Origin of the sequence: Pseudomonas sp. DE0157 (assembly GCF_007678615.1) — a bacterium.
Lineage (GTDB): Bacteria > Pseudomonadota > Gammaproteobacteria > Pseudomonadales > Pseudomonadaceae > Aquipseudomonas > Aquipseudomonas parafulva_B.
Genome location: NZ_VEJN01000013.1, coordinates 57,540 through 115,210, shown reverse-complemented (window position 1 = coordinate 115,210; position 57,671 = coordinate 57,540). Strand labels below are relative to the sequence as shown.

At 62.9% G+C, this 57,671-nt stretch carries 46 protein-coding genes and 10 tRNA genes (1 of these 56 only partly in view); 44 read left to right on the top strand and 12 right to left on the bottom strand.

Annotation, left to right across the window (positions count from 1 at the left end):
• Positions 1–23, bottom strand: partial view of an amino acid aminotransferase gene (locus FS777_RS16415; RefSeq protein WP_058605554.1) — the start only. 1,174 nt of this gene lie to the left of the window's left edge; 23 of the gene's 1,197 nt are visible here — the first part of the coding sequence; its start codon is at positions 21–23; its stop codon lies off the left edge, out of view.
• A gap of 282 nt (positions 24–305) precedes the next feature.
• Between FS777_RS16415 and uvrB the strand changes: the two genes are divergently transcribed.
• The 11 genes from uvrB to FS777_RS16360 all read left to right on the top strand — a co-directional run bounded on the left by uvrB (position 306) and on the right by FS777_RS16360 (position 7,157).
• A complete protein-coding gene (uvrB, locus tag FS777_RS16410; protein WP_058637685.1) occupies positions 306–2,321 on the top strand; it encodes an excinuclease ABC subunit UvrB in 2,016 nt (671 codons plus the stop codon).
• A 175-nt stretch (positions 2,322–2,496) separates the two neighbouring features.
• On the top strand, positions 2,497–3,978 hold the full coding sequence (gene gltX / locus FS777_RS16405) for a glutamate--tRNA ligase (RefSeq protein ID WP_023535861.1): 1,482 nt from the start codon (positions 2,497–2,499) through the stop codon (positions 3,976–3,978).
• Positions 3,979–4,250: 272 nt separating this feature from the next.
• Positions 4,251–4,326: transfer RNA gene (locus FS777_RS16400), tRNA-Ala, on the top strand.
• Positions 4,327–4,399: 73 nt separating this feature from the next.
• A tRNA-Glu gene (locus FS777_RS16395) sits at positions 4,400–4,475 on the top strand.
• Between the two features lie 51 nt (positions 4,476–4,526).
• Positions 4,527–4,602: transfer RNA gene (locus FS777_RS16390), tRNA-Ala, on the top strand.
• Between the two features lie 42 nt (positions 4,603–4,644).
• A tRNA-Glu gene (locus tag FS777_RS16385) sits at positions 4,645–4,720 on the top strand.
• Positions 4,721–4,771: 51 nt separating this feature from the next.
• Positions 4,772–4,847 (top strand) — tRNA-Ala (locus FS777_RS16380).
• Between the two features lie 42 nt (positions 4,848–4,889).
• A tRNA-Glu gene (locus FS777_RS16375) sits at positions 4,890–4,965 on the top strand.
• 159 nt (positions 4,966–5,124) lie between these two features.
• Positions 5,125–5,559: a thioesterase family protein gene (locus FS777_RS16370; RefSeq protein WP_078478224.1), complete on the top strand. Its 435-nt coding sequence runs from the start codon at positions 5,125–5,127 to the stop codon at positions 5,557–5,559.
• Between the two features lie 50 nt (positions 5,560–5,609).
• On the top strand, positions 5,610–6,581 hold the full coding sequence (locus FS777_RS16365) for a tRNA-dihydrouridine synthase (RefSeq protein ID WP_145256448.1): 972 nt from the start codon (positions 5,610–5,612) through the stop codon (positions 6,579–6,581).
• A 132-nt stretch (positions 6,582–6,713) separates the two neighbouring features.
• Positions 6,714–7,157 carry an Hsp20 family protein gene (locus FS777_RS16360; RefSeq protein WP_027916483.1) on the top strand — a complete coding sequence of 148 codons (444 nt, stop codon included), beginning with the start codon at positions 6,714–6,716 and terminating at the stop codon, positions 7,155–7,157.
• Between the two features lie 66 nt (positions 7,158–7,223).
• Here FS777_RS16360 and FS777_RS16355 read toward each other — a convergent pair whose 3' ends face one another.
• Both FS777_RS16355 and FS777_RS16350 read right to left on the bottom strand, forming a co-directional pair.
• The gene (locus FS777_RS16355) at positions 7,224–10,508 is read right to left on the bottom strand and encodes a bifunctional diguanylate cyclase/phosphodiesterase (RefSeq protein ID WP_145256445.1); all 3,285 of its coding nucleotides are present in this window, start codon (positions 10,506–10,508) and stop codon (positions 7,224–7,226) included.
• A 56-nt stretch (positions 10,509–10,564) separates the two neighbouring features.
• Positions 10,565–11,443 (bottom strand): LysR family transcriptional regulator, encoded by an 879-nt coding sequence (locus tag FS777_RS16350; RefSeq protein ID WP_058637680.1) that lies wholly within the window; start codon positions 11,441–11,443, stop codon positions 10,565–10,567.
• A 130-nt stretch (positions 11,444–11,573) separates the two neighbouring features.
• Here FS777_RS16350 and leuC point away from each other — a divergent pair, with 130 nt between their 5' ends.
• The 21 genes from leuC (at position 11,574) to FS777_RS16245 (ending at position 31,606) form a co-directional block, all read left to right on the top strand.
• On the top strand, positions 11,574–13,007 hold the full coding sequence (gene leuC / locus FS777_RS16345) for a 3-isopropylmalate dehydratase large subunit (RefSeq protein ID WP_145256441.1): 1,434 nt from the start codon (positions 11,574–11,576) through the stop codon (positions 13,005–13,007).
• The gene (leuD, locus tag FS777_RS16340; protein WP_058605545.1) at positions 13,004–13,648 is read left to right on the top strand and encodes a 3-isopropylmalate dehydratase small subunit; all 645 of its coding nucleotides are present in this window, start codon (positions 13,004–13,006) and stop codon (positions 13,646–13,648) included. Before leuC ends, leuD begins: the two co-directional genes overlap by 4 nt.
• A gap of 139 nt (positions 13,649–13,787) precedes the next feature.
• Positions 13,788–14,552: a class I SAM-dependent methyltransferase gene (locus FS777_RS16335; RefSeq protein WP_058637678.1), complete on the top strand. Its 765-nt coding sequence runs from the start codon at positions 13,788–13,790 to the stop codon at positions 14,550–14,552.
• 54 nt (positions 14,553–14,606) lie between these two features.
• Positions 14,607–15,689, top strand: coding sequence for a 3-isopropylmalate dehydrogenase (leuB, locus tag FS777_RS16330; RefSeq protein WP_023535973.1), 1,083 nt, complete (start codon positions 14,607–14,609; stop codon positions 15,687–15,689).
• A 62-nt stretch (positions 15,690–15,751) separates the two neighbouring features.
• Positions 15,752–16,864, top strand: coding sequence for an aspartate-semialdehyde dehydrogenase (gene asd, locus FS777_RS16325; RefSeq protein ID WP_058637677.1), 1,113 nt, complete (start codon positions 15,752–15,754; stop codon positions 16,862–16,864).
• A gap of 183 nt (positions 16,865–17,047) precedes the next feature.
• Complete coding sequence (locus FS777_RS16320; protein ID WP_145256437.1) at positions 17,048–18,052, top strand: aspartate-semialdehyde dehydrogenase; 1,005 nt, start codon at positions 17,048–17,050, stop codon at positions 18,050–18,052.
• Between the two features lie 71 nt (positions 18,053–18,123).
• Positions 18,124–20,739: a FimV/HubP family polar landmark protein gene (locus FS777_RS16315; protein ID WP_145256434.1), complete on the top strand. Its 2,616-nt coding sequence runs from the start codon at positions 18,124–18,126 to the stop codon at positions 20,737–20,739.
• 111 nt (positions 20,740–20,850) lie between these two features.
• Complete coding sequence (gene truA, locus FS777_RS16310; RefSeq protein ID WP_145256431.1) at positions 20,851–21,705, top strand: tRNA pseudouridine(38-40) synthase TruA; 855 nt, start codon at positions 20,851–20,853, stop codon at positions 21,703–21,705.
• Between the two features lie 58 nt (positions 21,706–21,763).
• Complete coding sequence (locus tag FS777_RS16305) at positions 21,764–22,384, top strand: phosphoribosylanthranilate isomerase (protein WP_145256428.1); 621 nt, start codon at positions 21,764–21,766, stop codon at positions 22,382–22,384.
• Positions 22,385–22,602: 218 nt separating this feature from the next.
• Positions 22,603–23,496: an acetyl-CoA carboxylase, carboxyltransferase subunit beta gene (accD, locus tag FS777_RS16300; protein ID WP_058605537.1), complete on the top strand. Its 894-nt coding sequence runs from the start codon at positions 22,603–22,605 to the stop codon at positions 23,494–23,496.
• Positions 23,496–24,803, top strand: a complete 1,308-nt coding sequence (folC, locus tag FS777_RS16295) for a bifunctional tetrahydrofolate synthase/dihydrofolate synthase (RefSeq protein WP_145256424.1) — start codon at positions 23,496–23,498, stop codon at positions 24,801–24,803. Before accD ends, folC begins: the two co-directional genes overlap by 1 nt.
• Complete coding sequence (locus FS777_RS16290) at positions 24,787–25,443, top strand: SPOR domain-containing protein (RefSeq protein WP_058637672.1); 657 nt, start codon at positions 24,787–24,789, stop codon at positions 25,441–25,443. The genes folC and FS777_RS16290 overlap by 17 nt, the downstream gene beginning before the upstream one ends.
• Positions 25,444–25,602: 159 nt before the next feature.
• On the top strand, positions 25,603–26,160 hold the full coding sequence (locus FS777_RS16285; RefSeq protein WP_145256421.1) for a CvpA family protein: 558 nt from the start codon (positions 25,603–25,605) through the stop codon (positions 26,158–26,160).
• Between the two features lie 42 nt (positions 26,161–26,202).
• The gene (purF, locus tag FS777_RS16280) at positions 26,203–27,708 is read left to right on the top strand and encodes an amidophosphoribosyltransferase (RefSeq protein ID WP_058605533.1); all 1,506 of its coding nucleotides are present in this window, start codon (positions 26,203–26,205) and stop codon (positions 27,706–27,708) included.
• A gap of 17 nt (positions 27,709–27,725) precedes the next feature.
• Positions 27,726–28,937, top strand: coding sequence for an O-succinylhomoserine sulfhydrylase (locus tag FS777_RS16275; RefSeq protein ID WP_027916499.1), 1,212 nt, complete (start codon positions 27,726–27,728; stop codon positions 28,935–28,937).
• The gene (locus FS777_RS16270; protein ID WP_058605532.1) at positions 28,934–29,707 is read left to right on the top strand and encodes an SDR family oxidoreductase; all 774 of its coding nucleotides are present in this window, start codon (positions 28,934–28,936) and stop codon (positions 29,705–29,707) included. Before FS777_RS16275 ends, FS777_RS16270 begins: the two co-directional genes overlap by 4 nt.
• 220 nt (positions 29,708–29,927) lie before the next feature.
• A tRNA-Val gene (locus tag FS777_RS16265) sits at positions 29,928–30,003 on the top strand.
• 66 nt (positions 30,004–30,069) lie between these two features.
• Positions 30,070–30,146, top strand: a tRNA-Asp gene (locus FS777_RS16260).
• 98 nt (positions 30,147–30,244) lie between these two features.
• Positions 30,245–30,321: transfer RNA gene (locus FS777_RS16255), tRNA-Asp, on the top strand.
• 133 nt (positions 30,322–30,454) lie between these two features.
• Positions 30,455–30,531 (top strand) — tRNA-Asp (locus FS777_RS16250).
• Positions 30,532–30,727: 196 nt separating this feature from the next.
• On the top strand, positions 30,728–31,606 hold the full coding sequence (locus FS777_RS16245; protein WP_145256417.1) for a DUF2242 domain-containing protein: 879 nt from the start codon (positions 30,728–30,730) through the stop codon (positions 31,604–31,606).
• 49 nt (positions 31,607–31,655) lie between these two features.
• Here the strand turns inward: FS777_RS16245 and FS777_RS16240 are convergent, their stop codons facing one another.
• The 4 genes from FS777_RS16240 to FS777_RS16225 form a co-directional block, all read right to left on the bottom strand.
• Entirely contained in the window at positions 31,656–32,315 is a 660-nt protein-coding gene (locus FS777_RS16240) for a 3-oxoacid CoA-transferase subunit B (protein WP_058637669.1), read from the bottom strand.
• On the bottom strand, positions 32,312–33,013 hold the full coding sequence (locus FS777_RS16235) for a 3-oxoacid CoA-transferase subunit A (protein WP_058637668.1): 702 nt from the start codon (positions 33,011–33,013) through the stop codon (positions 32,312–32,314). Before FS777_RS16235 ends, FS777_RS16240 begins: the two co-directional genes overlap by 4 nt.
• A 435-nt stretch (positions 33,014–33,448) precedes the next feature.
• Positions 33,449–34,489, bottom strand: a complete 1,041-nt coding sequence (locus tag FS777_RS16230) for an AraC family transcriptional regulator (RefSeq protein ID WP_145256414.1) — start codon at positions 34,487–34,489, stop codon at positions 33,449–33,451.
• A 4-nt stretch (positions 34,490–34,493) separates the two neighbouring features.
• Positions 34,494–35,612 carry a nitrilase-related carbon-nitrogen hydrolase gene (locus FS777_RS16225; RefSeq protein ID WP_145256411.1) on the bottom strand — a complete coding sequence of 373 codons (1,119 nt, stop codon included), beginning with the start codon at positions 35,610–35,612 and terminating at the stop codon, positions 34,494–34,496.
• 185 nt (positions 35,613–35,797) lie between these two features.
• Between FS777_RS16225 and FS777_RS16220 the strand changes: the two genes are divergently transcribed.
• Together FS777_RS16220 and FS777_RS16215 are read left to right on the top strand one after the other, a co-directional pair.
• The gene (locus FS777_RS16220; protein ID WP_145256408.1) at positions 35,798–37,834 is read left to right on the top strand and encodes an NADPH-dependent 2,4-dienoyl-CoA reductase; all 2,037 of its coding nucleotides are present in this window, start codon (positions 35,798–35,800) and stop codon (positions 37,832–37,834) included.
• Between the two features lie 42 nt (positions 37,835–37,876).
• A complete protein-coding gene (locus tag FS777_RS16215; RefSeq protein ID WP_078478234.1) occupies positions 37,877–38,767 on the top strand; it encodes a 1-aminocyclopropane-1-carboxylate deaminase/D-cysteine desulfhydrase in 891 nt (296 codons plus the stop codon).
• On the opposite strand, the gene FS777_RS16210 is transcribed toward FS777_RS16215, so the two are convergent.
• Positions 38,758–39,303 carry a cytochrome b gene (locus FS777_RS16210; protein WP_058605524.1) on the bottom strand — a complete coding sequence of 182 codons (546 nt, stop codon included), beginning with the start codon at positions 39,301–39,303 and terminating at the stop codon, positions 38,758–38,760. The two genes, FS777_RS16215 and FS777_RS16210, sit on opposite strands and share 10 nt — an antisense overlap.
• 129 nt (positions 39,304–39,432) lie before the next feature.
• Entirely contained in the window at positions 39,433–40,365 is a 933-nt protein-coding gene (locus tag FS777_RS16205) for a DUF1853 family protein (protein ID WP_145256406.1), read from the bottom strand.
• 87 nt (positions 40,366–40,452) lie between these two features.
• On the opposite strand from FS777_RS16205, the gene FS777_RS16200 reads away from it, so the two are divergent.
• From FS777_RS16200 to FS777_RS16155, 10 genes are all read left to right on the top strand, one after another.
• Positions 40,453–41,343 (top strand): NAD(+) kinase, encoded by an 891-nt coding sequence (locus FS777_RS16200; protein ID WP_023533692.1) that lies wholly within the window; start codon positions 40,453–40,455, stop codon positions 41,341–41,343.
• Positions 41,343–42,314: a metallophosphoesterase gene (locus FS777_RS16195; RefSeq protein WP_145256403.1), complete on the top strand. Its 972-nt coding sequence runs from the start codon at positions 41,343–41,345 to the stop codon at positions 42,312–42,314. The genes FS777_RS16200 and FS777_RS16195 overlap by 1 nt, the downstream gene beginning before the upstream one ends.
• Complete coding sequence (locus FS777_RS16190; RefSeq protein WP_058637661.1) at positions 42,311–43,198, top strand: rhomboid family intramembrane serine protease; 888 nt, start codon at positions 42,311–42,313, stop codon at positions 43,196–43,198. Before FS777_RS16195 ends, FS777_RS16190 begins: the two co-directional genes overlap by 4 nt.
• A gap of 13 nt (positions 43,199–43,211) precedes the next feature.
• Positions 43,212–43,472 carry a YeaC family protein gene (locus tag FS777_RS16185; protein ID WP_023533690.1) on the top strand — a complete coding sequence of 87 codons (261 nt, stop codon included), beginning with the start codon at positions 43,212–43,214 and terminating at the stop codon, positions 43,470–43,472.
• Positions 43,469–44,299: a DUF2797 domain-containing protein gene (locus FS777_RS16180; RefSeq protein ID WP_145256400.1), complete on the top strand. Its 831-nt coding sequence runs from the start codon at positions 43,469–43,471 to the stop codon at positions 44,297–44,299. Before FS777_RS16185 ends, FS777_RS16180 begins: the two co-directional genes overlap by 4 nt.
• A 13-nt stretch (positions 44,300–44,312) precedes the next feature.
• The gene (gene pepN / locus FS777_RS16175) at positions 44,313–46,970 is read left to right on the top strand and encodes an aminopeptidase N (protein ID WP_145256397.1); all 2,658 of its coding nucleotides are present in this window, start codon (positions 44,313–44,315) and stop codon (positions 46,968–46,970) included.
• A gap of 276 nt (positions 46,971–47,246) precedes the next feature.
• Positions 47,247–48,272, top strand: a complete 1,026-nt coding sequence (locus FS777_RS16170) for a YCF48-related protein (RefSeq protein ID WP_145256394.1) — start codon at positions 47,247–47,249, stop codon at positions 48,270–48,272.
• 20 nt (positions 48,273–48,292) lie between these two features.
• Positions 48,293–50,668 (top strand): RND family transporter, encoded by a 2,376-nt coding sequence (locus tag FS777_RS16165; protein ID WP_145256391.1) that lies wholly within the window; start codon positions 48,293–48,295, stop codon positions 50,666–50,668.
• 76 nt (positions 50,669–50,744) lie between these two features.
• Positions 50,745–51,032, top strand: a complete 288-nt coding sequence (locus FS777_RS16160) for a DUF5629 family protein (protein WP_058637657.1) — start codon at positions 50,745–50,747, stop codon at positions 51,030–51,032.
• Positions 50,998–52,128, top strand: coding sequence for a lactonase family protein (locus FS777_RS16155; RefSeq protein WP_058637656.1), 1,131 nt, complete (start codon positions 50,998–51,000; stop codon positions 52,126–52,128). Before FS777_RS16160 ends, FS777_RS16155 begins: the two co-directional genes overlap by 35 nt.
• A 25-nt stretch (positions 52,129–52,153) precedes the next feature.
• Here the strand turns inward: FS777_RS16155 and FS777_RS16150 are convergent, their stop codons facing one another.
• Genes FS777_RS16150 through FS777_RS16140 form a run of 3 tightly spaced genes read right to left on the bottom strand, consistent with a single transcriptional unit; the run spans position 52,154 to position 57,620 of the window.
• Positions 52,154–52,747, bottom strand: coding sequence for a glutathione S-transferase (locus tag FS777_RS16150; protein ID WP_145256388.1), 594 nt, complete (start codon positions 52,745–52,747; stop codon positions 52,154–52,156).
• Entirely contained in the window at positions 52,744–56,388 is a 3,645-nt protein-coding gene (locus tag FS777_RS16145) for an AAA family ATPase (protein WP_145256385.1), read from the bottom strand. Before FS777_RS16145 ends, FS777_RS16150 begins: the two co-directional genes overlap by 4 nt.
• Positions 56,385–57,620, bottom strand: a complete 1,236-nt coding sequence (locus FS777_RS16140; RefSeq protein ID WP_145256382.1) for an exonuclease SbcCD subunit D C-terminal domain-containing protein — start codon at positions 57,618–57,620, stop codon at positions 56,385–56,387. The genes FS777_RS16145 and FS777_RS16140 overlap by 4 nt, the downstream gene beginning before the upstream one ends.
• Positions 57,621–57,671 lie beyond the last annotated feature (51 nt).

The window sequence follows — 57,671 nt, the reverse complement described above, 5'->3', positions numbered from 1 at the left end:
TCGACAGCGGAAAACAGGCTCATTGTTACCTTGGCTCGGATAGGAGTGTAAGGGGAGTATCCGCTCCAGCCGAATGCACTGAAGCGGGGCACAAACGGGGAGTCAGTATAGTGATCCGGCACGGTCACTGCGACACTGCGACGCCGCTTTTACGACTATTTGCGCAAAAAAATTTCGACCCTTGCAGCCTTTGCCCTGTCCACCGTAACACGGGGTCACCGTTGGGCCTTCAAAGCGTCCCCCAGCGTGCCCATTTGGGTATAGACTACTGGCTAAATTTACAGTGCAGCACCGCGAGGTTCGACATGTCCGAGTTCCAGCTCGTCACCCGGTTCCAGCCAGCAGGCGATCAGCCAGAGGCCATTCGGCAAATGGTCGAGGGCATCGAGGCGGGGTTGGCGCACCAGACTTTGCTGGGCGTGACCGGCTCTGGCAAGACCTTCAGCATCGCCAACGTGATCCAGCAGGTGCAGCGCCCCACGTTGGTCCTGGCACCGAACAAGACGCTGGCGGCGCAGTTGTACGGCGAATTCAAGGCCTTCTTCCCCAATAATGCGGTGGAGTACTTCGTCTCCTACTACGACTACTACCAGCCCGAAGCCTATGTGCCCTCATCGGACACCTTCATCGAGAAGGATGCCTCGATCAACGACCATATCGAGCAGATGCGCCTTTCCGCCACCAAAGCGCTGCTCGAACGGCGTGACGCAATCATCGTCACCACCGTGTCCTGCATCTACGGCCTGGGCAGCCCTGAAACCTACCTCAAGATGGTGCTGCACATCGACCGGGGCGACAAGCTCGACCAGCGCGCGCTGCTACGCCGGCTGGCCGACTTGCAGTACACCCGCAATGAAATGGACTTCGCCCGTGCCACCTTCCGTGTGCGTGGGGATGTCATCGATATCTACCCGGCCGAATCGGACCTCGAAGCCATCCGCGTCGAGCTGTTCGACGACGAGGTGGAAAACATCGCCGCATTCGATCCGCTGACGGGCGAAATCCTGCGCAAGTTGCCAAGGTTCACGTTCTACCCCAAGAGCCACTACGTGACGCCGCGAGAAACGCTGCTTCAGGCGGTGGAAGGCATCAAGGAAGAACTGGCCGACCGGCTTGAGTATCTGCACAAGGCCAACAAGCTCGTGGAGGCCCAGCGTCTTGAGCAGCGTACCCGCTTTGACCTGGAAATGATCATGGAGCTGGGTTACTGCAACGGCATCGAAAACTACTCTCGCTATTTGTCCGGTCGTCCTGCAGGTGCACCGCCACCTACGCTGTATGACTACCTGCCCGCCGACGCGCTGCTGGTCATCGATGAGTCGCACGTCAGCGTTCCCCAGGTGGGTGCCATGTACAAAGGGGACCGTTCGCGCAAGGAAACGCTGGTGGAGTACGGGTTTCGTCTGCCGTCGGCGCTGGACAACCGCCCCATGCGCTTCGATGAATGGGAGAGCGTCAGTCCGCAGACCATCTTCGTATCCGCAACGCCCGGCCCCTACGAAGAGGCCCATGCTGGGCGCGTCGTCGAGCAGGTAGTGCGTCCGACAGGTCTGGTCGACCCGCAGATCGAAATACGCCCTGCGCTGACCCAGGTAGACGACCTGCTGTCGGAGATCCGCAAGCGTGTGGCCCTGGGCGAGCGTGTGCTGGCCACCACATTGACCAAGCGCATGTCCGAGGACTTGACCGATTACCTGGCAGACCATGACGTAAGGGTCCGTTACCTGCACTCAGACATCGACACCGTGGAACGTGTCGAGATCATCCGCGACTTGCGGCTGGGCACGTTCGATGTACTGGTCGGCATCAACCTGTTGCGCGAAGGCCTGGACATGCCCGAGGTTTCGCTGGTTGCCATTCTGGATGCGGACAAGGAAGGCTTCCTGCGCTCCGAACGTTCACTGATCCAGACCATTGGCCGCGCTGCGCGCAACCTCAATGGCCGGGCGATTCTGTACGCCGACGCCATCACCGGTTCGATGCAGCGGGCCATTGACGAGACCGAGCGGCGTCGAGAAAAACAGATCGCCTTCAACCAAGCGCACGGTATCGTGCCCAAGAGCGTGGTCAAGGACATCACCGATATCCTTGAAGGTGCAACCGTCCCGGGTGCTCGTAGCAAAAAACGCAAGGGGATGGCCAAGGCGGCAGAGGAGAGCGCGCGCTACGAAGCCGAGTTGCGCACCCCAGGCGAGATCACCAAGCGTATCAAGCAGCTCGAAGACAAGATGATGCAGTATGCCCGTGACCTGGAGTTCGAAGCCGCTGCCCAGTTGCGTGACGAGATCTCCCAGCTGCGAGATCGCCTGATCGCAAGTTGATGCCTGGTGGCCTGCATGAGCAGGCGACATCGCCCTGCACGCAAGCCGCCCCACGGTAGGCCATACCGAGGGCGCGGCATCATGAGGGCAGGCCCAGGTTAACCGCATCGCTGGAGCCCGGTGCCCGCCACCTGCTAACATCGAGGCTTTGTTTCATCTTCCGTTCGAGACTCCCATGACCACCGTACGCACGCGTATCGCGCCATCGCCTACCGGCGACCCCCATGTCGGCACCGCTTACATCGCCCTGTTCAACTACTGCTTCGCCAAGCAGCACGGCGGCGAGTTCATCCTGCGCATCGAAGACACCGATCAGTTGCGCTCCACGCGCGAGTCTGAGCAGCAGATCTTCGATGCTTTGCGTTGGCTGGGTATCGAGTGGAACGAGGGCCCGGACGTGGGTGGCCCGCATGGCCCGTATCGGCAGAGCGAGCGCGGTGAAATCTACGCCCAGTATGCCAAGCAGCTGGTCGACGCCGGTCATGCGTTCTACTGCTTCTGCACCGCCGAGGAGCTGGAGCAGATGCGCGCCGAACAGCAGGCCCGCGGCGAGACGCCTCGTTACGACGGGCGTGCACTGCTGCTGAGCGCCGATGAAGTGCAGCGCCGGCTGGACGCAGGCGAGCCCCATGTGATCCGTATGAAAGTGCCCACCGAGGGTGTGTGCGTGGTGCCGGACATGCTGCGCGGCGACGTGGAGATCCCGTGGGATCGCATGGACATGCAAGTGTTGATGAAAAACGATGGCCTGCCCACGTACTTCCTCGCCAATGTGGTCGATGATCACCTGATGGGCATCACCCACGTACTGCGCGGTGAAGAGTGGCTGCCGTCGGCGCCCAAGTTGATCAAGTTGTACGAGTACTTCGGTTGGGAGCAACCCAAGCTGTGCTACATGCCCCTGCTGCGTAACCCGGACAAGTCCAAGCTTTCCAAGCGCAAGAACCCGACGTCGGTGACCTTCTACGAGCGCATGGGCTTCATGCCCGAGGCCATGCTCAACTACCTGGGCCGGATGGGTTGGTCCATGCCCGATGAGCGCGAGAAGTTCTCGCTGGCCGAGATGGTCGAGCATTTCGACCTGTCTCGCGTTTCGTTGGGCGGGCCGATCTTCGACATCGAGAAGCTCTCCTGGCTCAACGGCCAATGGCTGCGTGAGCTCCCGGTGGAGGCCTTTGCCCAGCGCCTGCAGAAGTGGGCGTTCAACAGCGACTACATGATGAAGATCGCGCCGCATGTGCAGGGCCGGGTTGAAACGTTCAGTCAGGTGGTGCCCCTGGGCGGGTTCTTCTTCGAAGGCGCACTGAAGCTTGACGCCAAGCTGTTCGAAAGCAAGAAGTTGTCGGCCGATCAGGTGCGCCAGGTGTTGCAATTGATCCTGTGGAAGCTAGAGAGTCTGCGTCAATGGGAAAAAGCGCGCATCACCGGTTGCATCCAGTGCGTGGTCGATGCATTGGAACTGAAGCTGCGTGACGCCATGCCCTTGATGTTCGCCGCCATTACTGGGCAGGCAAGCTCGGTGTCGGTGCTCGATGCCATGGAAATCCTCGGCCCTGACTTGACCCGCTATCGTCTGCGTCAGGCATTGGATTTGCTGGGCGGTGTTTCCAAGAAAGAAAACAAGGAATGGGAAAAGCAGCTGGCTACTATCGCTTGAGATGAGGCAGGCGGGCAGGCTGTCGTTTCCATGACGGTCTGCCGGTCTCGCGCGCAATGATCCAAGGCTGAAGACTGTTCTGACCCTGCTGATCGGCCGACATTGCGGGGCAGGGCGGTAAGTGATTGTTATCTGTGAAAAAAATTTTGGTTTTTTTGAAGATTTAGTTTGACAGGCCTGCACCTGGAACTTAATATGCGCCCCGTCCACAGCGATGAACATAAACGAAATGCTAGGCACCCAGCCAGCGTATCGGTTCAGCGTGACTCTGTGGGGCTATAGCTCAGCTGGGAGAGCGCCTGCATGGCATGCAGGAGGTCAGCGGTTCGATCCCGCTTAGCTCCACCAAATTCCTGTTGTCAGCCAATGGCTGGCACGTAGAACGGGCACCAGCAGCACGTTCTTGAAGGTAAGAAGGTTCGTCCCCTTCGTCTAGTGGCCTAGGACACCGCCCTTTCACGGCGGTAACAGGGGTTCGAGTCCCCTAGGGGACGCCAGTTTTATACAAGCATTGTTTCGGCAGTGCTGGGCCGCGAGGCTAAAAATCTGGGGCTATAGCTCAGCTGGGAGAGCGCCTGCATGGCATGCAGGAGGTCAGCGGTTCGATCCCGCTTAGCTCCACCAATTACTGCCAGGGTTTGCATTGCAGACTTTTGCGAAGGTTATGTCCCCTTCGTCTAGTGGCCTAGGACACCGCCCTTTCACGGCGGTAACAGGGGTTCGAGTCCCCTAGGGGACGCCAGTTTTACACAAGCAGTGCTTCGACAGTGCTGGGCCGCGAGGCTAAAAATCCGGGGCTATAGCTCAGCTGGGAGAGCGCCTGCATGGCATGCAGGAGGTCAGCGGTTCGATCCCGCTTAGCTCCACCAATTACTGCCAGGGTTTGCATTGCAGACTTTTGCGAAGGTTACGTCCCCTTCGTCTAGTGGCCTAGGACACCGCCCTTTCACGGCGGTAACAGGGGTTCGAGTCCCCTAGGGGACGCCACGTTTACCCGCGTTTTGCGGGACTTTAAAGGCTCATTCGCATATTGAATGGGCCTTTTGTTTTTTCTACCGAAAAAATCCCAACGCCGCTCTCCGTTCTGGGGTAGACATTTTTCGTTCGCTCACTGCTAAATCCCCCTTTTGCCCTTGGGACATCAACATGAGCTGGGACCTGCCCACACCTTTCATCATCGACGTGCATGTCGGCAGTGAAGACATCGATGGCCTGGGGCATGCCAACAATGCCGTCTACGTCACCTGGCTGGAGCGGTGCGCCTGGCGGCATTCCCAACGCCTGGGATTGGACCTGGCGGCGTATCGCCGGCTTGATCGCGCCATGGCGGTGGTCCGTCACGAAATCGATTACCTCGCCGCCGCTTACGAAGGTGACGAATTGGAATTAGCCACCTGGATCGTCGACTGGGACCAGCGTCTGCGCATGACCCGACGCTTTCAGCTGCGCCGTGCGCACGATGGGGTGGTATTGCTTCGCGCCCGGACCACCTTTGCCTGTATCGAGCTCTCTACCGGCAAACCCAAGCGCATGCCTGCCGAATTTCTGGAAGGTTACGCGCCAGCGCTGATCCTGGCCTGAAGTACGCGCAAATTTTGCTAGACTGCCGCCTTTTGCGCCGAGAACATTCCATGCAAATTGCCCTGGCCCCGATGGAGGGGCTGGTCGACAACATTCTGCGAGACGTGCTGACCCGCGTAGGCGGCGTCGATTGGTGCGTCAGCGAATTCATCCGCGTCTGTGATCGTCTGCTGCCAGCTTCTTCGTTCCATAAACTGGCCCCCGAGCTGAGCAACGGCGCGCATACGGCGGCAGGGGTGCCCATGCGTGTGCAACTGCTGGGGTCTGACCCGGCGTGCCTTGCCGATAACGCTGCATTGGCCTGCGAGCTGGGCGCCCCGGTAATCGACCTCAACTTTGGCTGCCCTGCCAAGACGGTAAACAAGTCCCGGGGCGGGGCGGTGCTGCTCAAGGAGCCTGAGCTGCTTCACGCCATTGTCCGCGAGGTCCGGCGCGCGGTGCCTGCCTCGATCCCCGTCACCGCCAAGATGCGCCTGGGTTTTGACAGCCCGGACGGGGCGCTGGACTGTGGCGTGGCCCTGGCCGAGGGCGGGGCGGCCCATTTGGTGGTGCATGCGCGGACCAAGGTTGAAGGCTACAAGCCACCCGCGCACTGGGAATGGGTGGCGCGCGTTCAGGACGTGGTCAAGGTGCCGGTGTTTGCCAATGGCGAGATCTGGACAGTCGAGGACTGGCATCGTTGCCGGGAAGTCAGCGGCGCCGAGCACATTATGCTGGGGCGTGGCCTGGTGTCTCGCCCGGACCTGGGTATGCAGATCGCCGCCGCCAATGCCGGGACGCCCTACCAGGCCATGGGTTGGGATCAACTGCTGCCGCTACTTCAGGCATTCTGGCGGCAGGCCCAGGCCAAACTGTCACCCCGTTACGCCCCTGGACGCATGAAGCAGTGGGTCGCCATGCTAACGCGCAGCTACCCCGAGGCCGTACTTCTGTTTGCCGAGTTGCGCCGCGAAGAGGACTGCACGCGCATCGGGCGCTTGCTTGGCCTGACGCCGACGGCAGATGAAGCACAGGTAGCGTGACCGCCTGGCACCGCCGAAATTTTTTTTGGCACTGCCCTTGAAAGCACATTGATGGGCCATATCTCTTGAGTACGCGATGCCGAATTCGGGTCGCGTAATGACTTACTTGCTGATATCTCAGGAGTTATGACCATGACTACCGCTTTCTCTCTTGCACCACTGTTCCGCCACTCCGTTGGTTTCGACCGCTTCAATGACCTGTTCGAATCCGCGGCCCGCAATGAGGCCGGTAGCAGCTACCCACCCTACAACGTGGAAAAGCACGGTGATGACCAGTACCGCATTGTGGTTGCCGCGGCTGGTTTCCAGGAAGAGGATCTCGACCTTCAGGTCGAAAAAGGCGTGCTCACTGTTACCGGTGGCAAGCGTGACAATGGCTCGGCAGAAGTGACATACCTGCACCAGGGCATTGCCCAGCGCGCCTTCAAGCTCTCCTTCCGCCTGGCTGACCACATCGAGGTCAAGGCTGCTGGCTTGGCCAACGGTCTGCTCAGCATCGATCTGCTGCGTATCGTGCCTGAAGAAGCCAAGGCCAAACGCATCCCGATCAACGGCGAGCAACCCGCGCTGAATTGATCCAGCGCATCAACAGGAAGGGCACCCTAGGGTGCCCTTCTTGCGTTGTGCTGGCGCGCCGCCACTTCAGGGCGCTTGCAACAGTTGCCGAAACGCCTGCAGCGGCAAAGGCCGGCTGTGCAGGTAGCCCTGGTACAGGTGACACCCCAGTTTTTCCAGAAACGCCAGCTGTTCGGCCAGCTCTACACCCTCGGCGATTACCGCAAGCCCAAGGCTAAGCGCCATGGCCACGATGGCGCGGACGATTTCAGCATCGTTGGGGTCTATCGTCACGTCACGGACGAACGTCTGGTCGATCTTCAGGGCATCGACTGGAAGGCGTTTGAGGTAGGTCAGCGAGGAATACCCTGTGCCGAAGTCGTCCATGGCAAACGTTACCCCGTGGCTTTGCAACTCTCGCATCTTGGCGATGGTGTCTTCCAGGTTCTGGATGACGATACCTTCGGTGATCTCGAGCTTGAGCAGTTTCCTGGGCAGTTGACTGTCGTCGAGGCAGCGCAAGACGCGGCCAACAAAATCTTTCTGGCGAAATTGCCGCGGGCTGATGTTGACGCACAGGCTGAAATCGTCGACATCGATCAAGCCGTCGGCCAGCAGGTGGGCGCAGGCAACGCACGCCTCATCGAGTACCCAGTTGCCCACCTCCAGAATCAACCCGCTTTCCTCCAGGACCTGGATGAACTGGCCCGGCGACTGCTGGCCGAGTTGAGGGTGGTGCCAGCGTAGCAGCACCTCGGCGCCGACGATCCGTTTGTCGCGCGCGTCGACCTGTGGTTGGTAATGCAGGGCCATTTCGCCACGGGCCAGCGCCAGGCGTAGATCACTCTCCATGCGCAGGCGTTCGCTGGCCGCCTTCTGCATGGTGGCGTGAAACAGTTGAGTCGTGTTGCGCCCGGAGTCCTTGGCGCGGTAAAGCGCGATGTCGGCGCGTTTGAGCAGATCGGCTGGGGTTGTGCCGTGGTCCGGGATCAAAGCCACGCCAATGCTGGGGGTCACCTGCAGGCGCTGGCCGTCGAGTGACATGGGCTGGGCCAACAGGGCGCGTACGGTGTCAGCCAGCTGGCGAACCGTATGCTCGACCTCATCACGATTGCCTTCCAGGCCGCTGAGCAGTACCACGAACTCGTCACCACCCAGCCGTGCCACGGTGTCCTCCACACGTACGCTGGCCTCAAGCCTGGCCGTGATGATCTTGAGCACGGCATCACCGACCGGGTGGCCCAGCGAGTCGTTGATGTGCTTGAAATGATCCAGGTCGAGGAAAAGCAGGGCACCACGCAAGTCGCGCCGCTTGAGCAGGGCAATCTGCTGACCCAGCCGCTCCATCAGCAGGGCACGGTTTGGAAGATTGGTCAGCGGGTCATGGTAGGCAAGGTGACGGATCTGTGCCTGGGCTTGTTTCAGTTGGCTGACGTCCCGGGCGGTCATCAGCAGGCACTCTACATCGTTGAGCATGATCTGCTCCACGGACACCTCTACCGTCAGGAGATCGCCGCGCTTGTTGCGCCCCAGCATTTCCCGATGATGTACCCGGCCATGCTCGCGCAGTTCAGCCAGCAAGGCGGTTCGCTGTTGCGCATCGGTCCAGATTCCGATGTCGAATACGGTGCGCCCGACGACGTCGCCCGCCGAGTATCCAGTCAGCCGGCAGAAACCGTCGTTGATTTCCAGGTAGCGCCCGGTTAGGCATTCGGTGATGGTGATGGCGTCCGGGCTTGAGTGAAACGCCTTGGCGAATTTCTCTTCGCTGGATTTGAGCGCTGCCTCTGCCCGCTGTTGTTGAGTGATGTCGCGCAGCGTGGTGACGCTGCAGGGTTGGTTGTCCACGGTGATGAGGCGGCTGGAGATCAGGCAGGTCAAGGCTTCGCCACTGCGGTGGTGGACGACCAACGCCACGTTGGTCAAGGCCTGCTCGCGGATGACCCGCTCGATGCGGTGGGCTCGCAGGGCAGATTCGGCCCACAGGCCTATCTCCTGGGCCGTGCGGCCGATCAACTGCTCGGTCGTCCAGCCGAAGGTGTGGGTAAAGGCGGGGTTGATCTCGATGAACTGTCCCGTGTCCTGACGCGTCACGCAGATCGGGTCGGGGCTGACTTGAAACAGGCTGGCAAACTTTTCTTCCGAGGCACTGAGGCGAAGCTCGCGTTCAACCTGGTCGGTGATGTCGAGCAGGGTGCCCGCCATGCGCAGAGGGTTGCTGTGCTCGTCGCGATACAAGCGCGCACGGCTTTCGATATACCGCGAGACGCCGTTCTCCAACTGTACCCGGTACGTGAACTGATAATTGCCGGCCGGCCCTTCGCGCAGGCTGCTGTAGGCCTTGCGCATGGAGAGGCGCTCCTGTTCCGGAACGCCTTCGAAAAACGCATCGAAGGATTCGTGAAAGGCTACTGGCGGCAGCCCGTGCAGTTGTGCAGCCCGGGCCGAACCGTAGAGCATGCCGCTGGGAATGTGCCAGTCCCACGTGCCCAGCTGCGCCGAGTCCAGCGCCAGGTCCAGACGCTCCTGGCTGTCCTTGAGGGCAAGGTCCGCGCGCTTGCGCTCGGTGGTGTCGACGAAGGTACTGAGCTGATAGGTGGTGCCTTCGAGCTCGATGCCCTGGGTGCAAAGGATGCCATCATGGACCTTGCCGTCGCTGCCGCGGAATTGCACCTCCATGGTCAACGGGCCGCCGCTCAGGCGGGAAGAATCGAGCATGTGCTGGCGTTGCGCGGCGTCGGCCCACAACCCCAATGCCACGCTGGTGCGGCCGATGACTTGGCTGGCGGGCCAGGCGAACGTATCTTCGAAGTGCTGATTGACTTCGAAGATCATGCCGTCATCACGACGGGTCAACAAAATGGCATTCGGGCTCAGGTGGAAGAGGGTAGCGAGGCGCTTTTCGGAATTCATTAGCGCGGTTTCCCGCTCGCGCTGGCGCGTGATCTCGCGTACTACCCCAATCATCTGCGGTCTGCCGTGCGGGTCGCAAGTCAGGCTGCCATTGATCTCCAGCCAATGCAGGCTGCCGTCTGGCCAGCGAATGCGGTGGCGCATGGCTCGCCCTACCGGTTCGCCATCGAACACCGCCTGAAACGCCTTGCGTGTTCGCGCGCGGTCCTCCTCGGCCAGCAGGTCCAGGTAGTCGATGTCTCCGGGCAGGGCGCGCAGCGGGTCGAAACCGAACAGGGCCTGGGTGCCCCGGGACCAACTGACCCGGCCGCTTTCGATATCCCAAAGCCACGCACCCAGGCGTGCACCGTTCAGGGCAGCCAACAGCTGCGGCGCACTCTGCCAAGCCTGCTCCGCCGCCTCGGGCTCTGCCGCATGGATTCGCGGCAGGCGCATCAAGCGATTTGCTGATTTGGGCATGATTACCAGACCTTTGGCATGGGACACATCCTTGAAGGGGCCGGGCTGACGGCTATTCAGGCGCTTGCCGCATGGCCATCGAGCAGGGCCATGAACGCCTTGGCAGCGTTGGACAGGGTGCGCTCGGTGTGCAGAATGTAGCCTAGCTGGCGGGACAACCCAATGCCGGGCAAGGCGATGGGCGCCACCTGTTCGTCAAGCATCGTGCGCGGCAGCACGCTCCACGCTAGGCCGATCGATACCATCATCTTGATGGTTTCCAGGTAGTTGGTGCTCATGGCGATGTTCGGTGTCAGGCCTTGGCTTTCGAACAGACGCTGGACAATGTGGTGGGTGAACGTATTGCCCCCTGGAAACACGGCGGGGTGGCACGCCACATCAGCAAGGGTAACGGCGTCGTTGTTGGCCAATGGGTGCTCCGGGGCGGCTACGAAATCCAGCGCGTCCTGCCATACCGGTACAGCGTTGATCAGGGGATGAGGTTCAGGTGCCAGGGTGATGACGGCGAGTTCGGCTCGACCATGCAGAATCTCATCGTAGGCCTGTTCCGAATCCAGGAACTGAATATCCAGCGCCACTGCCGGGTATTGGCGGGTGAAAGCCCGCAGCAGTGGGGGGAGGCGGTGCAGGCCGATGTGATGGCTTGTTGCCAGGGTCAGGCGCCCCCCCACTTCCCCTGACAGATTGGTCAGCGCCCGTCGGGTATCCTCCAGTACGTTGAGAATCTGGTAGGCCCTGGGCAACAGTGCCCGCCCGGCTTCGGTCAAGGTTATCTCGCGGCCCAGGCGGTCGAATAACCGTGTGCTCAACTGCTGCTCCAGGCCAGCAATGCGCTTGCTGACAGCGGGCTGGGTCAGGTACAGGCGTTCTGCCGCACTGGAAAAGCTGCCAGTTTCCGCAATGGCGATAAATGCGCTGAGATTGGCCAAGTCCATTTACTGAATTCCTTTTGGTTATCCAAAGGATAAAAAATATGAATTTGAGTTATTCAATCTAACCCCCTAGCATCGCCCATACAAGCCAAGTGGTCTTTGGCATAGAAAGACGCTGATGAGGAACAGTCCGATGGCTGGCAAAACGCTCTACGACAAACTCTGGGAAGCCCACGAGGTCAAGCGCCGTGACGACGGCTCGTCCTTGATCTACATCGACCGTCACATCATCCATGAAGTGACCTCCCCGCAGGCTTTCGAAGGGCTGCGCCTGGCCAAGCGCAAGCCATGGCGTATCGATGCCAACATCGCCACGCCCGACCATAACGTGCCGACCACCCCCGAGCGCAAGGGCGGGATCGAGGCCATCGTCGACCAGGTGTCGCGCCTGCAGGTGCAGACCCTCGACGAGAACTGTGACGAATACGGCATCGTCGAATTCAAGATGAACGACGAGCGCCAGGGCATCGTTCATGTCATCAGCCCCGAACAGGGCGCTACCTTGCCAGGCATGACCGTGGTCTGCGGCGACTCGCATACCTCAACCCACGGCGCCTTCGGTGCGCTGGCCCACGGCATCGGCACCTCCGAGGTCGAGCACGTGCTGGCTACCCAGTGCCTGGTGGCCAAGAAGATGAAGAACATGCTGGTGCGGGTCGAGGGGCAACTGTCGCCGGGTGTCACGGCCAAGGACATCGTCCTGGCGGTAATCGGCAAGATCGGCACTGCCGGTGGCAACGGTCACGCGATGGAGTTCGCCGGCAGTGCCATTCGCGCGTTGTCGATGGAAGGCCGCATGACCATCTGCAACATGTCCATCGAAGCCGGTGCCCGTGTCGGGTTGGTGGCCACTGACGCCACCACCATCGCTTATGTCGAAGGCCGCCCGTACTCGCCCAAGGGCGAGCAGTGGACCCGTGCTGTCCAGGCCTGGAAAGACCTGGTCTCCGATGAAGATGCGGTTTTCGATACCGTGGTCGAACTCGATGCCACGCAGATCAAGCCGCAGGTCAGCTGGGGTACCTCGCCAGAAATGGTGCTTGCCGTCGACCAGCGTGTGCCGGACCCGGCTGCCGAAGCCGACCTGGTCAAGCGTGGCTCCATTGAGCGCGCCTTGAAGTACATGGGCTTGAAGGCCAACCAGGCGATCACCGATATCCGCCTGGATCGCGTATTCATAGGCTCGTGCACCAATTCGCGCATCGAAGACCTGCGCGCGGCAGCGGAGATCGCCAAGGGCCGCAAGGTGGCGAGCAGCGTCAAGCAAGCCATCGTCGTCCCCGGCTCGGGCCTGGTGAAGGCTCAGGCCGAGCGCGAAGGCCTGGACAAGATATTCGTCGAAGCCGGCTTCGAATGGCGCGAGCCAGGTTGCTCGATGTGCCTGGCCATGAACCCCGATCGGCTGGAAAGCGGCGAGCACTGCGCATCCACCTCCAACCGTAACTTCGAAGGGCGTCAGGGCGCAGGTGGCCGCACGCACCTGGTGAGCCCGGCCATGGCCGCCGCAGCCGCCGTCACCGGCCACTTCATCGATGTCCGCGAGTTGATCCAAGGGAGCGCAGCATGAAAGCTTTCACTCAGCACATTGGCCTGGTTGCGCCGTTGGACCGTGCCAACGTCGATACCGACCAGATCATCCCCAAGCAGTTCTTGAAGTCGATCAAGCGCACAGGCTTTGGCCCCAACCTGTTCGACGAATGGCGCTACCTGGACGTAGGTCAACCCTATCAGGACAACAGCAAGCGCCCGGTAAACGAGGAATTCGTGCTCAATCACCAGCGCTACCAAGGCGCCAGCGTGTTGTTGGCGCGGGAGAACTTCGGTTGCGGGTCCAGCCGTGAGCATGCCCCTTGGGCACTGGACGAGTACGGCTTTCGGAGCATCATCGCGCCCAGCTTTGCCGACATCTTTTTCAACAACAGCTTCAAGAATGGCTTGTTGCCGATCATCCTCAGCGATGAAGACGTCGATGAGCTGTTCAAGCAGGTGGAAGCTGCGCCAGGTTACCAGCTGACCATCGACCTGCAGGCCCAGGCGGTCACACGCCCAGATGGCAAGGTGCTGCACTTCGAGATCGACGCATTCCGCAAGCATTGCCTGCTCAATGGCCTGGACGACATTGGCCTGACCCTGCAGGACAGCGATGCGATCAAGGCGTTCGAGGACAAGCACCGTGCTGCGCAACCCTGGCTGTTTCGCGACGCCTGACTAAAGCCTGCGCGCTCGCCGGCCTGCTTGCCAGCAGGTCGGTGCAAGCGGCGTCACCCACGCACCGTGGCTCAAGCCAGTGCCACTGGCGCAATGGCCGAGCCCATATCGGCGACTACTCCACCACCAGGACATTCCAATGACGCGCACGCAGCATACCGATGTGGTTCAGCGCCAGTTCGGCGATCAGGCTGGGGCCTACCTTAGCAGCGCCGTGCATGCTCAAGGCAGCGAGTTCGCGCTGTTGCAGGCCCAGTTGCAGGGGCAGGTCGACGCACGCGTGCTGGACCTGGGCTGCGGGGCAGGTCACGTCAGCTTCCAGATTGCGCCGTTGGTGGCGCAGGTGGTCGCGTACGACCTTTCCCAGTCCATGCTGGACGTCGTCGCCAACGCTGCCGCCGATCGTGCGCTGACCAATATCATGACCGAGCGTGGCGCGGCAGAATCCCTGCCGTTTGCCGATGCTTCGTTCGATTATGTGTTCAGCCGCTACTCAGCCCATCACTGGAGCGACCTGGGCCTGGCGCTGCGCGAAGTGCGCCGCGTGCTCAAGCCAGGCGGTGTGGCTGCATTCATTGACGTCATGTCGCCGGGTAGCCCGCTGCTGGACACGTATCTGCAAGCAGTAGAGGTGTTGCGCGACACCAGTCACGTTCGCAATTACTCTGCTGCCCAGTGGCAGCGCCAGGTCAGCGAGGCCGGCCTGCGTGTTCGCAGTCATGCCCGGCAGTCACTGCGCCTGGAGTTCGGCAGTTGGGTCGAGCGCATGCGCACCCCTGAGCTGATGCGCCTGGCCATCCGCGAACTGCAGCAAGCCATGGGCGAAGAAGTACGGCAGTATTACCAGATCGAGGCCGATGGCTCGTTCAGCACGGATGTGCTGGTGCTGTGGGCAGAACGTTAAGCCTTTTTCGGCGCGGCCCCATTCGCCGCGCTGCGTGAATGCATAGAGGAAAGCATGAGCAAGCAGATTTTGATTCTTCCGGGTGATGGCATTGGTCCTGAAATCATGGCCGAAGCCGTCAAGGTGCTGGAGCTGGCCAATGACAAGTTCCAGCTCGACCTGAGCCTGACCCATGACGTGATCGGTGGCGCAGCCATCGACAAGCACGGGGTGCCGCTGGCCGATGAAACCCTGGAGCGTGCACGCCAGGCCGATGCCGTGCTGCTCGGCGCCGTGGGCGGTCCCAAGTGGGACAAGATCGAGCGTGACATTCGCCCTGAACGCGGCCTGCTGAAGATCCGCTCGCAGCTGGGGCTGTTTGCCAACTTGCGCCCGGCCATTCTCTACCCGCAGCTGGCCGATGCGTCCTCGCTCAAGCCGGAAATCGTCTCTGGCCTGGACATCCTCATCGTGCGCGAGCTGACCGGCGGCATCTACTTCGGTGCCCCACGTGGTCAGCGCGAACTTGAAGGTGGCGAGCGCCAGGCCTACGACACCTTGCCCTACAGCGAAAGCGAAGTGCGGCGCATCGCCCGCGTGGGTTTCGACATGGCGCGGGTGCGTGGCAAGAAGCTGTGCTCGGTGGACAAGGCCAACGTTCTGGCTTCCAGCCAGCTGTGGCGTGAAGTGGTCGAGAGCGTGGCACAGGATTACCCGGATGTGGAACTGAGCCATATGTATGTCGACAACGCGGCGATGCAGCTGGTGCGCGCGCCGAAGCAGTTCGACGTCATGGTGACCGACAACATGTTCGGCGACATTCTGTCGGATGAAGCTTCCATGCTGACCGGTTCCATCGGCATGCTGCCTTCGGCGTCGCTCGATGCCAACAACAAGGGCATGTACGAGCCTTGCCACGGCTCGGCGCCAGACATTGCCGGTGCAGGGATCGCCAACCCGTTGGCCACCATCCTGTCCGTGTCGATGATGCTGCGCTACAGCTTCGACCAGTCGGCTGCCGCCGAGGCCATCGAGCAGGCGGTCAGCCTGGTGCTTGACCAGGGCTTGCGCACTGGCGACATCTTCTCCGAAGGCTGCCGCAAAGTAGGTACGCAGGAAATGGGCGACGCAGTAGTCGCAGCGCTGCGGAATCTGTAATCTCTCTGGCCCGCCATCCCCAATCCCGATGGCGGCCCACTTTTAGCAAAGGTGTAGTTGCGATGAAACGTGTAGGTCTGATCGGTTGGCGCGGCATGGTTGGTTCCGTGCTCATGCAGCGAATGCTGGAGGAGCAGGATTTCGACCTTATCGAGCCCGTGTTCTTCACCACCTCCAATATTGGTGGCCAAGGCCCGAACGTGGGCAAGGATACCGCGCCGCTCAAGGACGCGTATTCCATCGAAGAGCTCAAGACCCTCGACGTGATCCTGACTTGCCAGGGCGGCGACTACACCAATGAAGTGTTTCCCAAGCTGCGCGAAGCAGGCTGGCAGGGCTACTGGATCGATGCGGCCTCGTCTTTGCGCATGCAGGATGATGCAGTCATCGTGCTCGACCCGGTCAACCGCAAGGTCATCGATCACCAGCTCGACGCCGGTACCCGCAACTTCATCGGCGGCAATTGCACGGTCAGCCTGATGCTGATGGGCCTTGGCGGATTGTTCGAAGCCGGTCTGGTGGACTGGATGAGTGCCATGACCTACCAGGCAGCGTCCGGTGCAGGGGCGCAGAACATGCGCGAGCTGATCAAGCAGATGGGCGCCACCCATGCGGCGGTCGCCGATGACCTGGCCAACCCGGCCAGTGCCATCCTCGACATCGACCGCAAAGTGGCCGAGGCCATGCGCAGCGAGGCCTATCCGGCTGAAAACTTCGGCGTCCCCCTGGCCGGCAGCCTGATCCCCTGGATCGACAAGGAATTGCCCAACGGCCAAAGCCGCGAAGAATGGAAGGCGCAGGCCGAAACCAACAAGATTCTGGGTCGCTTCAAGAACCCGATTCCGGTCGATGGCATCTGCGTGCGCATCGGTGCCATGCGTTGCCACAGCCAGGCGCTGACCATCAAGCTGAACAAGGATGTGCCGATCGCCGACATCGAAGGCATGATCAGCCAGCACAATCCTTGGGTGAAGCTGGTGCCCAACCAGCGTGAAATCAGCATGCAGGAACTGACCCCTACCAAGGTGACCGGCACGCTGAATATCCCGGTTGGACGTTTGCGCAAGCTGAACATGGGTTCCCAGTACCTGGGGGCGTTCACGGTGGGTGACCAACTGCTGTGGGGCGCTGCCGAGCCGCTGCGTCGCATGTTGCGGATCCTGCTGGAACGTTGATACAGCCATCTGTACCCGAACCCGCGCTGCTTCCAGCGCGGGTTTTTTATTTTGCGGCGCGCAGTGCAGGTGGCAGGGGAAGCCTGCGCACAGCGGGCGACTCCCTGCCACGGGTCGGCGTTGGCCTCGGTTGTGTAATGCAGGTAAAGTGCCGCTCCCGTTTCGCCAGAGGCAGCCTGCAATATGAAATCTTCATTCGATATCGCCGTCGTCGGTGCCACCGGCAGCGTCGGTGAGGCGTTGGTCCAGATTCTCGAAGAGCTGGATTTTCCGGTCGCCACCCTGCACCTGCTCGCCAGCATCGAGTCGGCGGGCAGTAGCGTGATGTTCGCCGGCAAGAAGCTCAAGGTACGTGAGGTCGAGGGGTTCGATTTTGCGCAGGTCAAGCTGGCGTTCTTTGCAGCCAGTGCCGCGGTCAGTCGCAGCTTCGCCGCCCAGGCTGTGCAAGCGGGCTGCACCGTCATCGACCTGTCCGGTGCCCTGGACAACGCACTGGCTGTCGTTCCAGAAGCCAACGCCGATCAAGTGGCTGGGCTGAAGCTGCCCGCGCTGATCACCAGCCCCTGTTCAGGCGCCGTGGCCGCCGCCGCCGCCCTGGCCCCGATCAAGCATTTGCTGGACATCGAGCATGTTCAGGTGGTGGCGTCTTTGGCAGTGTCGGCTCAAGGCCGTGAGGCGGTCAACGAGCTTGCGCGGCAAACGGCCGAGTTGCTCAATGCCCGCCCGTTGGAACCGCACTTCTTCGACCGCCAGGTCGCCTTCAACGTGTTGGCCCAGGTCGGCAAGGTCGACGAACAGGGCCATACCACCGTGGAGCGGCGCATGGTGCAGGAGCTGCGCGAGCTGTTGGGCCAGCCTGAACTGAGTATTTCAACAAGCTGCACTCAAGTCCCGGTCTTTTTCGGCGATAGCTTCAATGTGGCCGTGCAGTGCCGCCACGCCGTGGATCTGGCGGCCGTCAACCAGGCGTTGGAGGTGGCGCCTGGCATCGAACGGGTAGACCTGGACGACTATCCAACGCCGGTGGGCGACGCAGTCGGGCAGGACGTGGTCTATGTTGGACGTGTACGCCATGGTGTTGATCAAGCGCAGCAGCTCAACCTTTGGCTGACCACCGACAATGTGCGCAAGGGCGCGGCGCTAAACGCTGTGCAGGTGGCGCAATTGTTGATTAAACACGGTCTGTAAAAGATACTGGCAGGCACTTTTGTCCTGCTCTGCCTGCACGTTTCGGGACGATTCATACAAGGGAAGAGTTCATGCTTCGAATCCGCAAACTGGTTCTGGCCATGGCAGCAGCCTCGGCGCTGTCCTCGGGCATGGCCAATGCTCTGGGCCTGGGAGAGCTGACCCTCAAGTCGGCGCAGAACCAGCCCCTGGAGGCCGAGATCGAACTGCTCGATGTGCGAGACCTGACCGCGGCGCAGTTGGCACCGAGCCTGGCCCCGCCTGAGGAATTCGCCAAGGCAGGCGTGAACTTCTCGAGCGCCTTGCAGGACTTGCGCTTCACGCCCGTGATCAACCCTAATGGCCGAAGCGTGCTTCGCGTGACCTCCAGCCAGCCCATGCCGGGGCCAGTGGTCAAGTTCCTGGTGCAGGTGATGTGGCCTCAAGGCCGCCTGTTGCGTGACTACAACGTCCTGCTGGATCAGGCCAAGGCCCAGGGCCCAGAAGCCGCAACAGGCAATGTCGCCGCTGCGACCACCGGCCCTGGCAGCTACACGACCCAGCGCCGCGATACTCTGTGGCAGATCGCAGCGCGTAATGCCCAGGGTGGATCGATCCAGCAAACGATGATCGCGATCCAGGCGCTGAACCCGGATGCGTTCATCGGCAACAACATCAACCAGCTCAAGGTTGGCCAGGTATTGCGCCTGCCCGATCAGCAACAGATCCAGAGCATCGCCCAAGGCGAAGCCAATCGCGAGGTCGCTGAGCAGTACGCGGCTTGGCGCGAGGGGCGTCGCCTGGGGCCGCGTGCCCGCCAGCTCGACGCCACCCGGCGTGGTGCCGCAGACGCCGCGCCCGCTGCCATCGCCCAAGGCGACAACCTGCGTCTGGTCAGCCCCGGCAACCAGCCTGGTGCTGGGCAGGCCAAGGCGCTGAACGACAAGTTGGCAGTGGCGCAGGAAAGCCTGGACACCAGTCGCCGCGACAACGAAGAACTCAAAAGCCGCATGTCCGACCTGCAGAGCCAGTTGGACAAGCTGCAGCGCCTGATCGAGCTCAAGAACGATCAGTTGGCCCGGCTGGAAGCGCAAGGCGCGGCTACCCCTGCGCCAGCAGCGACTGTCCCTGGCGAACCCGGTCAGCAGGCCCCGGCGCCGTCCCAGGCGGCTGTGCCTGTGACCGATCCGGTGCCGACAGCGAGCCAGCCGACCGTTCCCGATCAACCCGTGATCGCGCCAGCGCCCTCGGTTGCGCCAGACGCTCAACCCGCCGCACAAACCTCGTCGGATAGCACCCTGGACGACGTGCTGGGAAGCCGCTGGTTGCTATGGCTGATCGCCGGTTCTACCGTCTTGGTCCTGGCGCTGCTGCTCTGGCTGCTGGCGCGTAAGCGCAGGGCCCAACAGGAAGCCGAAAAGCATTTGCGCATGGCGCGCGCTTTGGAGGAGGAGCAGATCGAGGGTTTCGATCCAGAGGACGACAGCCTTGATGGCGTAGAAGTCGTGTCCCCGACCGTTACGCTGTCGCCAGCGGCAGTCGCCGCCTCAGCGGCAGCTGCAGCGGCCTCTGAAAAACCGGCTGCACAGCCTGTGCGTGAGCCTGCGGCAGACCCTTATGGGCCATTGTTGGCACAGGCGGACACGTGCATTGCCGAAGGCCGCCTGAACCGCGCCACCGAGCTGCTGGAGCCTGCAGTTGCCAGCGCGCCCAGACGCGATGACCTGCGCTTGAAGTTGATGGAGGTCTATGCCCGCCAAGGTGATCAAAGCGCATTCGCCGAGCAGGAGCGCCAGTTGCCGGCGACGGCCGGGAACACGGCAGAAGTGGCCAGCCTTCGCGAGCGTTACCCGGCGATGTTGGCCCTCGCCGCGGCCGGCGTGGGTGCGGCTGCCTTGGCAGCCAAGCTAGACGAGCAGTATGTGCAAGGGCTGCTCGATGATCAGCCGGGTTCACCGCATGCAGAGCCAGCAGAGTCGGACACACAGGCCGCCGCCGGGCCGGACGCCTTCGACGATATTCCGATGCTCGACACTGCGGCGCTGGATGATCAGGCGCTGGAGGACAACTTCGACTTGAGCCTGGACGATCCTTCTCCCGAGCCCGCGACACCGGCTGCCGACCCGGCCGATGAGGCGCTCTCTGCAGGAGGGCAGATACAAGACCCGGCCGATGCAGACTTCGAAACCTTGCTGGCGCAGGCCAGTGCTGAAGCTCAACCCGCCCAGGACCTGTCCGATTTCGACCTGGACATCGGGGAGCCCATGGGGGCGGGTGGTCGGGATGACGCTGCGCCAAGTACGGTCGATCCGGTACCGGCTTTCGATCCGGCCACCGATTTCGACCTGCCGGCGGACTTCGACCTGTCCCTGCAGGACGACTCGCCAGGCGCGCAGCAGTTCGCCTCCGAGCTCGATGACGTCAACGCCGAGCTGGACAAGCTCTCGCAGAGCCTGGAGTCGCCCTCCCTGGAGCCGCACTTCACTGCCGAGGACGCCGCTGCGCAACCTGAGCTCGAACCGATCGACGACCTGGATTTCGATTTCTTTTCCGGAGCTGACGAAGTGGCCACCAAGCTCGATCTGGCCCGCGCCTACATCGATATGGGTGATCACCAGGGCGCTCGCGACATCCTTGATGAAGTGGTCAAGGATGGCGATGAGCGTCAGCGCGAAGAAGCAGAGGACATGCTTTCGCGTCTGGTCTAGGCCCTCGCGTGAAGCCCTTGGGTTGTAACGCGTGAACCTGATGGCAGCCCTGAACGGCTGCCATTGTCGTTATAATCCCCGGCATTTGGTTCACCAACAGGTTGCAGATTCTTGGACATCATCGACACCGCCTCGGCCGAATCCGCTGCCGAAGGCTGCACGCGCATCGCCCTGGGTGTGGAATACAAGGGCGCCCGCTACCGCGGCTGGCAACGTCAGGCCAGCGGCGTGCCCAGCGTTCAGCAAGCGTTGGAACAGGCACTTTCCAAAGTGGCCAACGAACCCATTTCAGTCGTCTGTGCTGGGCGTACCGATGCCGGCGTGCATGGCTGTGGGCAGGTCGTGCATTTCGACACCCGAGCGGTGCGTGATGAACGTGCCTGGACCATGGGCACCAATTTCAACTTGCCCCATGACATCAGCGTCGTGTGGTCCAGGCCCATGCCTGCCGATTTTCATGCGCGGTTCAAGGCTTGTGCCAGGCGCTATCGCTACGTGATCTACAACGACCCGATTCGGCCTGCTCACCTGGCCGAGGAGGTGACCTGGAATCATCGCCCGCTCGACGTCGAGCGCATGGCCCAGGCTGCCTCAAGTTTGCTTGGCACCCATGATTTCAGCGCGTTCCGCGCTAGCCAGTGTCAGGCCAAGTCGCCGATCAAGCACATTTACCACCTGCGGGTGACGCGTCACGGGCAGATGATCGTGCTGGATGTCCGGGCTACCGCCTTCCTGCATCACATGGTGCGCAACATTGCTGGCGTGCTGATGGCTATCGGCGCGGGGGAACGGCCGGTTGAGTGGGCGCGCCAGGTGCTGGAGGGACGGGACCGCCGCGAAGGTGGCGTCACGGCCCACCCCTACGGGCTTTACCTGGTCCAGGTGGAGTACCCGGAGGCGTTTGCGCTGCCTGATCGTTACATTGGCCCACACTTTCTGACGGGCTACGATGCATTGGCGGACTGACGCACGAAGCGCCATTTGCTAAGATTCCGCCTTTGACCGCGCAAACAGGTGGCTGTCCATGAGCATCGTTCGCAGTAAAATCTGCGGGATCACCCGCATCGAAGACGCTCTGGCAGCTGCCGAGGCCGGCGCCGATGCCATCGGGCTGGTCTTCTATGCCAAGAGCCCGCGTGCCGTGAGCGTACAGCAGGCGCGTGCCATCATTGCCGAGCTGCCGCCCTTCGTGACCACGGTCGGGTTGTTCGTCAATGCCACGCGTTGCGAGCTGAGCGAAATACTCGAAGCGGTGCCCCTGGATCTTTTGCAGTTCCATGGTGATGAAACCCCGCACGATTGCGCAGGCCATCACCGGCCGTGGATCAAGGCACTGCGCGTACGTCCGGATGACGACCTGAAACTTGCGTGCCGGCAATATGCTGGCGCATCCGGTATCTTGCTGGACACCTTCGTGCCGGGTGTGCCTGGGGGCACGGGCGAAGCGTTCGACTGGTCACTGGTGCCTGCCGACCTGGGCAAGCCGATCATCCTGGCCGGTGGCCTGTCGGCGGACAACGTCGGGCAGGCGATCGCCCAGGTGCGCCCGTACGCGGTCGATGTCAGCGGCGGGGTCGAGCAAGCCAAGGGCATCAAGGATGCGGCCAGAATAGAAGCATTCGTACGCGCGGTGAAACAGGCTTGAGCAGATGTGACGGCAGGCAGCGTGCCATCGTCCATAGCTATCTCAGCCCGTGGGCCGGCTGGCCCCGCGTGGGGCGGTCAACCGAATTGTTCAGGGTGGCGCGGCAGGGGTACTGAACCCGGGTCGCCGTTTCACCCACGTTTTAAGCATTTGAGCTCAAAAGGGCAGGGCAGGCCGGCTACGCTGGTCCCCTCCCGCCGATACTGGAGAAAGAAAGCATGAGCAACTGGTTAGTCGACAAACTGATCCCTTCCATCATGCGTTCCGAGGTGAAGAAGAGCTCGGTACCTGAAGGCCTGTGGCACAAATGCCCGTCCTGTGAGGCCGTGCTGTACCGTCCGGAGCTGGAAAAGACCCTGGACGTATGCCCCAAGTGCAACCACCACATGCGCATCGGCGCACGTGCTCGCATCGATATCTTCCTGGATGCCGAGGGCCGTGCCGAGCTGGGTGCCGACCTGGAGCCGGTCGACCGGTTGAAGTTCCGCGACAGCAAGAAGTACAAGGACCGCCTGACCGGCGCGCAGAAACAGACCGGTGAAAAGGACGCCCTGATCTCCATGAGCGGCACCCTGATGGGCATGCCGATCGTGGTCAGTGCATTCGAATTCTCCTTCATGGGCGGTTCCATGGGTGCCATCGTCGGCGAGCGCTTCGTGCGCGCAGCCAACTATGCCCTGGAGCATCGCTGCCCAATGGTGTGTTTCTCGGCTTCCGGCGGTGCCCGCATGCAGGAAGCGCTGATCTCGCTGATGCAGATGGCCAAGACCTCTGCCGTGCTGGCGCGTCTGCGTGAAGAAGGCATCCCGTTCATCTCGGTACTGACCGACCCGGTCTACGGTGGCGTGTCCGCCAGCCTGGCGATGCTGGGCGATGTCATCGTTGGCGAACCCAAGGCCCTGATCGGCTTTGCCGGCCCGCGCGTCATCGAGCAGACCGTACGCGAGAAGCTGCCTGAAGGCTTCCAGCGCAGCGAATTCCTGCTGGAGCACGGTGCCATCGACCTGATCATCTCTCGTGGCGACCTGCGTCCACGGCTGGCGCGCCTGCTGGCCCAGATGACCGGCCAGCAGACACCGGTCGAAGCCCTCGAGGCGGCTGCGGTCGCGTGATGACCCAACGGACCCTTGGCGAGTGGCTCGCCTATCTTGAGCAGTTGCACCCCTCGGCCATCGACATGGGGCTGGAGCGTTCGCAGGCGGTGCTGGCGCGCCTGGCGCTGGGCAAGCTTGCGCCGCGTGTGGTGACGGTAACGGGCACCAACGGCAAGGGCTCGACCTGCGCGTTCCTCGCTTCGCTGCTGCGTGCCCAGGGGTTGAGGGTCGGCGTGTACAGCTCGCCGCACCTGCTGCGCTACAACGAGCGGGTGATCATCGATGGCGTTGAAGCCAGCGATGCGCAATTGTGCGAGGCGTTCGCAGCGGTCGAAGCGGCGCGCGGCGCAATCTCCCTGACCTATTTCGAGATGGGTACCCTGGCGGCGTTCTGGCTGTTCGAGCGTTCGCAGCTCGACGCGGTGGTGCTGGAAGTCGGGCTGGGAGGGCGGCTGGACACGGTGAATGTCGTGGACGCCGACATCGCGCTGGTGACCAGCATCGGGGTCGACCACATCGATTACCTGGGCGATACCCGCGAGCAGGTGGCCTTCGAGAAGGCCGGTATCTTCCGTGCCGGCAAGCCTGCGCTCTGTGGCGACCTCGATCCACCCCAGCCGCTCCTGGACAAGGCCAGCGAACTGGCGGCCCCGCTGCGGTTGCGGGGTCGCGACTTCGACCTTCAGGTGGCCGAGCATGGCTGGAGCTGGTACGGGACGTCCGGCGAAGGTGAAAAAGTCACCTTGATGGACCTGCCCCTGCTGGACCTGCCCATGGAAAACGCAGCCTTGGCCCTGCAAGCCTACCTGCTGAGCGGCCTGCCCTGGAGCCCTGCGCAGCTGAGCCAGGCATTGGTCCAGACGCGCATAACGGGTCGTCTCGACCGGCGCGTGATCCACTGGCGTGGCGTCGCGGTGGAGCTGCTGCTGGATGTGGGGCATAACCCACATGCAGCGCAGTACCTGGCCCGGCGTCTGGCATCCCGACCACTGATCGGTCGGCGTCTGGCCGTGTTCGGCTTGCTTTGCGACAAGGACCTCGAGGGTGTGATTGCGTCCTTGCATCCCTTGGTCGATGAGTGGGCCGTTGCGCCGCTTGCCACCCCGCGTACCCGGCCCGCCGCGCAATTGGCAGAGGCCCTGACGAACCTCGGCGCCACGGTGAAGTCTTATGCCAGCGTCGACGCTGCCCTGGAGGGGCAGTGCGCGAACGCCACGGCAGATGATCAGATCCTGCTGTTCGGTTCGTTTTTCTGTGTCGCTCAGGCGCTGGAATGGTTGCAGCGGCATCCCCAGGAGGGTGGGATAGATGGCAGTGCTGGATAAAGGAATGAAGCAGCGCATGATCGGTGCGCTGGTGCTGGTGGCGCTGGCGGTGATTTTCCTGCCGATGCTGTTTTCGCGGCAGGATGAAATGCGTGAGGTGCATGTCGATGCCCCAAAAGCGCCTGCTGCACCGTCGCTGCCTGAAGTAAAGGTCGACCCTGTTGCCGTGCCAGAACCCCAGGCCTTGCCGGAGCAAGCGGACCCGTCGCCGGTGGTGGTAGACGAGTCGTCCGCGCCTGCGCGTGCGCCCAGCCAACCCATCACGCCGTCGCCGCAGACACAGCAGGCCCAGCCTGCTCCGGCGGCCGTGGCCAAGGCCGAGCCCAAGGCGCCGGCCGCTTCTGCGCCAGCTGCGACGTCGACCAAAGCTGCCGCGTCGTCCAAACTCGACGCCAACGGCCTGCCGGTCAGTTGGTCGATCCAGTTGGCGAGCCTGTCCAACCGGGCAGGCGCCGAGAAGCTTCAGCAGACCTTGCGTAGCCAAGGCTACAACGCCTATATCCGTGCGGCCGGTGGCATGAACCGGGTGTATGTCGGCCCGCTTATCGAGCGTGCCGACGCCGAGCGCACCCGCGATGCCATCAACCGCCAGAACAGCCTCAAGGGCTTTGTCGTGCGCTTCCAGCCGGAACGCAGCTGAAGGCGAGGGGCGGCATCGCCGTCCCGTGCCAGGCAGCGAGCCTGCGGGCGGTGCCCAGCAGGCTTGCTGTGCTGGCTGGATCATCCACTGACATTCCGCTTACCCAAGCACTCGTCGCTCTGGTAAAATCCGCCGCCTCAACGATCTGCAGGCAGCACCGTGGCATTTACCCTGGTTGATTGGGCGATCATCGCGATCATCGCCGTCTCCACACTGATCAGTCTCAAACGCGGCTTCGTCAAGGAAGCCCTGTCCTTGCTCATCTGGATCATTGCCGGTGCGGTGGCGTGGATGTTCGGTGGCTCGCTTTCGGTGTACCTGGCAAGCTATATCCAGACGCCCTCCATGCGCGTGATCGCAGGCTGCGGTATCTTGTTCGTCGCCACCTTGCTGGTGGGGGCGATGCTCAACTTTCTCATCGGCGAACTGATTCGTGTCACCGGCCTGTCGGGCACCGATCGTTTTCTGGGCATGGTCTTCGGCGCCGCCAGGGGCGGCCTGCTGGTGGTCGTGGCACTCGGGCTGCTGAGCCTGGGGCCGGTTCAACAAGACACGTGGTGGCAGGAGTCTCGCCTGATACCTCGGTTTCTACTGGTAGCCGACTGGTCCAAAAACCTGGTTGTGGGCTTCACCAGCCAATGGATGTCCGGCGGAGCGATCAGTACACCGTCTGATCTTCCGTTCAAGGAGCAGCTGCTCGGGCCGACCCGGCCTTGAGCGCTATTCACTCAAGTTTCATCAAAGTAGGGGTTGCGTCGCATGTGTGGCATCGTCGGTATCGTCGGTAAGTCGAACGTCAATCAGGCGCTGTATGACGCGCTTACGGTCCTCCAGCACCGCGGCCAGGACGCTGCCGGTATCGTGACCAGCCATGACGGCCGGTTGTTCCTGCGCAAGGATAATGGCCTGGTGCGCGATGTGTTCCAGCAGCGCCACATGCAACGCCTGGTGGGCAGCATCGGCATCGGCCATGTGCGCTACCCGACGGCGGGCAGCTCGACCTCCGCCGAGGCCCAGCCGTTCTACGTCAACTCGCCATACGGCATCACCCTGGCCCACAACGGCAACCTCACCAACGTCGAGCAGTTGGCCAAGGAGATCTACGAGTCGGACCTGCGTCACGTCAACACCAACTCCGATTCCGAAGTGCTGCTCAACGTATTCGCCCATGAGCTGGCCGTGCGCGGCAAGTTGCAGCCTACCGAAGAGGACGTGTTCGCCGCGGTCTCCCATGTACACAGCCGTTGCGTCGGCGGTTACGCTGTCGTTGCCATGATCACCGGCTACGGCATCGTCGGTTTCCGCGATCCCAACGGTATCCGCCCGGTCGTCTTCGGTCAGCGCCACACCGACGAAGGCGTGGAGTACATGATTGCTTCGGAAAGCGTTGCGCTCGACGTGCTCGGCTTCACCCTGATTCGCGACCTGGCGCCAGGCGAGGCGGTCTACATCACCGAAGAAGGTCAGCTGTACACCAAGCAGTGTGCCGAGGCGCCGAAACTGCAGCCCTGCATTTTCGAACACGTCTACCTGGCCCGCCCGGACTCGATCATGGACGGTGTCTCGGTGTACAAGGCGCGTCTGCGCATGGGCGAGAAGCTCGCCGACAAGATCCAGCGCGAACGCCCGGACCACGGCATCGACGTGGTCATCCCCATTCCGGACACCAGCCGCACGGCCGCGCTTGAGTTGGCCAACCACCTGGGAGTGAAATTCCGCGAAGGCTTCGTCAAGAACCGCTACATCGGCCGCACCTTCATCATGCCGGGCCAGGCTGCCCGCAAGAAGTCGGTCCGCCAGAAGCTCAATGCCATCGAGCTTGAGTTCCGCGGCAAGAACGTCATGCTGGTTGACGACTCCATCGTGCGCGGCACCACCTGCAAGCAGATCATCCAGATGGCGCGCGAGGCCGGCGCCAAGAATGTCTATTTCTGCTCCGCAGCCCCTGCAGTGCGCTACCCCAACGTCTACGGCATCGACATGCCGAGCGCTCACGAACTGATCGCCCACAACCGTACCACCGAGCAGGTGGCCGAGTTGATTGGCGCCGACTGGCTGGTCTACCAGGACCTGCCTGACCTGATCGATTCGGTCGGTGGCGGCAAGATCAAGATCGAGCACTTCGATTGCGCGGTATTCAACGGTGAGTACGTCACTGGCGATATCGACGAAGCCTACCTTGACCGCATCGAGCAGGCCCGCAATGACCTGGCCAAGGTCAAGACGCAGGCGGTCAGCGCAATCATCGACCTCTACAACAACTGATTTCAGGGAGCGATGGCATGACCGATCAATGGGATGCCGGGCGACTGGACAGCGACCTGGAGGGTGTCGGCTTCGACACCCTGGCAGTGCGCGCCGGTCAGTGCCGTTCACCGGAGGCCGAGCACAGCGAAGCGCTGTTCCTGACCTCCAGCTACGTGTTCCGTACAGCTGCCGATGCGGCTGCGCGTTTTGCCGGTGAAACCCCGGGCAATGTCTATTCGCGCTATACCAACCCGACCGTACGGGCATTCGAAGAGCGCCTGGCGGCGATGGAGGGTGCCGAGCAGGCCGTGGCCACCTCCACCGGCATGGCGTCGATTCTGGCCGTGGTCATGTCGCTGTGCAGTGCAGGCGATCACGTACTGGTCTCTCAGAGCGTGTTCGGGTCGACCATCAGCCTGTTCGAGAAGTATTTCAAGCGCTTCGGCTTGCAGGTGGACTACGTACCGTTGGTCGATCTTGCCGGCTGGGAGCAGGCCATACAGGCCAATACCAAGCTGCTGATCGTCGAGTCGCCGTCCAACCCACTGGCCGAATTGGTCGATATCGCTGCGCTCAGCGAAATCGCCCATGCCCGTGGGGCCATGCTGGTGGTCGACAACTGCTTCAGCACACCGGCCTTGCAGCAACCGCTCAAACTCGGTGCCGACATCGTCTTCCACTCCGCCACCAAGTTCATCGATGGCCAAGGCCGCTGCATGGGCGGTGCAGTGGCAGGCCGTGCCGAACAGATGAAGGAAGTGGTCGGTTTCCTGCGCACGGCAGGCCCGACGCTCAGCCCATTCAACGCGTGGGTATTCACCAAGGGCCTGGAGACGCTGCGTCTGCGTATGCGGGCTCACTGCGAGAGTGCTCAGGCACTGGCGCAATGGCTGGAACAGCAGGACGGTATTGAAAAAGTGCATTACGCCGGCCTACCAAGCCATCCGCAGCACGAATTGGCCAAGCGCCAGATGAGTGGCTTCGGCGCTGTGGTGAGCTTCGAAGTCAAGGGCGGCAAGGAAGGGGCCTGGCGCTTCATCGATGCTACACGGGTCGTTTCGATCACCACCAACCTGGGTGACAGCAAGACCACCATCGCTCATCCGGCCACCACCTCCCACGGCCGCCTGACGCCCCAGGAACGTGCGGCTGCCGGCATCCGCGACAGCCTGATTCGTGTGGCCGTGGGCTTGGAGGACGTGGCGGATCTGCAGGCCGACCTGGCGCGTGGACTGGCGGCATTGTGATCGAAATTGGTCTCAACACGCCCGGTCACAACGGCCGGGTCGCTTTGGTCACCGGTGCTGCGCGCGGTATCGGCCTTGGCATCGCCGCCTGGCTGATCTGCGAAGGTTGGCAGGTGGTGCTCAGTGACCTCGACCGCCAGCGGGGGGCGAAAGCGGCCAAGGCCCTGGGGGATAACGCCTGGTTCATCACCATGGATGTGGCAGATGAGTCCCAGGTCAGTGCCGGGGTGTCCGAGGTGCTCGGGCAATTCGGCAGGCTTGACGCGCTGGTGTGCAATGCTGCGATTGCCAACCCCCACAGCCAGACGCTTGAAAGCCTGAGCCTGGCTCAATGGAACCGCGTGCTGGCCGTCAATCTCAATGGCCCGATGCTGCTGGCCAAGCACTGTGCGCCTTACCTGCGCGCGCACAATGGCGCCATCGTCAACCTGACGTCCACGCGGGCGCGGCAGTCCGAGCCTGACACTGAAGCTTATGCCGCCAGCAAAGGGGGCCTTGTGGCACTCACCCATGCGCTGGCCATCAGCCTGGGCCCGGAGATTCGTGTCAACGCCGTGAGCCCGGGGTGGATCGATGCCCGGGATCCCTCTCAGCGCCGTGCCGAGCCGTTGAGCAATGCTGACCACGCCCAGCACCCTACCGGACGCGTGGGCACCGTCGAGGACGTTGCAGCGATGGTCGCCTGGCTGCTGTCCCGGCAAGCAGCGTTCGTGACCGGTCAGGAGTTCGTGGTCGACGGCGGCATGACCCGCAAGATGATTTACACCTGAAGGCCCTTTTGGACAGACCAGAAGAGGAGGGGACCGCAAGGTCCCTTTTTCGTGCCCGGGCTTGGCTGGGCACAAATCAAGGTGTGCTCGGCTTTGCACTGGGTTAGCGTTAGCCGCACCTGCGAGTTGGAAAAAAACTCAACAGGGCTATTGACTTAGCGTCGTCACCTGCGTAAATTTCGCGGCCTCAGCGAAGCAAACGCAACACGTTACATCGCGAGGGTGATTAGCTCAGCCGGGAGAGCATCTGCCTTACAAGCAGAGGGTCGGCGGTTCGATCCCGTCATCACCCACCACTTCCTGAGATGTTCCTGACGCTCAAGGCTTCGCAAGAAGCTAACAGCCAGAGAGGAATGCACTGCGCAGCGGTAGTTCAGTCGGTTAGAATACCGGCCTGTCACGCCGGGGGTCGCGGGTTCGAGTCCCGTCCGCTGCGCCATTTTGATTAACAGATGGGTGCTTGTCGCCGGTCTGAAGCCACAAGGTCCAGCACCTTGGGCTGACCCAGTTTCAATCGGGCGCAAGCCTGAACGATACGCAGCGGTAGTTCAGTCGGTTAGAATACCGGCCTGTCACGCCGGGGGTCGCGGGTTCGAGTCCCGTCCGCTGCGCCATCTTCGCTCCAAGGTCCCTAGAACACCTTGAGGCACCCATGAACGAATGGTCATTGCACCGTTTTTCATGCCTTCCCCCAGCTTATCTGGTGGGTAGACCCAAGTTTCAATCGGGCGTAAGCCTGAATGATACGCAGCGGTAGTTCAGTCGGTTAGAATACCGGCCTGTCACGCCGGGGGTCGCGGGTTCGAGTCCCGTCCGCTGCGCCATCTTCGCTCCAAGGGCCTTTGAACACCTTGGCGCTACGTGAAAGCGACCTTCGGGTCGCTTTTTGCGTTTTTGGCGTTTGCCGTATTTACCTTGCCGCCTGCATGAAACCTTGCGGGTACTTCACCGACCAGTGGTTCCTGTACCTGGCTGCTGTGTTGCACAATAGGCACCTTCTTGAAATACCCGGAACCCTCGATGACAAGATCTTCCGTTTCTGGTGCGCTCGTGCTGACCGCCCTGTTGGCCGTACTGAGCGGTTGTGCGTCCAAGAAACCTGCGGTGTACGAGCATGAGAACTTCGATGACTCAGGCACGTTCTCGCGCAGCTTTCCCGTAGGTGATGCCAACTCCTGCGAAGCGGCCCGCCGTGCGTTGCTCAGCCAAGGCTATATCATCACCAGCAGCGGCCCCAACCAGGTGGTCGGCAACAAGAGCTTCCAGCAGAACAGCGATAACCACCTGCAGATCAGCTTCAACGTCACGTGTGCCCCGGATGCGAGCGACGAACAGCACTCGACCATGTTCGCCAATGCCCTGCAGGACCGCTATGCCCTGAAAAAGTCCAATACATCGGCAAGCTTGGGCGTAGGGGTGCTGGGTTCGGTGTCGATGCCGATTGGCTCGAGCGATGACTCGATGGTGAAAGTCGCCAGTGAGACAGTCACGGCCGCGCAGTTTTACGACCGCTACTTCGCGTTGGTGGAAAGTTACCTGCCCAAGCCCAAGCCCAAGGCGCAATCGTTGAGCCAGCCCAAGGCCGAACAACCCGCGCCGAAGACCGAAAAGCCTGCGGTGGAACTGGGCTTGCCGGAGCAGGCTGCGGCCAGCCCGGCGCCGGTACCGGTCGAGGCTGCACCGGCTGCGCCAGACACGGCCCCCAAGGACGGTGCCTCACCCGCCGCGTTCGCGCCCGACCAGCAGACTGTCCAGGCACCTGCCAGTGGGGATCAACTGAGCTCGCAGCCCGTCGCGCCTCCCGCCGATGCAGCACCCATCGAGGTGCAGCAGGCTGAGCCGGTCACGCCAGCCCCGCAGGATCAAACGGCCCCTCAAGGCCAGCCCTCGACGCCATGAGTCTGCAGGGCCGGTGCCGCCACGATTCGGGCGTCGAGGCGGCCAGGCCCTAGCCAGGTTTGACAGACCGGTCGATCAGCGGCACGCCGCTGAGTTCTTGCAGCGCTTGGAACGTGATTTGCGCGCAAATCTCGACCACTTCGAGCCCCGCTGGTGTCACGTCCATTACCGCGAGGTCCGTGTAGATGCGGCTCACGCAACCAATGCCTGTCAGCGGGTAGGTGCATTTGCTCACCAGTTTGCTTTCGCCGGTTTTGGTCAGGTGGTCCATCATCACGAACACCTGTCGGGCGCCGGTGGCCAGGTCCATCGCACCGCCCACTGCCGGGATCGACCCCTCGGCGCCGGTGTGCCAGTTAGCCAGGTCGCCGTTTACGGAAACCTGGAAAGCGCCGAGCACGGCGATGTCCAGGTGCCCACCGCGCATCATCGAAAATGAATCGGCATGGTGGAAATAGGCGCCACCGGTCAGCAGCGTCACATGCTGCTTGCCAGCGTTGATCAAGTCATCGTCCTCCTCGCCTGGCGCAGGGCTTGGGCCCATGCCCAGTACACCATTTTCACTGTGCAGGAACACTTCCTTGTCGCCCAGGTAGTTGGCGACCAGGGTGGGTGCGCCGATACCCAGGTTGACGTAGGCACCTTCCTCGATGTCGGCTGCAACGCGCTGGGCCATTGCCTCACGCGAGCGTCGTTGGGTGATGGTCATGGACGGGCCTCAGAATGGGTGATTGGATGGGCGGCGTCCGGGACCGCCACCACGCGTTGCACGAAGATGCCCGGTGTGACGATATGCTCCGGGTCCAGCTCACCCAGCGCGACGATCTGGTCGACCTGGACGATTGCAGTCTTGGCAGCCATGGCCATGATCGGTCCGAAATTGCGGGCGGCCTTGCGGTAGATCAGGTTGCCCCAGCGATCACCCTTGTGCGCCTTGATCAAGGCGAAATCGGCATGCAACGGCATCTCCAGTACGTACTGGCGACCGTCGATCTCCCGCGTTTCCTTGCCTTCGGCGAGCAAGGTGCCATAGCCGGTGGGTGAAAAGAAGGCGCCGATGCCAGAGCCTGCCGCGCGAATGCGCTCGGCCAGGTTACCTTGCGGTACGACCTCCAGCTCGATCTTGCCAGCCCGGTACAAGGCGTCGAAAACATACGAGTCGGATTGGCGCGGGAACGAACAGATGATCTTGCGCACGCGTGCGGCCTTGAGCAATGCAGCGAGGCCGGTGTCGCCGTTGCCAGCATTGTTGCTGATGATGGTCAGGTCGCGTGCACCCGTGGCGATCAACCCGTCTATGAGCTCAGAGGGCATGCCAGCGGTACCGAAGCCGCCGACTAGCAGGGTCGAGCCATCGGTGATGCCCGCCACGGCGCTGGCAATGGTTGCATGGGTCTTGTCGATCAAGGCGTAGCTCCCGTCGATGCTTTTAAAAATGCCATCGTGCAGTGCACGATGCGCCCAGCACTGGCTGGCGCTTGATGGGGGATGAACGTGAGCTAGCTTGCCGCAAGCCGGGCCATGGGCGCAGTGGTCAAGGCAGTTTCTGGGCGATTACCGAACCATTGTTGCAAGCGCGCGCCGCGTCGGTCCGTGTTAGGGACGTATTGGATTAAACGAACGCGCCCGCCCACAGGTCCATGTTCCTGATACGAGAGGGCGCACGGCGCGAAAAGCATCGTCACGTCACCCCCATGTCATGTCACCGCTAAGGTGCCGACGAACTCAGCAACCCGTATTCGGATAAGGACGCAGGAAGATGGACGATTACCAGGAAGAGCTACTGGAATTTCAGGCCCACGAGATGGACACGCCCGAACCGGCAGAAGACGCAACCGAACTCTAGTCCCCGCGTCGCTGCGTGCGGCGGTACGTGCCAGGCGTAAGGCCAGTCCAGCGCTTGAACGCGCGCTGGAAGGCCTCTGCCGAAGCGAACCCCAGCAGGTAGGCGATTTCGCCGAAGCTCAACTGGGTATCGCGGATGTAGGTCTCGGCCAGGTCACGCCGCGTGCCGTTCAACAGGTCACGAAAACGCGTGCCTTCTTCTGCCAGCCTGCGCCGCAGCGTCCAGGGCGGCAGTTGAAGCTGCAGGGCAATTTCGTCGAGCTCCGGCTCACGTCCCCCATTGAGCAGCGGCCCGAGCAGGTGGGTGATGCGTTCGCCCAGGCTACGCACGCGCGTCAGCTGCTGCATGTGTGCCTCGCTTACGGTCAGCAGTTGATGCCAGGTGCTGGGGCAATGCCTGGGGTTTGGCAGTTGCAGCGTGGCGCGGCTCAGGCGCAACTGGTTGCACTCGGCGGCAAAGCGGACCGGCGCGCTGCACAGGGGCTGATAGAGGGGGGCGTAGCTTGGGGCTGCAAACTCGATGTCCACGCGCTCGGCCAGCACTGGCGTACCGACCAGGTCGCCCAGCTGGGCCAGCCAGCCGGCGAGCAGCGAGTCGACCACAAAGCGGTTGTAGGCGTTGTACGGGCTGATGGAGTAAAAACGCAGCCAGGCGCCTTCGCCATCTTCGCAGTAGGTGGAGTGGCCTCGATAGTTGGAGGCGTACAGCGGTTCGAAGCGCAGCAAGGTGCGCGCCGCCTCGCCCAGGGTTGGCGCTTGCGCTGCCGTGACCCCGGCCAGCCCGGTATGGGCCAGCCGGCTCAACTGGCCAATCTGCAAACCCAGTGCAGGTTCGGCGCACAATGCGATGGCGGCGTGGCCCAGGTGCATGTAGCGCGGTATCGACAGGCGCGCATTGGCCTGGGCCAGCCGCGCCGTGTCCAGGCCATAGCGTTCGAGCAAGGGTGCAGGGTCGTGGCCCAGCCGTCGAATCGCGTCCGCCAAGGGTTGCACGAAGCCTACCGACAGGTCGCCCAGCCTTACCTGCGGGCGGCTCATGGTGCTAGAGCCATATATTCAGCAAGCGGGCACCTGGGCTGGGTGGCCCGGTCAACAGGTCGCCGGCTTGCCAGGCAAATCCTTGCCCATCGGCGCCTTGCTCCCAGAACTGGCCGCGCATGAAGACGCTCACACTGCTCACCTGATGACCGACAGGCGCGGTCAGCCGGTGCCAGGCCTCTTGCTCGCTGACCTCGCCACGCTTGACGGGCAAGCGCGTGCTGACAGGCTGGTGGCGATTGCCGCGCCAGGGTGTCAACCAGCTGTGCCTGCCGCTCAGAAAGGCAGGGATGGCCACCAGTTCGACCGATTGGGCCAGCAGCTGCTGGTGATTTTCCGGATACCAGCTGTCGCTCCCCACCAATACCCCAAGCCGCCCCGCAGGCGTGTGCAGCACCTGCAGAGGCTGGTCCACACCAGGGTGGATGAACCGCCTGTTCTCGCTGTCCGGATAGTGCTGGCGCTGGGGTTGGCCCAGGATGTTACCGTCACCGGCGAATACCACGCTGCTGTTGAACAGCGGCCCGCGCCCGGGGTGCAATGCACCCTCGCTGACATAGGGCTGCGGAAGCACGATCGAGCCAGCTACCAGGGTGACGCCGAATTCCTTGGCCAAGCCGCCGAACACCTGCTGGTAATCGGCTGCCATCTGATCGGCCTTCATGCGCAGATGGGCATCGGCCCGTCGGTCATCGCCCTCGGCCGCAAGCATGGCCCAGCCATAGCGGAGCGGGTTACTCAGTTCGAACCATTGCAGTGCTTCACGCTGCTGGGTCACCTGGTAGAACGCGTTTTTCTCGCCACGTGCCCACAGCCAGGTACCGATGTGCTCAGGCAATACCACCACGGTGCGAGGCGTGATCAGGCCTAGCGTGCGCGCCTGCTCGAGGTAGGCGGCAAGTTTGCGGTGCAGGCGTTGCAGGTCCTGGTAGTCCCCTGGGTACAGCAGCGGCTCGACGCCCAGCAGGTTGCCATGCTCGCCGGGTTGCCCGTGGTTGACTGCCAGCTCGATGCGCAGATCGGACAGGTAGTGCCCCTGTGGGCGCTGTTGGGTCCAGAAGGCGTAACCACACAGGGCGGCGATCACCCCCAGCAGCAGGGCACTTGTCAGAAATTTTTTCATGAAACGCTACAAGGCAATGGGCATGAAGGAGCCTTAGGGTAGACGCGCTGTTCGGGATGATCAATAACTTGTCAGTTCTGGTCATTGAGCCGGTTCAAACGGCTGTTTACTGTCTGCTTCATATAACGACAGGGCCGCCTCAGGGCGCAATGCCCGTTTACCGTGATCACCAGAGAAGCCGAACCATGACCGACACTCGCTACCCGCACCTGCTGGCCCCGCTGGACCTGGGCTTCACCACGTTGCGCAACCGTACCCTGATGGGCTCCATGCACACGGGGCTTGAGGAACGTCCAGGCGGGTTCGAGCGCATGGCTGCCTATTTTGCCGAACGGGCTCAGGGCGGCGTAGGCCTGATGGTCACCGGTGGCATTGCACCCAACGATGAAGGCGGTGTTTACGCAGGCGCCGCCAAACTCAGCACCGAAGCCGAAGCCGAGCAGCACCGTATCGTCACCGAGGCGGTGCACGCCGCAGGGGGCAAGATTTGCCTGCAGATCCTTCACGCCGGGCGCTATGCCTACAGCCCGCGCCAGGTGGCGCCAAGCGCCATTCAAGCGCCGATCAACCCGTTCAAGCCGCGGGAATTGGACGAGGCGGGGATCGAAAAGCAGATTGCCGACTTCGCCCACTGCGCGCTGCTTGCGCAGAAAGCTGGTTACGACGGTGTCGAGGTCATGGGCTCGGAAGGCTATTTCATCAACCAGTTCCTCGCCGCCCACACCAACCATCGCACCGACCGTTGGGGTGGCAGCTACGACAATCGCATGCGCCTGGCCGTGGAAATCGTCAGCCGGGTGCGCCGCGCGGTGGGCCCTAACTTCATTATCATCTTCCGCCTTTCGATGCTCGACCTGGTCGAAGGCGGCAGCACTTGGGACGAGATCCAGACCCTGGCCAAGGCCATCGAGCAGGCGGGGGCAACGTTGATCAATACCGGTATTGGCTGGCACGAGGCGCGCATTCCCACCATCGCCACCAAGGTGCCGCGTGCAGCCTTCAGCAAGGTCACCGCCAAGTTGCGCGGGGTAGTGGGTATTCCTTTGATCACCACCAACCGTATCAATACGCCAGAAGTGGCCGAGGCGGTGCTGGCCGAAGGGGATGCGGACATGGTGTCCATGGCCCGTCCGTTCCTGGCCGATCCTGCCTTCGTCAACAAGGCTGCCGCCGGGCGTGCTGATGAAATCAATACCTGTATCGGCTGCAACCAGGCGTGTCTGGACCATACGTTTGGCGGCAAGCTGACCAGTTGCCTGGTAAACCCAAGGGCCTGCCATGAAACCGAACTCAACTACCTGCCCGTGCGCATGGCCAAGCGCATTGCCGTCGTGGGCGCCGGCCCAGCAGGCCTTGCCGCTGCAACGGTGGCTGCCGAGCGTGGCCATGTGGTGACCTTGTTCGAATCGGCCAGCGAAATTGGCGGTCAGTTCAATGTTGCCAAGCGCGTGCCAGGCAAGGAGGAATTCAACGAGACCCTGCGGTATTTTCGCAACAAGCTGCGCAGCACTGGCGTCGACGTGCGCTTGAACACGCGCGTCGACGTGCCAGCGCTTGTGGCCGGCGGCTATGACGACATCATCCTCGCGACCGGCATCCTGCCCCGTGCACCGGCGATCCCGGGGATCGCGCACCCCAAGGTGCTCAGCTACCTGGATGTGCTGCTCGAGCGTAAGCCTGTGGGCAAGACAGTGGCTGTGATCGGCGCAGGGGGCATCGGTTTCGATGTATCCGAATACCTGGTGCATCAGGGCGTGTCCACCAGCCTGGACCGCGAAGCGTTCTGGAAGGAGTGGGGTATCGACACCCACCTCGAAGCCCGCGGCGGTGTGGCCGGTATCACACCCCAGCCCCACCCACCTGCCCGGCAGGTGTACCTGATGCAGCGCAAGACCTCCAAGGTGGGGGACGGCCTGGGCAAGACCACTGGCTGGATCCACCGTACCGGCTTGAAGAACAAGCAGGTGAAGATGCTCAATGGGGTCGAGTACCTGGCCATTGATGACGCGGGCCTGCACGTGCGCATTGGCGGCGGCGAGCCGCAGGTGCTGGCGGTGGACAACGTGGTGATCTGCGCAGGCCAGGACCCGCTGCGCGAATTGCAGGACGGGCTGGTGGCTGCGCGGCAGTCGGTACACCTGATCGGCGGTGCTGACGTGGCGGCAGAGCTCGACGCCAAGCGGGCGATCGACCAGGGGTCGAGGTTGGCGGCGCAGCTTTGATTCACCGCCCGCGCCAGATGCTCTGCTGATAGACTGGCGCCCATGCCTGTCGAACTCCCCTTGGCCCCTCTGCAACGCCTGACATTGCCCTGGCTGGCGAAGGCCCAGGTCGAGGCTGCCATCCTGCGCCTTGACCTGATCGACCCCCTGGTCAGCGGCAACAAGTGGTTCAAGCTGCGCCACCATCTGGAACAGGCGCTCGATGCCAAGGCCCCCGGCCTGGTGAGCCTGGGCGGCAACCATTCCAACCACCTGCATGCTCTGGCCGCTGCCGGCAAGCGCTTGGGCCTGGCCACGGCCGGCCTGCTGCGGGGTCATCCACGCCAAACACCCACCGTGCAGGATTTGCAGGCCATGGGCATGCAACTGCACTGGCTGGGCTACGAGGGCTACCGTGGTCGTAACGAGGCGGGTTTCTGGACGCCTTGGCACACGCACTATCCCGGCTGGCACTGCATCCCCGAAGGCGGAGGCGGGCAGGCCGGTGCGCAGGGGTGCGCGTCGATCGTGACTCAATTGCACGCGCAGCTTGCGACGCTGGGCTGGTCGGACTATGACGCCTGGTGGTTGGCCGCTGGCACGGGCACCACGCTGGCGGGCCTGGTGCTGGCCGAATCAGGAGCCCATGCCGTGCATGGGGCGCTGGCCGTACCCGAGCACTATGGAGTGGCCGAGACCGTGGCGGCACTTGCCGGTACGCAGGGCTACCGCCTGCACAGCGCCAGCCTGGGCGGCTTCGGCAAGTTCGACGATCAACTGCTGGCCTTCATCGCCGACTGCGAGCAGCAGGCCGGCGTTCCTTTCGAGGCGCTCTACACCGGCAAGGCATTGCTTGCGCTCAAGGCTCAGGTCGAAGCCGGGCTGTTCGCGCCCGGCACTCGTCTGGTGTTCGTCCATACCGGCGGTTTGCAGGGCCGCCGGGGTTACTTGTAAGGCAGCATGCGCAACAACGTATTGTCGCGTTTGACATAGTGATGATAAAGGCCGGCCAGTGCATGCAGTCCGATCAGCCAGTAGCCCCAGGTGCCGATACGCTCATGCCAGCCCTTGATGAACTTGGCCAGGTCCAGATCAGGGCCGATCAGGTGCGGCAACTCCAGGCCATAGAACGGCACCGGTTTGTCGGCGGCGCTGAGTATCAACCAGCCGGCCAGCGGCATGCCGATCATCAGCAGGTAGAGCAGCAGGTGAACCAGATGGGCCAGCCCGGTTTGCCAGGCAGGGGGTTTAGGGGATATGGGCGGCGCGCGATGAAGCACGCGCATGGCCAGGCGCAGCCACACCAGCACGAATACGCTCAGGCCCAACATGAAATGCAGGTCTTTCATCAGGTTGCGCTCTGCACTGTCGCGCGGGAAGATTCCGCGAAACTCGATACAGGCATAGACAGCGGCCAGCAGCACCAGCATCAGCCAGTGCAGGACAATGGACACGCGCGCGTAATGGCGCGCCGGGGTGCTCGAAACCATGCTTGTTCCTCATCGGTCGGTGGGGTGGCGCTCTTGGTGGCGCTCAGGTCCAGTTTACGATTTACCCAGGCTGTATCATTGCTCTAGGTCGGTGAAAAATATGTTGCCGCCCATGAGCGGGATCTGAGGTCAGAGGGCCAAGTCGCCCGGCCACTGATCAGCAACCAGAAACACCCGCTCTATCTCTTGCCAGCTGCCGTCCTGCTGCCGCTGCACATTGACCAGCAATTGCGCAGGCGCATCGGGTGCCAGCAAGTGCAGCCAGGCGGCGAACTGAGCTGCGCTCCAGACCTCGCAGGCCGCACACCGTGCGGGGGCGAGCCAGGCACTGCGCACCAGCGGTTGCCAATGCGCGCCGGGTGCGCTGATCCAGTCCTTGCGATGCAACCAGCGGCCACGCAGGTGCAGGGGGTGTACACCCAGTGGCGCCTCGCTCGGGGCCAGCGCCGGGTAGAACAGGTAGCCCCCCATCCACATGCTGGCCTGCACCGGGGGCAGGTCGAGCCGCTCAAGGGCGGTACGGCCCTGGGTGCTGGCCGACATGGGCAACTGGTGGCGGCGGATGTGTTCCAGCTTGGCTTGCAGGCGATCGTGGCAGCCAGGCCCTAGCCAGCCGCCCGGGTCGTTACCAAAGCGCTCGGGGCCCAGGTACAGCTTGATGGCCAGCTCCAGGTGATGCACCCCGTCGCGATCACGCAGCACCACATCCAGCTCGCCCAGGGTCCGGCCGTCTTCACGGATAGCCAAGTTGGCCGCCAACAGTTCCACGCCGGGCGCCTGTTGCAACGCGAATTGCCACAGGCGCTCGTAATACAGCCCAAGGCGGCGACTGCCAAGGCCCTTGAGCCAGTGCCGCAAGGGCGTGTCATCAATGTCCAGCCCGTACAACCAGGCCTGCAATGCCTGCGGCCGTTCGATCCAGAGGCTGCCTGCCAGCGGGTGGCGCTGGGGGCAGCCTGCGCGCTCGAGCAGCGGCGGCGAGAGCAGGGTCCAGGCAAGGTCACGCACCGCAGGGCGCTGTAATAGCCGGGGCAGGTGCACGAGCGAAGGAAATAGCATCATCCTGCGAGCATAGCCGGTTTGCCGCTGCTTCGTGGTTCGCCCATAATCGCTGCATCGTCACCCGTCGCAGAGCCTTGCAGGAGCCCCATGGAGCAATTTCGCAATATCGGTATCATCGGTCGTCTCGGCAGCTCGCAGGTGCTGGACACCATCCGCCGACTGAAAAAATTCCTCCTCGAGCGCCACTTGCACGTGATCCTCGAAGACACCATCGGTGAAGTCCTGCCGGGCCATGGGCTGCAGACCTCCACCCGCAAGCTGCTGGGCGAGGTCTGTGACCTGGTCATCGTGGTCGGCGGCGACGGCAGCCTGCTGGGCGCTGCGCGTGCGCTGGCGCGGCATAATATCCCGGTACTGGGCATCAACCGGGGCAACCTGGGCTTTCTTACCGACATCCGTCCGGATGAGTTGGAAGAGAAAGTCTCCGAAGTGCTCGATGGTCACTACCTGGTCGAGAACCGTTTCCTGCTGCAAGCCGAAGTGCGCCGTCACCAGGAGGCGATCGGCCAGGGCGATGCGCTAAACGACGTGGTCCTGCACCCAGGCAAGTCCACCCGCATGATCGAATTCGAGATCTACATCGACGGCCAGTTCGTCTGCAGCCAGAAGGCCGACGGCCTGATCGTCGCCACCCCGACCGGCTCCACGGCCTACGCCTTGTCCGCCGGCGGCCCGATCATGCACCCCAAGCTCGATGCAATCGTCATCGTGCCCATGTACCCGCACACCTTGTCTGGGCGGCCGATCGTCGTCGATGGCAACAGCGAACTGAAGATCGTGGTGGCCAAGGACCTGCAGATCTACCCGCAGGTGTCGTGCGACGGTCAGAACCACTTCACCTGCGCACCCGGTGACACCATCACGGTGAGCAAGAAGCCCCAGAAGCTGCGCCTGATCCACCCGCTGGATCACAACTACTACGAAGTCTGCCGCACCAAGCTTGGCTGGGGCAGCCGCCTGGGGGGCAGGGACGACTGATGCTGGATCCGGCGCGCAGTTTCGACATCATCGGTGACGTTCACGGCTGTGCCTTGACCCTTGAGCGCTTGCTCGATGTCCTCGGTTACCAGCGCATTGCCGGCGTCTGGCGCCACCCTCGGCGGCAGGCGCTGTTCTTGGGCGATATCGTGGACCGCGGCCCGCGTATCCGCCAAGCCCTGCACATCGTTTACGACATGGTCGCCGCCGGGCAGGCGCACTGCATCATGGGCAATCACGAATACAGTGCACTGGGCTGGGTGACGCCGGCACTGCCGGGCAGCGGCAAGGCCTTCGTGCGCGAACATACCCCTCGCCACGCCAGGCTCATCGACGAAACCCTCACCCAGTTCGCCAATCACCCTGCGGACTGGCAGGCGTTTCTCGACTGGTTCCAGACGCTGCCACTGTTCATCGATGCCGGTCGATTCCGCCTGGTGCACGCCTGCTGGGATGCAAGCCTGATCGAGCCGCTGCGGCGCCAGTACCCCGATGGGCGCGTCGACCGCCACTTCGTCCAAGCCTCGGCGGTGAGCGGCAGCTTTGCCGCCAACGTTTGCAACCGCTTGCTGCGTGGCACCGACATGCGCCTGCCCGATGGCCTGACCCTGACCGGTGGCGATGGCCTGACCCGCGCGTTCTTCCGCACCAAGTTCTGGGAAGATGATCCGCAGACCTATGGCGATATCGTCTTCCAGCCCGATGCGCTGCCGGCGGAGGTGGCCAACACACCGCTCAGCCACAGCCAGAAAAGCGCGTTGCTGCGCTATGCCGAGGACGAGCCCATGCTGTTTGTTGGCCATTACTGGCGCAGCGGCCGGCCCGCACCGATTCGCAGCAACCTGGCCTGCCTGGACTACAGCGCCGTGCTGTACGGCAAGCTGGTCGCCTACAGGCTGGACGATGAAACCCGTATCGACCCCCGCAAGTTCGTCTGGGTGGATGTCGACCGACCACAGGCTAGCCAATGAACATTATCCAAGTGATGCGCCTGCCGCTGACGGTCGACCTCAGCGGTTTCGTGCAGATGCTGCAACGCTTGCAGGTGCCGCACCGGGTCAGCGAGGAGGGCGAGGACCAGGTACTCTGGGCGCCTGAGGCCCTGGCTGACGAGGTGTTGCACCTCTACCAGCGCTACCCCGATGGCAACGCCGACCTGCAGGCCGAGCCTGACGCCGCGCTACCCGACCAGCAGGGGCAGGACATGTCACAGCCGTCGCTGCTGGCCCAGGCCAAGGCCTGCAAGGTCACCGCCCTGACGCTGTTGCTGACGTTCGTGGTCGCCGGGCTTACGGGCCTGGGCGACAACTTCACCACCATCGGCTGGTTCACGTTTCTCGATTTTCACGTGCAGGGCGATTACCTGTACTTCACGCCGCTGGCCGAGGGTCTGGCGCACGGGCAATGGTGGCGGCTGGTCTCGCCGATGCTGCTGCATTTCGGTGCGCTGCACCTGGCCATGAACAGCCTGTGGTTCTGGGAGCTGGGCAAGCGCATCGAGTTGCGCCAGGGCCCATGGACGCTGCTGGGGCTCACCGCGCTGTTCAGCCTGGTATCGAACCTGGCCCAACACTACACCACAGGGCCTGGCCTGTTCGGTGGGCTTTCAGGCGTGCTCTATGGCCTGCTCGGGCACATCTGGCTGTATCAATGGCGGGCACCGAACCCGCACTTCAACCTGCCCAAGGGCGTGCTGGTGATGATGCTCCTCTGGCTGGTGGTGTGCCTGACCGGCGTCGTCGGCACGCTGGGCCTGGGCCAGATCGCCAACGCCGCGCACGTCGGTGGGTTGCTCATCGGATGCCTGACCGGGCTCTTGGGTGGGGCGCTCGCCCGGCGTAAACTGTCGGCTTGAATCAGGAGACAACATGTCCACTTTCGCGCAAATGATCGAAAACATCACCCCGGAAATCTACGAGAGCCTGAAGCTGGCCGTGGAAATCGGCAAATGGTCGGACGGCCGCAAGCTGACTGCCGAGCAGAAAGAGCTGTCCCTGCAAGCGGTCATTGCCTGGGAGATGAAAAACCTGCCCGAGGACCAGCGCACCGGTTACATGGGCCCGCAGGAATGCGCGTCCAAATCCGCCCCCGTCCCCAACATCCTGTTCAAGTCGGACTCGGTACATTGATCGAACTCGCTCGTGGCTCGTTGAGCAAGATGGCCGTCAGCCTGGCCGACCCCGTGGTGCAATACAGCTTTCGCCTAGGCGATACCCTGGTGCCGGTCAACCCCCTGATCGGCAAGCCGCTGCGCCTGCAATACCTGGGTGCCATCCACTGCAGCCACTGCGGCAAGCGCACCAAGAGCAGCTACAGCCAGGGTTACTGCTACCCCTGCATGACCAAGCTGGCCCAGTGCGACATGTGCATCATGGCTCCGGAGCGCTGCCACTACGACGCAGGCACCTGCCGCGATCCGTCCTGGGGCGAGCAGTTCTGCATGACCGATCACGTGGTCTACCTGGCCAACTCCTCCGGTATCAAGGTCGGTATCACCCGCGCCACCCAGCTGCCCACCCGCTGGCTCGACCAGGGGGCCAGCCAGGCCTTGCCTATCCTCAGGGTGGCCACCCGGCAGCAGTCCGGGCTGGTCGAAGACCTGCTGCGCAGTCAGGTGCCGGACCGCACCAATTGGCGCGCCCTGCTCAAGGGTGACGCCGAGCTGCTCGACCTGCCGGCATTGCGCGATCAGGTGCTGGAAGCATGTGCAGAAGGGCTTGGCCAGCTGCAGGCGCGCTTCGGCCTGCAGGCGATTCAGCCTCTGACCGACGCCGAGGTCGTGCACATGACATACCCGGTCCAGGCTTACCCGACCAAAGTGGTCAGCTTCAACCTGGACAAGAACCCGGTCGTGGAGGGTACGCTGCTGGGCATCAAGGGCCAGTACCTGATCTTCGACACCGGTGTGATCAATATTCGCAAGTACACGGCCTACCAGTTGGCCGTGCTCCAGTAAAAGGGACCTGCAGATGCGTACCGAACAACCGCAAGTGATCCATCTCAAGGACTACAAGGCGCCTGAGTACCTGATCGACGAGACGCACCTGACCTTCGAGCTGTTCGAAGACCACACCCTGGTCCACGCGCAACTGATCATGCGCCGCAACCCGGTGCACGGGGGCGGCCTGCCTGCGCTGGTGCTCGACGGCCAGCAACTCGAACTGGTGCGCGCCGCCCTGGACGATGAACCCTTGCAGGAAGGCGACTACCAGATCGACGCAAGCAGCCTGACCGTTCAGCCACGGGCAGAGCACTTCACCCTCGACACCACCGTCAGGATCCATCCCGAAACCAACACGGCGCTCGAGGGCTTGTACAAGTCCGGCAAGATGTTCTGCACCCAGTGCGAGGCCGAGGGTTTCCGCAAGATCACCTACTACCTCGACCGCCCCGATGTGATGAGCATCTTCACCACCACGGTGATCGCTGAACAGCACCGCTACCCGGTGCTGCTCTCCAACGGCAACCCGGTAGGCAGCGGCCCTGCCGAGGACGGCCGTCACTGGGCGACCTGGGAAGACCCGTTCATGAAGCCGGCCTACCTGTTCGCCCTGGTCGCAGGCGACCTGTGGTGCGTGGAAGACACCTTCACCCGCCAATCGGGCCGTGATGTGACCCTGCGCATCTATGTGGAGCCGGAGAACATCGACAAGTGCGACCACGCCATGGTCAGTCTGAAAAAGTCCATGCGTTGGGATGAAGAGGTCTACGGCCGCGAGTACGACCTGGACATCTTCATGATCGTCGCGGTCAACGACTTCAACATGGGGGCCATGGAAAACAAAGGCCTGAACATCTTCAACTCCAGCTGCGTGCTGGCGCGCGCCGAGACGGCCACCGATGCCGCGCACCAGCGGGTCGAAGCCGTGGTGGCCCATGAGTACTTCCATAACTGGTCGGGCAACCGCGTTACCTGCCGCGACTGGTTCCAGCTGTCGCTCAAGGAAGGCTTCACGGTGTTCCGCGATGCCGAATTCAGTGCCGACATGAATTCACGCACCGTCAAGCGCATCGAGGACGTTGCCTACCTGCGCACCCATCAGTTCGCCGAGGATGCGGGCCCCATGGCCCACCCGGTGCGCCCGGACAGCTTCATCGAGATTTCCAACTTCTACACCCTGACCGTGTACGAGAAAGGCTCGGAAGTGGTACGCATGGTGCGCACGTTGCTGGGGGCCGAAGGCTTCCGCCAGGGCAGCGACCTGTATTTCGAGCGTCACGATGGGCAGGCGGTGACCACCGACGACTTCATCAAGGCCATGGAAGACGCCAACGGTGTCGACCTGACGCAGTTCAAGCGCTGGTACAGCCAGGCCGGTACGCCGCGCCTGGAAGTGACCGACGCCTACGACGAAGCGGCGAGCACCTATAGCCTGACGTTCCGCCAAAGCTGCCCACCCACCCCGGACAAGGCCGAGAAGCTGCCCTTCGTGATCCCGGTCGAACTGGGCCTGCTCGATGCCCAGGGCAACGACCTGCCGCTGCAATTGGCGGGCGAGTCCTCGGCAGTGGGCAGCACCCGGGTGCTGTCGGTGACCGAGGCCGAGCAGACTTTCGTCTTCCAGGGCATCCAGGCACGGCCGTTGCCGTCGCTGCTGCGCGGTTTCAGTGCCCCGGTCAAGCTGAGCTTCCCGTACGACCGTGACCAGTTGATGTTCCTGATGCAGCACGACAGCGACGGCTTCAACCGCTGGGAAGCCGGTCAGCAACTGGCCGTGCAGGTGCTGCAGGAGCTGATCGGCCAGCACCAGCGTGGTCAGGCGCTGCAACTGGACCCGCGTCTGGTCAGGGCGTTGGCTACGGTACTGGGCGACACTTCGCTCGATGCTGCCATGGTGGCCGAAATGCTCTCGCTGCCAGGGGAGGGCTACCTGACCGAGATCAGCCAGGTGGCCGATGTGGACGCCATCCACGCAGCCCGCGAGTTCGCCCGCCGGCAAATTGCCGAGCAATTGTTCGAGCCACTCTGGACGCGTTACCAGGCCAACCGCGCGGTCTCGCGTGACACCGCGTACGTTGCCTCTGCCGAGCACTTTGCCCGCCGCAGCCTGCAGAACATCGCCCTGTCGTACCTGATGCTCAGCGCTGAACCGCAGGTGCTGCAAGCGACCCTGGAGCAGTTCGAGCAGTGCGACAACATGACCGAGCGCCTCACGGCCCTGGCGGTGCTGGTGAACTCACCCTTCGAGGCCGAGCGCGCCAAGGCCCTGGAAAGCTTTGCAGAGCACTTCAAGGACAACCCCCTGGTCATGGACCAATGGTTCAGCGTGCAGGCGGCCAGTACCTTGCCAGGGGGCCTGGCACGGGTGAAGGCGTTGATGCAGCACCCCGCGTTCACCCTGAAGAACCCGAACAAGGTGCGCGCGGTGGTCGGTGCCTTTGCCGGCCAGAACCTGGTCAACTTCCATGCCGCCGATGGCTCCGGTTATTGCTTCCTGGCGGATCTGGTGATCGAGCTCAATGCCCTTAACCCGCAGATCGCCTCCCGGCAGTTGGCGCCGCTGACCCGCTGGCGCAAATACGACGCCGCCCGCCAGGCCCTGATGAAGGGTGAGCTGGAGCGGATTCTGGCTTCTGGTGAGCTCTCCAGCGACGTCTATGAAGTGGTAAGTAAAAGCCTGGCATGACGCCGGGGCCCGCTTGAGGGCCACGGTTTCAACTGCCGACGTTGTTACGCTGCACAGGCAGCACCTGCGGGTGAGTCGTGTTCGCCCGCAGGCGCTGAATCCTCTGCCCGCGAACGGCTCGTCCTGCGCCGATAACAAAACATAACACCCCGCCCGTTGTGCTCCGCCAAATCCTCCCGTTACGATCACCGCACGCCCTTGCAGGCCTCTATTGCGGGCATTTGTGCGTCCTGCAAGGTATTGACCCACCCAACAAAAATACAATCGGGGGCAGTCATGAGGAAATGGAGCAGGCGCGCTGGATGGCCGGTAGCGGCCGCTGCAGCGCTCACCCTTGCACTGAGTGGATGGCAAGGCGCGCAGGCTGCGTCAGCCGATGAATACTCCACCGAATCGGCCAAGGCCAGTCAAAGGCTGTTGATCGACGCTGCCCATGCAGGCACGCGTGTGGTCGTGGTCGGCGACCGGGGCCATATCCTGTTCTCTGACGACCAGGGCAGCACCTGGACCCAGGCCCGTGTGCCAACCCGCCAGCTGCTGACGGCCGTTTTTTTCCTTGATGACAAGCGCGGTTGGGCCGTCGGCCACGATGCGCAGATCCTCGCCACTGGCGACGGCGGGGCGACCTGGAGCAAACAGTTTGAAGACCTGTCACGCGAAGCACCCTTGCTCGACATCGTGTTCCTCGACGCCCAGCACGGCCTGGCCGTGGGCGCCTACGGCGCCTTGCTCGAAACCACGGACGGGGGCCAGCATTGGCAGGACGTGGCCGAGCGCCTCGACAACCCCGATCAGTTGCACCTCAATGCTATCGCCAAGGTGCGTGACGCTGGCTTGTTCATCGTTGGGGAGCAGGGCGGCATGTTCCGCTCCGAGGACAGTGGGCAGCACTGGCAGAAAGTCGAAGGGCCTTACCAGGGGTCGCTGTTCGGCGTGATCGGCACTGCCCAGCCGCGTACCTTGCTGGCGTTCGGCTTGCGCGGCAACCTGCTGCGCTCCACCGACTTCGGCGACACCTGGCAATCCATCCCCTTGCAGGCTGCGCGAGGCGAGCTCGAGTTCGGCCTGGCCGGTGCCACGCTGCTCGACGATGGCACCGTCGTGGTGGTCGGCAACGGCGGCAGCGTGCTGCGCAGCACCGATGCCGGCCAGACCTTCAGCGTCCACAACCGCCCGGACCGCATCGCCCTGTCCGGTGTCAGCGCCCTGCCCAACGGCGAGCTCCTGCTGGTAGGGCAGGGCGGCGCCCACATCGCCAATGCCAAGGGGCTCGACGCCGCCGACAGTGAGGCACAGCCATGAGCAGCCAGGAGCACCTTCCCATGCAGCCGCATCATCAGGACAAAGCCACACTGCTCGAACGCCTGATCTTCAACAACCGGCCGGCGGTCATCATCCTCTGTGTGCTGGTCAGCCTCTTCCTGTTCTGGCAAGCCACACAAATTCGCCCCTCCACCAGCTTCGAGAAAATGATCCCGTTGCAGCACCCCTTCATCGAACAGATGATGGAGCACCGCAACGATCTGGCCAACCTGGGCAACACCGTGCGTATCTCGGTCGAGGCGGTCAAAGGCGACATCTTCGACAAAAACTACATGGAGACTCTGCGCCAGATCCACGACGAGGTGTTCTACATCCCTGGCGTCGATCGGGCCGGGCTCAAGTCGCTGTGGAGCCCGAGCGTGCGCTGGAGCGAAGTCACCGAGGAGGGGTTTTCCGGTGGCGAGGTGATTCCCAACACCTATGACGGCTCGCAGGCCAGCCTCGATACCCTGCGCGAAAACGTGCTGAGGTCCGGGCAAATAGGCCGGCTGGTGGGCAACAACTTCAAATCCAGCATCATCGACGTGCCACTGCTGGAAAGTTACCCCGACCCGCAGGACCCGGGGCGGGTGGTCAAGCTCGACTACCAGCAGTTCTCCCACTTGCTCGAAGAAAAGATCCGCGACAAGTTCCAGGCCCAGAACCCCAATGTGAAGGTGCATATCGTCGGGTTCGCGAAGAAGGTCGGTGACCTCATCGACGGGCTGGTCATGGTGGTGATGTTCTTCGGCATCGCCCTGTTAATCACCTGGGTGTTGTTGTACTGGTTCACCTGGTGCATCCGCAGCACCATCGCGGTGCTGATTACCACTTTGGTGGCGGTGGTGTGGCAACTGGGGCTCATGCACGCGGTCGGCTTCGGCCTGGATCCGTATTCGATGCTGGTGCCGTTTCTGATCTTTGCCATCGGTATTTCCCACGGTGTGCAGAAGATCAACGGCATCGCCCTGCAATCGAGCGATGCAGACAACGCCCTGACGGCGGCCAGGCGCACGTTCCGGCAGCTGTTCCTGCCGGGCATGATTGCCATCCTCGCCGATGCCGTGGGCTTCATCACCCTGTTGATCATCGACATCGGCGTGATCCGCGAACTGGCTATCGGTGCCTCCATCGGCGTCGCGGTGATCGTCTTCACCAACCTCATCCTGCTGCCGGTGGCCATCTCCTATGTGGGTATCAGCAAGAAAGCCATCGAGCGCAGCAAGCGCGATGCTACGCGCGAGCATCCGTTCTGGCGTCTGTTGTCGCGCTTTGCCAGCCCCAGGGTGGCGCCTGTTTCCATTGCCCTGGCCCTGGTCGCCTTCGCCGGGGGCCTGTGGTACAGCCAGAACCTGAAGATCGGCGACCTCGACCAAGGGGCACCGGAGCTGCGGCCCGACTCGCGCTACAACCAGGACAACAACTTCATCATCAGCAACTATTCCACCAGCTCCGATGTGCTGGTGATCATGGTCAAGACGGCCGCCGAGCAGTGTTCGGTGCATTCGACCCTGGCGCCGATCGACGAGCTGATGTGGACCATGGAAAACACGCCTGGGGTGCAGTCGGCCATTTCCCTGGTCAGCGTGTCCAAACAGGTGATCAAGGGCATGAACGAGGGTAGCCTCAAGTGGGAAACCCTCTCGCGCAACCCCGATGTCCTCAACAACTCCATCGCACGGGCCGATGGTCTGTACAACGGCGATTGCTCGCTGGCGCCGGTGCTGGTGTTTCTCAATGACCACAAGGCCGAGACCCTCGAACGGGTTACGGCGGCTGCCAAGGCCTTTGCCGACAGCCACGACAGGGAAGGCTTGCAGTTCCTGCTGGCTGCCGGCAATGCCGGTATCGAAGCGGCCACCAACGAGGTGATCAAGTCGGCCGAGCTGACCATCCTGATCCTGGTCTACCTGTGTGTGGCGATCATGTGCCTGATCACCTTCCGCTCTTTCGCCGCAACCCTGTGCATCGTGCTGCCCTTGGTGTTGACCTCGGTGCTGGGCAACGCGTTGATGGCGTACATGGGCATCGGCGTCAAAGTGGCGACGCTGCCGGTGGTTGCGCTGGGCGTGGGTATTGGCGTGGACTATGGCATCTACATCTACAGCCGCTTGGAGAGCTTCCTGCGCGCTGGGCTGCCGTTGCAGGAGGCCTATTACCAGACCCTGCGCTCCACCGGCAAGGCTGTGCTGTTCACCGGCCTGTGCCTGGCCATCGGGGTGTGTACCTGGATCTTCTCGGCCATCAAGTTCCAGGCGGATATGGGCCTGATGCTGACCTTCATGCTGTTGTGGAACATGTTCGGGGCGCTGTGGCTGCTGCCGGCGCTGGCGCGGTTCCTGATCAAGCCCGAGAAGATGGCAGGCAAGGCGGGGGGCTCGATTTTCGCCCATTGAAACGACCGGTTGGTGTGCGTCCATGGGGGTATAATGCGGGGTTTTTCCACACGCAATGTCCCGTACAGGTACCCCCATGTCCCCTCTCGCCAGCGCCTTGCAACACTGCGACATGCTTTTGATAGACGGCCTTCACGCGTTCGATTTCACCTGCGACGAGCAGGGCCTTGCCATCGAATGCATGGACGGCCGCCAACTGCGCCGTTGGGTATTCACCGCCGCGCAGGTCGATGCAGCCAGTAAAGAAGTGAACGACTGGCGCATCTGCACTGCCGAAAGTGAGCACCGACTCATCTGTCTGGATGCATTTCGCGCCCCGGAAGAAGACCATGAACCGGACCTGGAAGACCCTGCTAACCGCTAGTTGCATGACCCTGACCTACACTGCCCAGGCTGCCACCTTGCTGGTTGGCACCTACACAGACGGTGCCAGCCAAGGCATCTACCGCTACGCCTTCGACAGCGAAGCCGGCACAATCCGCCCCGAGCCGCTGCAGGTGGTAGAGAGCGTCAGCCCCTCGTGGCTGGTGCTTTCCGAAGACAAGCGCCTGCTGTTTGCCGTCAATGAAACCGCAGACGGTCACGTCAGCGCATTCAACATTGCCAGTGATGGGAATGTACGCCTGCTCGATCAACTGTCTAGCCAGGGCGACGAGCCTACCCACGCCAGCCTTAGCCAGGACCAGCGTTACCTGTTCGTGGCCAACTACGCGGTCGATCCCGACCCAGGCGGCGGCCTTTCGGTGTTGCCGGTTGACAGGCAGGGTGCCTTGCAGCCGGTGATTCAGCAGGCGCGCCACCAGGCCAGCGGGGTCAACCCCGAGCGGCAGGCCAGCGCCCATGTCCATTCGGTGGTGCCGTCCCCGGACGGCCAGCATGTCTATGCCAGCGACCTGGGTGCTGACAAGGTGTTCGTCTACCGCTATGACGGGGCGAGCACGAACAAGCCACTGACCCCGTCACAGCCTGCCTCGGTTTCGTTGCCTGCGGGCAGTGGACCACGCCACTTGTTGTTCGACGCCAGCGGTAAGCATGCCTACCTGACCTTGGAGATGCATGCCGAAGTGGTGATGTTCGATGTCCGGGAGGGCGACCTGATCGAACGCCAGCGTCTGCCACTGACCGAGCGCCAGGAGGCGGCTGCCAAGGCGGGCGCGGGCTTGCACCTGTCGGCAGACGGTCGCTTTCTGTACGTCAGCAACCGCGGCACGGCCAACGAGATCGTCGTGTTCAGCGTCGGCAAGCAGGATGGACGGTTGGCGTTGGTGCAACGTCGGTCGGTCGAAGGTGACCACCCCCGTGAATTCGCGCTGGACCCCAGTGACAGGTTCCTGCTGGTCGCCAATCAGAAGAGCAACCAGATCAAAGTCATGCGCCGCGACCCGCTCACGGGCAAGCTGGGGGAAACGGTACAGACTTTCGATCAGCCGGCGCCGTCGGATCTGAAGTTCATGCGCTGACCTTCGCGTGCGATGACAGCTGTTGTCACTTGGCCATAATGGCTCTGAATAAGTCCGAGTCCAACCAGCCCTGCAGCCAGCCACGCACCCGCGGGTAGGGGGCTGTGGCAAACCAGTCGGGCTGGACCGCGGCGAACTGCCGGATCAGCGGCAACAGTGCGGCGTCGGCGATACTTGGGTGCTTGGCCAGCAGGTAGGGTCGGCCGTGAAGCAGGTGCTCCAGGCGTTCCAACCAGTGTTGCGCAGCTTCGCGATAGTCGTGCTGTGAGTGCTGTGGATAGCGCTCGGCATACTTGTACAGGTTCACTTGGGCCTTGAAGGTGGTGTCGTTGACGGCAATCAGCGCTTCGGCTTGCTGCGCCGCTTCGGGCGAGCTCAACAGGCGCCAGTCTTGCGGGTCGTTCTGCGCCAGTGCCCAGCGCATGATATCCAGGCTTTCATCGAGCACCTGGTTCCCGGTGTCCAGCACCGGAACGGTGCCCTTGGGTGACAGCGCCAGCAGGGCGGCGGGCTTGTGTTTCATTGCCACCTCCTGCACGGTCACCTCACAGCCGGCATAGCGCAACGCGAGCCGGGCACGCATGGCCCAGGGGCAGCGGCGAAACGAATAGAGGATCAACCGCACACCTCGACGTCACTCAGGCCGTTGCCCAGACGCCGGACCTGAATTTGCACCGGTATGCGCTCGTGCATTTCCTGCACGTGGGAAATCACCGCGACCTTGCGACCCTGGGCCTGCAAGCCGTCCAACGCGTCCATGGCCAGTTGCAAGGACTCGGGGTCGAGGCTGCCGAAACCTTCGTCGATGAACAGCGACTCGATGCGCAACGTGCTCGATGCCATCGAGGCGAGCCCCAAGGCCAAAGCCAGGGAAACCAGGAAGGTCTCACCCCCTGACAGCGAGTGCACCGAGCGCAGTTCATCGCCCATTTCGGTGTCCAGTACCAGTAACCCCAGCGCACTGCCGCCGCGCTTGAGCCGATAGCGCCGCGCCAGTTGACGCAGCTGGGCATTGGCATGGTGCAACAGCAGATCGAGGTTGTAGCCTTGGGCGATCTTGCGGAACACATCGCCCGAGGCCGAGCCGATCAGGCCGCTGAGCCGAGCCCAGCGCTGCCACTGCTGACGGGCCTGCTCGATCTGCTCGGCCAGGGCCTGCGAGGCGTGCTGACGTCGCTGGTCATCGGCCTGTTGGGCCCGCAGTTCGGCGCAGGTCTGCTCGTGAACGACCAGACGCTCGCGCAGTTCGAGCAGCGCCTGGTCCACATCCTGGACCGAGGTGTCGAGCGTCATCAGCGCCGCGTGCTGGCGCAGGCGCTGCTCGCGCTCCTGAAGCAGCACACGGCTCTGCTCGAGGGCTTTTTCCGCGCCCTGCAGGCGCTGGCGCAGTTCACTGGCCTGGGTGTCGTCCATGGCCAGCAGGCGATCAAGCCCTGCATCGTCCAGCTCCGGGTGTGTGGCGCGCCACTGGGCGATCTGATCCTGCAGTTGCTCGGCTTCTTGCTCCAGCGCCTGCAACTGCTCGGTGCTGGCCTTCAGTTCACCGGCCACCTGCACAGCCTGGGTGTGCAGGCCTTGCAGGCGCTGGGCGAGGTCCGCTTCGACCGCGCGCGCTTGCTCCAGCGCGGCGTCCATGTGCTGTTGCCAGGCCTCGGCACTGCCGTGCTCGCCCAGTAACTGCGCGAGCATGGCCTGGGCATGCTCGCGCTGCTCCTCCAGGGCTTTGAGCTGCTGGTCACGCTGGGCGAGGCTTTGCACACGCACCTGCTGTTGATCGTGCAGTTTGTCCAGCTGGACCTGGCGAGCTTGCTGTTCTTCCAGCTCATCCTTGCGCTGGTCGAGCTGTTGCAGGCGCTGGGCGATCTGTTGGTCAAGGGCAAGAAACGCGTTGGCCGGATCGTCTCGCAGCGCCTTGAGCGCTTCGTCGGGCATGACCCCAGCCAAGTCCGCGAGCCCTTGCTGCAGGAGGCGCTCGTCGTTTTCCAGGGCCAGGTGTTGTTGCTCCAGGTGCCGCTGCGCTTGTTGGTGCGCGTCCTGGGCGGCTTGCAGTTGCTGGTTGAGACGCGCGGCCTCTTTCTGCAGGCTGAGCAAAGCCCGCTGGCGCTTTTCGTCGTTGCCGATCTCTGTATCCAGGCGCCGTAATTGGCCGTCGAGCCAACTGCTACGGGCATGGTCGTCCTGGGGCGCCAGAGCAGGCCAGAGGGCATGTTCATGAAGCTGCGCAACCAAAGGCTGCAACTGCTCGTCCAGCGCCGGCAGTTGTTGCTGAAAGTCCTTGAGCTGAGCATTGACCACCCCTAGCTGGGTGCGCAGCTCGACCAGGCGCGTGTTGAGCGCTGCCACCTGACGCTGGGCAGCCTCTTCTTCGGCCTGGTCATGTTCGCCCAGGCTTTGCAGCAACACCTCGGGCTGATGGAACGGGTGTTCGGCGCTGCCGCACACAGGGCAGGGCTCGCCGTCGCGCAGTTGCTCGCGCAGGGCTTGAACCGTGGTGTTGCGGGCCAGCCGCTGGCGCTCCAGCAGTTGACGCGTCAGGTTCAGCGCCTGCTCGGCGCTTTCCAGTTCAGCCTTGGCGGCGGTGCCTTCGCCAATCAGGCGCTGGCGCTCGACCATGGCGTGCTGCTGGCGATCACGCAGGGTGGCCTGTTGCTGACTCAACTCGAGCACGCGGGCGTGTACACGCGTCAATTGCTCCACGGCGCGATGCTGCTTGCGGTTGTCCTGCAGCATGCTGCCGAGCAGGTCAATCTGTTCTACCAGGGCGTCGGGCTGCGCCTTGGCTTCGCGGAATAGGGCGTCATGGGCGTCGCGCTCGGCCTGCAGGTGGGCAGTGGCCTGGCTGGCTTGAGCCTGCAGGCCGGGCAGTTCCTCGCGGCCTTTGCCCAGCCGGCCGCCGATCAGCATCACCTGCTTGAGCTGCGGCAGATAGGCATGCCACGCACCGGCCAGCCCGGCCAGGTGCTGGCTCTCGGCCAACGCCGTGTCGATCTGGGCCAGTTGCTGTTGACTGCGTTCTTGGCTGGCTTGCAGTTGCTGCAACTGCTGTTGGCCCTCAGCCACTTGATGTTCGGCCTGCTGGCTGTCGCTGCGCTGGACGGCCAGTTGCTGATCAAGGCGGGCCAGGTTGTCCTGAACCGTATAGGCTTGGCGCAGCAGCGGGCCGGCGTCGCTATGGGCGGCCTGGGCGGCGGTCAATGCAAGATGTGCTGTTTCCAACGCCTGCTGCTGCTCGGCTATCCGCTGTTGCAGCTCGGCGTGATGCCGGGTGTGTTCGGCAAGCCTGGCAATGATCGGCGCGCGCTGCGCCGCCAGTGCCTGCTGGCGGTGAAACTGATGGCGCTGCGGGGCAAGACGCTCCAGGCGCGCCAGGTCCAGGCGCGGCTCGGCCAAGGCTTGCCAGTCCTGCTCGGCAGCCTCCAGGGCAGTGCGGGCCTGCGCCTGCTGGGCTTGCAACTGGTCATGTTCGATCAACCCACTGCGCTGCTGCTCTAGCTGTCGCTCGCCAGCCTGGGCGGTTTTGAGCTCGCGTTGCGCCTGTTCCAGACGTTGGTCCAGGTCGGCGCGGGCATCCGCGGCCATGGGTAGCAGGTGGCTGGCTCGCTCTTTCAAGGCGGCATGCGCCTCGCCCGCCTCGCGTGCTCGGGCAAAGGCCCGTTGGCCCAGGCGCGAATAGATCGCGGTATTGGTCAGTTTTTCCAGCAGTTCGCTGCGTTCGCGGTCGTCGGCCTTGAGGAACGCCCCGAACTCGCTTTGCGCCAGCATCACGGCGCGGGTGAACTGTTCGAAGTTAAGGCCCAGGCGCGTCTCGATCAGCTGCTTGTATTCGTTCTTGCCGCTGCCCAGCACCTGCTCGCTGTCCAGGTCGTAGAAGCTCTGGCGGCTGAGCTGGAGCTTGCCGTTGGCCTTGTCGCGAGCACGGTTCGCCTCCCAGCGCGCCCGGTAGCGGCGCCCGTCGACGCCGACGAAATCCACCTCGGCAAAGCCACTGCCGGTACCGCGGCGCAACAGGTTGCGCGGGTCCGAAGTGGGGATCTCGCCATCGCCGTCCGGCACCTTGGCCTCACGGCCGATGTCATTCAGACGTGGCACCGTACCGAACAGCGCCAGGCACAGCGCGTCGAGCAGGGTGCTTTTACCCGCCCCGGTGGGGCCGGTGATGGCGAACAGACCCGCGCCTGCCAGGGGCTCCTGGGTGAAGTCGATATCGATCGGGCCCGCCAGCGATGCCAGGTTCTTCAGGCGAATGGCAAGAATCTTCATGGTTGCTCTTCTTCGTGCTGTACGTCCTGCAGCAGCAGGGCGAAATCGGCCAGCGTCTGCTCATCGGCAGGGTCGCCATAGGCTTGCGCCCAGGCACGGCTGAACAGGTCTTGCGGGGTCATCTGGGCCAATTCGACGAACGCCGGGCCTTCGTCGTCGGCCGTTCGGCCGGCGTACTCGGCACCAATGCGAATCAACCGCACGGCTTTGTCGTGCAGCGCGGTTTCGATCTGCTGGCGCAGGTCGGGCTGCGGCTCGTTCAGCACGACGCGCACCTCCAGCCAAGGCTGGCGGTTGGGGTCATCGAGCAGGTCCACCACGGGCAGGTCGGCCAGTTGCGTCAAGACCTCGTTCAGTGGGGCCGGCCCTATGCGTTGCAGCGGCACCGCACGCGGAACTGGGCGAGCCTCGACACTGGCCAGCGCCGCGCCGTCGAAAGTGACTTCCAGCACCTGGTGGGGGTAGTTGACCTCCGCGAACGACAACGGAATGGGCGACCCGCTGTAGCGGATACGGTCTTCGCGGTTGACCTTCTGGGGCTTGTGCAGGTGGCCCAGGGCAACGTAGCTGATGGCCTTGTCGAAGAGCTTGGCCGGCAATGCCTCGGCGTTGCCGATGATCAGGCTGCGCTCGGAGTCTTCGGAGACCGCACCGCCGGCCATGTGCGCATGGCTGATGGCGATCAGCGCCTGGTCCTTGCGCTGCCTGGCCTGGGCGGCGGCGATCAGTTGTTGGTGGACCCGCGTGATGCCTTGCAGGTAGTCGTCGCCCAGTTGCAGGCCGGTCACCTCCGCCGGCCGCAGGAACGGCAAGGCCAGGCACCAGGCGGTCACCTTGCCGCGCGCGTTGGTCAGCGGAATCAGCAGCCGCTCGACATCCAGTTGCCCATCGTCCAGCCAGTGCACGCGGCCCAGTGCATGGGTGCGCAGGCGGCGCATCAACGGCGCAGGCAGCTCGATGCGCGAGCCGGAGTCGTGGTTACCGGCGATCATCACGATATCCAGTTTCGGCTGCTGTTCGTGGGCCCTGACGATGAAATCGTACAATCGCTCCTGGGCTTTGACCGGCGGGTTGACGGTGTCGAAGACGTCGCCTGCGATCAACAGCGCATCAGGCTGGCGCAGGTGCAGTTGGCCGAGCAGCCAGTCGAGGAAGCAGGCGTGTTCGAAGTCGCGTTCCTGGCCATGGAGGCTTTGGCCCAGGTGCCAATCGGAAGTGTGAAACAGACGCATGGATGACCTGTGGGTATGAAGGTGCACGGGCGGGCAAGGGCGTTATGGTAC

What these genes read in the sequence shown, in the direction of transcription:
- uvrB (WP_058637685.1), top strand. Translation starts at nt 306, where the DNA reads ATGTCCGAGTTCCAGCTCGTCACCCGGTTCCAGCCAGCAGGCGATCAG.
- gltX (WP_023535861.1), top strand. Translation starts at nt 2,497, where the DNA reads ATGACCACCGTACGCACGCGTATCGCGCCATCGCCTACCGGCGACCCC.
- FS777_RS16370 (WP_078478224.1), top strand. Translation starts at nt 5,125, where the DNA reads ATGAGCTGGGACCTGCCCACACCTTTCATCATCGACGTGCATGTCGGC.
- FS777_RS16365 (WP_145256448.1), top strand. Translation starts at nt 5,610, where the DNA reads ATGCAAATTGCCCTGGCCCCGATGGAGGGGCTGGTCGACAACATTCTG.
- FS777_RS16360 (WP_027916483.1), top strand. Translation starts at nt 6,714, where the DNA reads ATGACTACCGCTTTCTCTCTTGCACCACTGTTCCGCCACTCCGTTGGT.
- FS777_RS16355 (WP_145256445.1), bottom strand. Translation starts at nt 10,508, where the DNA reads ATGCCCAAATCAGCAAATCGCTTGATGCGCCTGCCGCGAATCCATGCG.
- FS777_RS16350 (WP_058637680.1), bottom strand. Translation starts at nt 11,443, where the DNA reads ATGGACTTGGCCAATCTCAGCGCATTTATCGCCATTGCGGAAACTGGC.
- leuC (WP_145256441.1), top strand. Translation starts at nt 11,574, where the DNA reads ATGGCTGGCAAAACGCTCTACGACAAACTCTGGGAAGCCCACGAGGTC.
- leuD (WP_058605545.1), top strand. Translation starts at nt 13,004, where the DNA reads ATGAAAGCTTTCACTCAGCACATTGGCCTGGTTGCGCCGTTGGACCGT.
- FS777_RS16335 (WP_058637678.1), top strand. Translation starts at nt 13,788, where the DNA reads ATGACGCGCACGCAGCATACCGATGTGGTTCAGCGCCAGTTCGGCGAT.
- leuB (WP_023535973.1), top strand. Translation starts at nt 14,607, where the DNA reads ATGAGCAAGCAGATTTTGATTCTTCCGGGTGATGGCATTGGTCCTGAA.
- asd (WP_058637677.1), top strand. Translation starts at nt 15,752, where the DNA reads ATGAAACGTGTAGGTCTGATCGGTTGGCGCGGCATGGTTGGTTCCGTG.
- FS777_RS16320 (WP_145256437.1), top strand. Translation starts at nt 17,048, where the DNA reads ATGAAATCTTCATTCGATATCGCCGTCGTCGGTGCCACCGGCAGCGTC.
- FS777_RS16315 (WP_145256434.1), top strand. Translation starts at nt 18,124, where the DNA reads ATGCTTCGAATCCGCAAACTGGTTCTGGCCATGGCAGCAGCCTCGGCG.
- FS777_RS16305 (WP_145256428.1), top strand. Translation starts at nt 21,764, where the DNA reads ATGAGCATCGTTCGCAGTAAAATCTGCGGGATCACCCGCATCGAAGAC.
- accD (WP_058605537.1), top strand. Translation starts at nt 22,603, where the DNA reads ATGAGCAACTGGTTAGTCGACAAACTGATCCCTTCCATCATGCGTTCC.
- folC (WP_145256424.1), top strand. Translation starts at nt 23,496, where the DNA reads ATGACCCAACGGACCCTTGGCGAGTGGCTCGCCTATCTTGAGCAGTTG.
- FS777_RS16290 (WP_058637672.1), top strand. Translation starts at nt 24,787, where the DNA reads ATGGCAGTGCTGGATAAAGGAATGAAGCAGCGCATGATCGGTGCGCTG.
- purF (WP_058605533.1), top strand. Translation starts at nt 26,203, where the DNA reads ATGTGTGGCATCGTCGGTATCGTCGGTAAGTCGAACGTCAATCAGGCG.
- FS777_RS16275 (WP_027916499.1), top strand. Translation starts at nt 27,726, where the DNA reads ATGACCGATCAATGGGATGCCGGGCGACTGGACAGCGACCTGGAGGGT.
- FS777_RS16245 (WP_145256417.1), top strand. Translation starts at nt 30,728, where the DNA reads ATGACAAGATCTTCCGTTTCTGGTGCGCTCGTGCTGACCGCCCTGTTG.
- FS777_RS16240 (WP_058637669.1), bottom strand. Translation starts at nt 32,315, where the DNA reads ATGACCATCACCCAACGACGCTCGCGTGAGGCAATGGCCCAGCGCGTT.
- FS777_RS16230 (WP_145256414.1), bottom strand. Translation starts at nt 34,489, where the DNA reads ATGAGCCGCCCGCAGGTAAGGCTGGGCGACCTGTCGGTAGGCTTCGTG.
- FS777_RS16225 (WP_145256411.1), bottom strand. Translation starts at nt 35,612, where the DNA reads ATGAAAAAATTTCTGACAAGTGCCCTGCTGCTGGGGGTGATCGCCGCC.
- FS777_RS16220 (WP_145256408.1), top strand. Translation starts at nt 35,798, where the DNA reads ATGACCGACACTCGCTACCCGCACCTGCTGGCCCCGCTGGACCTGGGC.
- FS777_RS16215 (WP_078478234.1), top strand. Translation starts at nt 37,877, where the DNA reads ATGCCTGTCGAACTCCCCTTGGCCCCTCTGCAACGCCTGACATTGCCC.
- FS777_RS16210 (WP_058605524.1), bottom strand. Translation starts at nt 39,303, where the DNA reads ATGGTTTCGAGCACCCCGGCGCGCCATTACGCGCGCGTGTCCATTGTC.
- FS777_RS16205 (WP_145256406.1), bottom strand. Translation starts at nt 40,365, where the DNA reads ATGATGCTATTTCCTTCGCTCGTGCACCTGCCCCGGCTATTACAGCGC.
- FS777_RS16200 (WP_023533692.1), top strand. Translation starts at nt 40,453, where the DNA reads ATGGAGCAATTTCGCAATATCGGTATCATCGGTCGTCTCGGCAGCTCG.
- FS777_RS16195 (WP_145256403.1), top strand. Translation starts at nt 41,343, where the DNA reads ATGCTGGATCCGGCGCGCAGTTTCGACATCATCGGTGACGTTCACGGC.
- FS777_RS16190 (WP_058637661.1), top strand. Translation starts at nt 42,311, where the DNA reads ATGAACATTATCCAAGTGATGCGCCTGCCGCTGACGGTCGACCTCAGC.
- FS777_RS16185 (WP_023533690.1), top strand. Translation starts at nt 43,212, where the DNA reads ATGTCCACTTTCGCGCAAATGATCGAAAACATCACCCCGGAAATCTAC.
- pepN (WP_145256397.1), top strand. Translation starts at nt 44,313, where the DNA reads ATGCGTACCGAACAACCGCAAGTGATCCATCTCAAGGACTACAAGGCG.
- FS777_RS16170 (WP_145256394.1), top strand. Translation starts at nt 47,247, where the DNA reads ATGAGGAAATGGAGCAGGCGCGCTGGATGGCCGGTAGCGGCCGCTGCA.
- FS777_RS16165 (WP_145256391.1), top strand. Translation starts at nt 48,293, where the DNA reads ATGCAGCCGCATCATCAGGACAAAGCCACACTGCTCGAACGCCTGATC.
- FS777_RS16160 (WP_058637657.1), top strand. Translation starts at nt 50,745, where the DNA reads ATGTCCCCTCTCGCCAGCGCCTTGCAACACTGCGACATGCTTTTGATA.
- FS777_RS16155 (WP_058637656.1), top strand. Translation starts at nt 50,998, where the DNA reads ATGAACCGGACCTGGAAGACCCTGCTAACCGCTAGTTGCATGACCCTG.
- FS777_RS16145 (WP_145256385.1), bottom strand. Translation starts at nt 56,388, where the DNA reads ATGAAGATTCTTGCCATTCGCCTGAAGAACCTGGCATCGCTGGCGGGC.
- FS777_RS16140 (WP_145256382.1), bottom strand. Translation starts at nt 57,620, where the DNA reads ATGCGTCTGTTTCACACTTCCGATTGGCACCTGGGCCAAAGCCTCCAT.